This is a genomic window from Paraburkholderia ferrariae NBRC 106233 (assembly GCF_000685035.1).
Lineage (GTDB): Bacteria > Pseudomonadota > Gammaproteobacteria > Burkholderiales > Burkholderiaceae > Paraburkholderia > Paraburkholderia ferrariae.
Window position 1 is genome coordinate 57672 of record NZ_BAYB01000021.1, and the last position, 56218, is coordinate 113889.

General features: G+C 67.4%; 54 protein-coding genes and 1 tRNA gene (1 of these 55 running past the window's edge). 26 read left to right on the forward strand and 29 right to left on the reverse strand.

Going from position 1 to position 56218, the window contains the following annotated elements; genetic code table 11:
• Positions 1-187 precede the first annotated feature (187 nt).
• The gene (locus BFE01S_RS21515) at positions 188-565 is read right to left on the reverse strand and encodes a thioredoxin family protein (RefSeq protein ID WP_028227276.1); all 378 of its coding nucleotides are present in this window, start codon (positions 563-565) and stop codon (positions 188-190) included.
• A gap of 65 nt (positions 566-630) precedes the next feature.
• Complete coding sequence (gene dprA / locus BFE01S_RS21520; RefSeq protein WP_028227277.1) at positions 631-1845, reverse strand: DNA-processing protein DprA; 1215 nt, start codon at positions 1843-1845, stop codon at positions 631-633.
• Positions 1846-2097: 252 nt separating this feature from the next.
• On the opposite strand from dprA, the gene def reads away from it, so the two are divergent.
• From def to BFE01S_RS21590, 14 genes are all read left to right on the forward strand, one after another.
• Positions 2098-2601 carry a peptide deformylase gene (gene def / locus BFE01S_RS21525; RefSeq protein ID WP_028227278.1) on the forward strand — a complete coding sequence of 168 codons (504 nt, stop codon included), beginning with the start codon at positions 2098-2100 and terminating at the stop codon, positions 2599-2601.
• A gap of 51 nt (positions 2602-2652) precedes the next feature.
• Entirely contained in the window at positions 2653-3651 is a 999-nt protein-coding gene (gene fmt / locus BFE01S_RS21530) for a methionyl-tRNA formyltransferase (RefSeq protein ID WP_028227279.1), read from the forward strand.
• A gap of 102 nt (positions 3652-3753) precedes the next feature.
• Positions 3754-4425: a LysE family translocator gene (locus BFE01S_RS21535; protein WP_028227280.1), complete on the forward strand. Its 672-nt coding sequence runs from the start codon at positions 3754-3756 to the stop codon at positions 4423-4425.
• Positions 4426-4549: 124 nt separating this feature from the next.
• On the forward strand, positions 4550-5407 hold the full coding sequence (htpX, locus tag BFE01S_RS21540) for a zinc metalloprotease HtpX (protein WP_028227281.1): 858 nt from the start codon (positions 4550-4552) through the stop codon (positions 5405-5407).
• Positions 5408-5620: 213 nt separating this feature from the next.
• Positions 5621-7159, forward strand: a complete 1539-nt coding sequence (rsmB, locus tag BFE01S_RS21545; protein WP_042338177.1) for a 16S rRNA (cytosine(967)-C(5))-methyltransferase RsmB — start codon at positions 5621-5623, stop codon at positions 7157-7159.
• A complete protein-coding gene (locus tag BFE01S_RS21550; RefSeq protein WP_028227283.1) occupies positions 7156-7746 on the forward strand; it encodes a DUF4390 domain-containing protein in 591 nt (196 codons plus the stop codon). Before rsmB ends, BFE01S_RS21550 begins: the two co-directional genes overlap by 4 nt.
• Positions 7736-10147, forward strand: a complete 2412-nt coding sequence (locus BFE01S_RS21555) for a sensor histidine kinase (protein WP_028227284.1) — start codon at positions 7736-7738, stop codon at positions 10145-10147. Before BFE01S_RS21550 ends, BFE01S_RS21555 begins: the two co-directional genes overlap by 11 nt.
• Positions 10148-10834: a response regulator transcription factor EsaR gene (gene esaR, locus BFE01S_RS21560; protein WP_028227285.1), complete on the forward strand. Its 687-nt coding sequence runs from the start codon at positions 10148-10150 to the stop codon at positions 10832-10834.
• A gap of 161 nt (positions 10835-10995) precedes the next feature.
• Positions 10996-11071, forward strand: a tRNA-Phe gene (locus tag BFE01S_RS21565).
• Between the two features lie 235 nt (positions 11072-11306).
• Complete coding sequence (gene queC, locus BFE01S_RS21570; RefSeq protein ID WP_028227286.1) at positions 11307-12041, forward strand: 7-cyano-7-deazaguanine synthase QueC; 735 nt, start codon at positions 11307-11309, stop codon at positions 12039-12041.
• A gap of 146 nt (positions 12042-12187) precedes the next feature.
• Positions 12188-12820, forward strand: coding sequence for a 7-carboxy-7-deazaguanine synthase (gene queE / locus BFE01S_RS21575; protein ID WP_028227287.1), 633 nt, complete (start codon positions 12188-12190; stop codon positions 12818-12820).
• A gap of 31 nt (positions 12821-12851) precedes the next feature.
• On the forward strand, positions 12852-13295 hold the full coding sequence (gene queD, locus BFE01S_RS21580; protein ID WP_028227288.1) for a 6-carboxytetrahydropterin synthase QueD: 444 nt from the start codon (positions 12852-12854) through the stop codon (positions 13293-13295).
• 270 nt (positions 13296-13565) lie between these two features.
• Positions 13566-14348, forward strand: a complete 783-nt coding sequence (locus BFE01S_RS21585; RefSeq protein WP_028227289.1) for an HpcH/HpaI aldolase family protein — start codon at positions 13566-13568, stop codon at positions 14346-14348.
• Positions 14349-14401: 53 nt separating this feature from the next.
• The gene (locus tag BFE01S_RS21590; protein ID WP_084170089.1) at positions 14402-15067 is read left to right on the forward strand and encodes a tetratricopeptide repeat protein; all 666 of its coding nucleotides are present in this window, start codon (positions 14402-14404) and stop codon (positions 15065-15067) included.
• Between the two features lie 46 nt (positions 15068-15113).
• Here BFE01S_RS21590 and rodA read toward each other — a convergent pair whose 3' ends face one another.
• The 5 genes from rodA to BFE01S_RS21615 form a co-directional block, all read right to left on the reverse strand.
• Entirely contained in the window at positions 15114-16280 is a 1167-nt protein-coding gene (gene rodA / locus BFE01S_RS21595) for a rod shape-determining protein RodA (protein WP_407668236.1), read from the reverse strand.
• A gap of 10 nt (positions 16281-16290) precedes the next feature.
• Complete coding sequence (gene mrdA / locus BFE01S_RS21600; protein WP_028227292.1) at positions 16291-18585, reverse strand: penicillin-binding protein 2; 2295 nt, start codon at positions 18583-18585, stop codon at positions 16291-16293.
• Between the two features lie 90 nt (positions 18586-18675).
• Complete coding sequence (gene mreD, locus BFE01S_RS21605; RefSeq protein WP_028227293.1) at positions 18676-19188, reverse strand: rod shape-determining protein MreD; 513 nt, start codon at positions 19186-19188, stop codon at positions 18676-18678.
• Positions 19188-20276: a rod shape-determining protein MreC gene (mreC, locus tag BFE01S_RS21610; protein ID WP_028227294.1), complete on the reverse strand. Its 1089-nt coding sequence runs from the start codon at positions 20274-20276 to the stop codon at positions 19188-19190. The genes mreD and mreC overlap by 1 nt, the downstream gene beginning before the upstream one ends.
• Before the next feature lie 180 nt (positions 20277-20456).
• On the reverse strand, positions 20457-21500 hold the full coding sequence (locus BFE01S_RS21615) for a rod shape-determining protein (RefSeq protein ID WP_004189550.1): 1044 nt from the start codon (positions 21498-21500) through the stop codon (positions 20457-20459).
• A 425-nt stretch (positions 21501-21925) separates the two neighbouring features.
• On the opposite strand from BFE01S_RS21615, the gene gatC reads away from it, so the two are divergent.
• The 5 genes from gatC (at position 21926) to BFE01S_RS21640 (ending at position 27195) form a co-directional block, all read left to right on the forward strand.
• A complete protein-coding gene (gene gatC / locus BFE01S_RS21620) occupies positions 21926-22225 on the forward strand; it encodes an Asp-tRNA(Asn)/Glu-tRNA(Gln) amidotransferase subunit GatC (protein WP_028227295.1) in 300 nt (99 codons plus the stop codon).
• A gap of 188 nt (positions 22226-22413) precedes the next feature.
• A complete protein-coding gene (gene gatA, locus BFE01S_RS21625) occupies positions 22414-23904 on the forward strand; it encodes an Asp-tRNA(Asn)/Glu-tRNA(Gln) amidotransferase subunit GatA (RefSeq protein ID WP_028227296.1) in 1491 nt (496 codons plus the stop codon).
• Positions 23905-23906: 2 nt separating this feature from the next.
• Entirely contained in the window at positions 23907-25382 is a 1476-nt protein-coding gene (gatB, locus tag BFE01S_RS21630; protein WP_028227297.1) for an Asp-tRNA(Asn)/Glu-tRNA(Gln) amidotransferase subunit GatB, read from the forward strand.
• A 156-nt stretch (positions 25383-25538) separates the two neighbouring features.
• The gene (locus BFE01S_RS21635) at positions 25539-26375 is read left to right on the forward strand and encodes a PPK2 family polyphosphate kinase (protein WP_028227298.1); all 837 of its coding nucleotides are present in this window, start codon (positions 25539-25541) and stop codon (positions 26373-26375) included.
• A gap of 40 nt (positions 26376-26415) precedes the next feature.
• Complete coding sequence (locus BFE01S_RS21640) at positions 26416-27195, forward strand: exodeoxyribonuclease III (protein ID WP_028227299.1); 780 nt, start codon at positions 26416-26418, stop codon at positions 27193-27195.
• A gap of 52 nt (positions 27196-27247) precedes the next feature.
• Here the strand turns inward: BFE01S_RS21640 and BFE01S_RS21645 are convergent, their stop codons facing one another.
• The 8 genes from BFE01S_RS21645 to argB all read right to left on the reverse strand — a co-directional run bounded on the left by BFE01S_RS21645 (position 27248) and on the right by argB (position 35122).
• A complete protein-coding gene (locus tag BFE01S_RS21645) occupies positions 27248-28408 on the reverse strand; it encodes a M48 family metallopeptidase (RefSeq protein WP_245621165.1) in 1161 nt (386 codons plus the stop codon).
• Positions 28405-29799 (reverse strand): AmpG family muropeptide MFS transporter, encoded by a 1395-nt coding sequence (locus BFE01S_RS21650; protein WP_028227301.1) that lies wholly within the window; start codon positions 29797-29799, stop codon positions 28405-28407. Before BFE01S_RS21650 ends, BFE01S_RS21645 begins: the two co-directional genes overlap by 4 nt.
• Positions 29800-29868: 69 nt before the next feature.
• On the reverse strand, positions 29869-30477 hold the full coding sequence (gene metW / locus BFE01S_RS21655) for a methionine biosynthesis protein MetW (RefSeq protein WP_028227302.1): 609 nt from the start codon (positions 30475-30477) through the stop codon (positions 29869-29871).
• The gene (metX, locus tag BFE01S_RS21660) at positions 30474-31619 is read right to left on the reverse strand and encodes a homoserine O-succinyltransferase MetX (protein WP_028227303.1); all 1146 of its coding nucleotides are present in this window, start codon (positions 31617-31619) and stop codon (positions 30474-30476) included. The genes metW and metX overlap by 4 nt, the downstream gene beginning before the upstream one ends.
• 264 nt (positions 31620-31883) lie before the next feature.
• On the reverse strand, positions 31884-32474 hold the full coding sequence (locus BFE01S_RS21665) for an HdeD family acid-resistance protein (protein WP_042338181.1): 591 nt from the start codon (positions 32472-32474) through the stop codon (positions 31884-31886).
• A gap of 118 nt (positions 32475-32592) precedes the next feature.
• Positions 32593-33264, reverse strand: a complete 672-nt coding sequence (gene slmA, locus BFE01S_RS21670) for a nucleoid occlusion factor SlmA (RefSeq protein ID WP_028227305.1) — start codon at positions 33262-33264, stop codon at positions 32593-32595.
• A gap of 102 nt (positions 33265-33366) precedes the next feature.
• On the reverse strand, positions 33367-34113 hold the full coding sequence (locus BFE01S_RS21675; protein WP_028227306.1) for a pyrimidine 5'-nucleotidase: 747 nt from the start codon (positions 34111-34113) through the stop codon (positions 33367-33369).
• A gap of 109 nt (positions 34114-34222) precedes the next feature.
• Positions 34223-35122, reverse strand: a complete 900-nt coding sequence (gene argB, locus BFE01S_RS21680) for an acetylglutamate kinase (protein ID WP_028203194.1) — start codon at positions 35120-35122, stop codon at positions 34223-34225.
• 286 nt (positions 35123-35408) lie between these two features.
• Between argB and BFE01S_RS39610 the strand changes: the two genes are divergently transcribed.
• Positions 35409-35690: a cysteine-rich CWC family protein gene (locus BFE01S_RS39610; protein ID WP_063834435.1), complete on the forward strand. Its 282-nt coding sequence runs from the start codon at positions 35409-35411 to the stop codon at positions 35688-35690.
• On the opposite strand, the gene BFE01S_RS21690 is transcribed toward BFE01S_RS39610, so the two are convergent.
• On the reverse strand, positions 35687-37342 hold the full coding sequence (locus tag BFE01S_RS21690) for a hypothetical protein (protein ID WP_052420950.1): 1656 nt from the start codon (positions 37340-37342) through the stop codon (positions 35687-35689). The two genes, BFE01S_RS39610 and BFE01S_RS21690, sit on opposite strands and share 4 nt — an antisense overlap.
• 124 nt (positions 37343-37466) lie before the next feature.
• Between BFE01S_RS21690 and BFE01S_RS39615 the strand changes: the two genes are divergently transcribed.
• Complete coding sequence (locus tag BFE01S_RS39615) at positions 37467-38948, forward strand: ATP-binding protein (protein ID WP_084170091.1); 1482 nt, start codon at positions 37467-37469, stop codon at positions 38946-38948.
• Positions 38945-39487 (forward strand): response regulator transcription factor, encoded by a 543-nt coding sequence (locus BFE01S_RS21700; RefSeq protein WP_028227308.1) that lies wholly within the window; start codon positions 38945-38947, stop codon positions 39485-39487. Before BFE01S_RS39615 ends, BFE01S_RS21700 begins: the two co-directional genes overlap by 4 nt.
• A 127-nt stretch (positions 39488-39614) precedes the next feature.
• On the opposite strand, the gene hslU is transcribed toward BFE01S_RS21700, so the two are convergent.
• The 9 genes from hslU to BFE01S_RS21745 form a co-directional block, all read right to left on the reverse strand.
• Entirely contained in the window at positions 39615-40970 is a 1356-nt protein-coding gene (gene hslU / locus BFE01S_RS21705) for an ATP-dependent protease ATPase subunit HslU (RefSeq protein ID WP_028227309.1), read from the reverse strand.
• Between the two features lie 49 nt (positions 40971-41019).
• Positions 41020-41556 carry an ATP-dependent protease subunit HslV gene (gene hslV, locus BFE01S_RS21710; RefSeq protein ID WP_028227310.1) on the reverse strand — a complete coding sequence of 179 codons (537 nt, stop codon included), beginning with the start codon at positions 41554-41556 and terminating at the stop codon, positions 41020-41022.
• A 326-nt stretch (positions 41557-41882) separates the two neighbouring features.
• Complete coding sequence (gene dksA / locus BFE01S_RS21715) at positions 41883-42302, reverse strand: RNA polymerase-binding protein DksA (protein ID WP_027793241.1); 420 nt, start codon at positions 42300-42302, stop codon at positions 41883-41885.
• A gap of 603 nt (positions 42303-42905) precedes the next feature.
• Positions 42906-43979, reverse strand: coding sequence for a CobW family GTP-binding protein (locus BFE01S_RS21720; RefSeq protein ID WP_028227311.1), 1074 nt, complete (start codon positions 43977-43979; stop codon positions 42906-42908).
• A gap of 284 nt (positions 43980-44263) precedes the next feature.
• Positions 44264-45466: a class I SAM-dependent rRNA methyltransferase gene (locus tag BFE01S_RS21725; protein WP_028227312.1), complete on the reverse strand. Its 1203-nt coding sequence runs from the start codon at positions 45464-45466 to the stop codon at positions 44264-44266.
• An 81-nt stretch (positions 45467-45547) separates the two neighbouring features.
• A complete protein-coding gene (gene xerC / locus BFE01S_RS21730) occupies positions 45548-46486 on the reverse strand; it encodes a tyrosine recombinase XerC (RefSeq protein ID WP_028227313.1) in 939 nt (312 codons plus the stop codon).
• A gap of 36 nt (positions 46487-46522) precedes the next feature.
• The gene (locus tag BFE01S_RS21735; RefSeq protein ID WP_028227314.1) at positions 46523-47206 is read right to left on the reverse strand and encodes a DUF484 family protein; all 684 of its coding nucleotides are present in this window, start codon (positions 47204-47206) and stop codon (positions 46523-46525) included.
• Positions 47207-47365: 159 nt separating this feature from the next.
• Positions 47366-48232: a diaminopimelate epimerase gene (gene dapF, locus BFE01S_RS21740; protein WP_028227315.1), complete on the reverse strand. Its 867-nt coding sequence runs from the start codon at positions 48230-48232 to the stop codon at positions 47366-47368.
• Positions 48233-48444: 212 nt separating this feature from the next.
• Positions 48445-49329, reverse strand: coding sequence for a lipid A biosynthesis lauroyl acyltransferase (locus BFE01S_RS21745; protein ID WP_028227316.1), 885 nt, complete (start codon positions 49327-49329; stop codon positions 48445-48447).
• A gap of 305 nt (positions 49330-49634) precedes the next feature.
• On the opposite strand from BFE01S_RS21745, the gene metK reads away from it, so the two are divergent.
• Complete coding sequence (gene metK, locus BFE01S_RS21750) at positions 49635-50822, forward strand: methionine adenosyltransferase (protein WP_028227317.1); 1188 nt, start codon at positions 49635-49637, stop codon at positions 50820-50822.
• A gap of 121 nt (positions 50823-50943) precedes the next feature.
• On the opposite strand, the gene BFE01S_RS21755 is transcribed toward metK, so the two are convergent.
• Positions 50944-51315 carry a hypothetical protein gene (locus BFE01S_RS21755; RefSeq protein WP_028227318.1) on the reverse strand — a complete coding sequence of 124 codons (372 nt, stop codon included), beginning with the start codon at positions 51313-51315 and terminating at the stop codon, positions 50944-50946.
• 470 nt (positions 51316-51785) lie between these two features.
• Here BFE01S_RS21755 and BFE01S_RS21760 point away from each other — a divergent pair, with 470 nt between their 5' ends.
• Positions 51786-52547 (forward strand): phytanoyl-CoA dioxygenase family protein, encoded by a 762-nt coding sequence (locus BFE01S_RS21760; protein ID WP_028227319.1) that lies wholly within the window; start codon positions 51786-51788, stop codon positions 52545-52547.
• An 84-nt stretch (positions 52548-52631) separates the two neighbouring features.
• Here BFE01S_RS21760 and BFE01S_RS21765 read toward each other — a convergent pair whose 3' ends face one another.
• Positions 52632-52838 carry a DUF3185 family protein gene (locus BFE01S_RS21765; protein WP_028227320.1) on the reverse strand — a complete coding sequence of 69 codons (207 nt, stop codon included), beginning with the start codon at positions 52836-52838 and terminating at the stop codon, positions 52632-52634.
• Positions 52839-53155: 317 nt separating this feature from the next.
• Between BFE01S_RS21765 and mgrA the strand changes: the two genes are divergently transcribed.
• Together mgrA and BFE01S_RS39620 are read left to right on the forward strand one after the other, a co-directional pair.
• The gene (gene mgrA / locus BFE01S_RS21770; RefSeq protein ID WP_028227321.1) at positions 53156-54199 is read left to right on the forward strand and encodes an L-glyceraldehyde 3-phosphate reductase; all 1044 of its coding nucleotides are present in this window, start codon (positions 53156-53158) and stop codon (positions 54197-54199) included.
• 407 nt (positions 54200-54606) lie between these two features.
• Positions 54607-55515: a fatty acid desaturase family protein gene (locus BFE01S_RS39620; protein ID WP_042338187.1), complete on the forward strand. Its 909-nt coding sequence runs from the start codon at positions 54607-54609 to the stop codon at positions 55513-55515.
• Positions 55516-55547: 32 nt separating this feature from the next.
• Here BFE01S_RS39620 and BFE01S_RS21780 read toward each other — a convergent pair whose 3' ends face one another.
• Together BFE01S_RS21780 and BFE01S_RS21785 are read right to left on the reverse strand one after the other, a co-directional pair.
• Positions 55548-55733: a hypothetical protein gene (locus BFE01S_RS21780; protein ID WP_028227322.1), complete on the reverse strand. Its 186-nt coding sequence runs from the start codon at positions 55731-55733 to the stop codon at positions 55548-55550.
• A 263-nt stretch (positions 55734-55996) separates the two neighbouring features.
• Positions 55997-56218 carry the end of an MFS transporter gene (locus BFE01S_RS21785; protein WP_028227323.1) on the reverse strand. It continues 1029 nt past the right edge of the window, so the window shows 222 of its 1251 coding nt (coding positions 1030-1251); the start codon falls outside the window, past its right edge; its stop codon occupies positions 55997-55999.

Here is a 56218-nt window from a genome sequence, read left to right on the forward strand (position 1 = left end):
CCGCGGCCGCTTCTATCGCTGCGGCATCGCGCCAGCATAGGGCCATGCACAAGGCCATGCATAAGGCGCCCAATCATAAAGGCGCGCCGAACCGGCCGGCAAGCATGGGCCCGACTGGGGGCGGATAATCCGTCGCGTTTTGCTTACACGGCGTCGCCACGCTTTCGCAGGGCTTTCAGTTCAGACCTTACGCTTCGGCGAGCGCGGGGCGCAGCCTGGGCGCGTCCTTCACGCCCGGCAGCGCAGTGAGATCGGTCAGCATGCGTTCGACCACGGCGCCATGCGGCAGCACGGTGCCGAAGAACCGGGTGGCCGCGGCGTCTTCGATCAGGATGGTCGGGAAATTCTCCACGTCCAGGTCGTCGAAGCGGTCGGCATGGGTTTCGATGTCGATCCACGCGAAGCAGATGTCCGGATGCGCTTGCGCGATGCGCTCGAAGGTCGCCCGGTAATCGCGGCACGTGCCGCACCACTGCGCGCACAGGCAGGCCACGAACAGCGTGTCGCGGTCGGCGACGCGCTCGGCGATCCGGTCGGCATCGGTGTCGAGGTCTAGCGCGGGCATGGTCGTTCCTTGCTTACTCTTGTATATAGCGGCGTTGCAGTTGGCGCGAATGTAACACGGCGGCGCTAGCGAGGTGTCGCCCTCACGAACCAGCCGCCGGGCAGCGCATGAAGGCTGCCGGCCAGTTCCAGTTGCAGCAGGGCCGCCTGGAGCGCCGCTTCCGCCATGTCGGTGCGTGCAGCGAGGATTTCAAGCGTGGCCGGTGCGTGGCCGAGGGCGTCGAGCAGCCGCTGGGCTTCGGCGCCGGGGGCGGCGGGCGAGGCGGGCCCGTAATGCGGCGGCGGCGTGATCGCTGGGCTGGGTGGCGCGACGCTCCGCGCGCAAACCGCAGAGGACGGGTTTTTCGCGCGCTCCCGGGCTGCTCGCACCCGCAGTTGGGGTTGTATGACGCCCAGCGATGCCAGCACTTCCTCCGGCGTTTCGACCAGTTGCGCTCCTTGCTTGATCAACTCGTGGCAGCCGCGTGTGAGCGGTGCGTGAATCGACCCCGGCAGCGCGAAGACGTCGCGCCCCATTTCGTTCGCGAGCCGCGCGGTGATGAGCGAGCCCGAGCGCATGGCGGCCTCCACGACCACCACGCCTTCCACCAGCGCGGCGATTACACGGTTGCGCTGCGGGAAGTTGGCGGAGCGCGCGGGCGTGCCGAGCGGCCACTCGGAGACGATGGCGCCGCACCCGGCAATCTGCGCAGCGAGCGCATGGTGCGCAGCCGGATACACGAGATCGGCGCCGGTGCCGATCACCGCGACGGTCCCGCCCGATTCGCCCAGCGCGCCCCGATGCGCGGCGCCATCCACGCCTAGCGCGAGCCCCGAAACCACCGTGAGGCCCGACGCGGCGAAGGTCTGTGCGAACCGGGTGGCGTCTTCGAGCGCCTGCGGCGTGGCGTTGCGGCTACCCACCACGGCAATGCTGCGCGCGTGCAGCAGCGCCAGGCGCCCCTGCACGTAGAGGAGCGGGGGCGGGTCGGGCATGGCGAGAAGCCGCGCCGGGTAGGCAGGATCGGCGAGCGTGACGAGCGCGTTGCCGCGCGCCGCGCACCACCTGTCGAGCGCTTCGCGCTGTGCCGCGAAATCCGGCGCCGGCGGCGCCAGGGCGGCGCGTGCCGCTTCGCTGCCCGCTACCGCGGCGAGCGCGGAGAACGGCTGCGCGAGCACGTTCTGCGGCAGCCCGAAAGCGCCGAGCAGCGCACGCAGCGCCACCGGTTTCAGGCCGCGCGCCGTGGCAAGCCGAAGCCAGGCGGTCCGTTCGTCCGCGCCGAGCGGCAAAGTGGCAGGCATGCAGAAACTCCCGCGCCGGGCGCATTGCAACCCGTCGTGATAAAATTTTCACCATCCGAAATACACAGCGGCGCTTCCCGCGAGGCGTCGCGCAGACCTGGGCGATCGGCCTGCGGGGCGGGTGGCGGCGCGTTGAATCCGGCCGTTTAGTCCGTATATCCTCTTCATCCCGTAGTGGGCCGGCAAGCTGGCCGAACGGCCAGTCTGCGCGATGCCGGACCTTCCCGGCGCCCCGAGAAACTCCGTCAAATCATGGCTCTACTGAACATCCTTCATTACCCGGACAAGCGCCTGCACAAGGTCGCCAAGCCGGTCGAGGTCTTCGACGACCGTATCCGCAAGCTCGTGGCGAACATGGCCGAGACGATGTACGCCGCTCCCGGCGTCGGGCTCGCGGCGACTCAGGTGGACGTGCACGAGCGCGTCGTGGTGATCGACGTTTCCGACGCGCACGACGAACTGCGCGTGTTCATCAACCCGGAAATCGTCTGGTCGAGCGACGAGCGCAAGATCAACGAAGAGGGCTGCCTCTCGGTGCCGGGCATCTACGACAACGTCGAGCGCGCCGAAAAGGTGCGCGTGCGCGCAAAGAACGAGAACGGCGAGACCTACGAAGTGGATTGCGAAGGCTTGCTCGCCGTGTGCATCCAGCACGAAATGGATCATCTGATGGGCCGCGTGTTCGTGGAATACCTCTCGTCGCTCAAGCAAACGCGCATCAAGAGCAAGATGAAGAAGGCCGAACGCGCGATGTGAGGCGTTCGCGCCGCTGCGCCGTTTCCTTCATCGACTTCTCTTCCGGGCACCATGAGCCACTCCCTTCGCGTCATCTTTGCCGGCACGCCGGAATTCGCAGCCGCGGCGCTTGCCGCGATCCACGAGGCGGGCTTCCCGGTGCCGCTCGTGTTGACCCAGCCCGACCGCCCGGCGGGACGCGGGATGAAGCTGCAGGCCAGCCCGGTCAAGCGCTACGCGCAGGAGCAGGGCCTGGCTGTCGCGCAGCCCACCTCGCTGCGCCGCGCGGGCAAGTATCCCGAGGAGGCGGTCGCCGCCCTGGACCTCATGCGCGCGACGCCGCACGACGTGATGGTCGTGGCGGCCTACGGCCTGATCCTGCCGCAGGAGGTGCTCGACATTCCCCCGCATGGCTGCATCAACATCCATGCTTCGCTGCTGCCGCGCTGGCGCGGCGCCGCGCCGATCCATCGCGCGATCGAAGCGGGCGATGCCGAAACCGGCATCACCCTCATGCAGATGGACGCCGGCCTCGATACCGGCGCGATGATTTCGGAAGCCCGCACGCCGATCACCGCGGCCGATACCACCTCCACCCTGCACGACCGGCTGGCGCAACTGGGCGCGCAACTGATCGTCGAGGCGCTCGTGAAGCTGGAGCGCGACAAAGCGCTGCCGGCTAAGCCGCAGCCGGCCGAAGGCGCGACCTACGCCGAAAAGATCGGCAAGCAGGAGGCGCTGCTCGACTGGCGCCGCTCCGCAGACGTGCTGGTGCGCCAGATCCGCGCCTTCGACCCGTTCCCGGGCGGCGCCGCGACGCTGGACGGCGCGCAGCTCAAGCTGTGGGCGGCTGAGTTGGCCGCCGACTTCAAGGTTTCCGCCGGCGCCGCGCCGGGCCAGATCCTGGAGGTAACGCCAGCCGGCGTAGTCGTCGCCTGCGGCGAAGGCGCGCTGCGCGTGACGCAATTGCAGAAGCCGGGTGGCAAACGCTTGCCCGCGCGCGAATTCCTCGCGGGCTTGCCGCTCGCGGCGGGCCAGCGCTTCCAGCTTGCCGATACGCCCGAAGTCTGAAAGATGGGGCCATCACCCGCCAGTCGTCCGTTCGGCCAGTGCCGCGCACCCAGTCCGGCGCGTTAGAATCGATTCGCCTGATTCGTATTTCCTGAGGACGTCATGCTTGGCATCACCCATTTCGGTTTCTTCTGCGTCGCGGTTTTTCTGCTCAACGTGACGCCGGGGCCGGATACCGCTTATATCGTCGGCCGCAGCGTGGCGCAGGGCCGTAGTGCGGGTCTCGTTTCGGCGCTCGGCATTTCGGCCGGATGCTGCGTCCACGCGCTCGCCTGCGCGTTCGGCCTGACCGCCCTGCTGGCGGCTTCCGCCACGGCGTTCACCGTCGTCAAGTTCGTTGGGGCGATCTATCTGGTCTATCTGGGCACGCGCCTGATCTTCTCGAAGGCCGATGCCGCGGCGAAGGTGCCTGAAGCGGCACCCGAGGCGGTACCCGAAGCGGCACCCATGCCCGCAGTTGCGCCGCGCCCGCTGCGGCAGCTCTTCCTGCAGGGCTTCTGGACCAACGTGCTCAATCCCAAGGTCGTGCTGTTCTTCGTCTCGTTCTTCCCGCAGTTCGTGAGCGCGGAGAGTGCGCACAAGGCGCTTGCGTTCCTCGCGCTCGGCGTGGTGTTCGTGCTGATGAGCACGGTCTGGAACAGCTTCGTCGCGTGGATTGCCGGCAGCGTCACGCGGCGCTTCTCGGGCAAGCCGGGCGTCAAGAAGTGGCTGGACCGCACCGTCGGCACGGCGTTCGTCGGCCTCGGCGTGAAACTCGCCACGGCCACCCGCTGAGATTGAATTTTTCGTGTCCGCCCATATCTAACAAATCGCTTACAATGCGCTCGCTGCGGCCTCTGACCTGGGGGCCGGCGCGAGACTGACGATTTGAATCCCTCTGGGTGAAGGAGCACATCACATGTTCAATTGGGTCAAAACCGCGATGTTGATGGCCGCGATTACGGCCCTCTTTATCGTGATCGGCGGCATGATCGGCGGGCAGCGCGGCATGATGTTCGCGCTCGTGATCGCGCTCGGCATGAACTTCTTCTCGTACTGGTTCTCGGACAAGATGGTCCTGCGCATGTACAACGCGCAGGAAGTGGACGAAACCACGGCGCCGCAGTTCTACCGCATGGTCCGGGAACTGGCCACGCGCGCGAACCTGCCCATGCCGCGCGTGTACCTCATCAACGAAGACGCGCCCAACGCCTTTGCCACGGGCCGCAATCCCGAGCATGCGGCCGTCGCGGCCACCACGGGCATCCTGCGCGTGCTCTCCGAGCGCGAGATGCGCGGGGTCATGGCGCACGAGCTCGCGCACGTGAAGCACCGCGACATCCTGATTTCGACGATCTCGGCCACCATGGCCGGCGCGATTTCGGCGCTGGCGAACATCGCGATGATCTTCGGCGGCCGCGACGAGAACGGGCGTCCGGCCAACCCGATCGCGGGTATTGCCGTCGCGCTGCTCGCGCCGATTGCGGGCGCGCTGATCCAGATGGCCATTTCGCGGGCCCGCGAATTCGAAGCGGACCGGGGCGGCGCGCAGATCTCGGGCGATCCGCAGGCGCTCGCTTCCGCGCTCGACAAGATCCATCGCTACGCACAGGGCATTCCGTTCCCGGCGGCCGAAGAGCATCCGGCGACGGCGCAGATGATGATCATGAATCCGCTCTCGGGCGGCGGCATCCAGAACCTGTTCTCGACTCACCCGGCTACGGAAGAGCGCATCGCGCGCCTCATGGAAATGGCGCGTACGGGGCGCTTCGACTAGGCGCGCCGCTTCGCGCCGTTTCGCGATTCATCGCTCGCGATCGCACGAGCAGCAAGAGCAGGCCCCCGGGCCTGCTCTTTTCATTTGGGCGCTAACCGGGCATCCCGCGCATCCTCGCACCCCACGCGGTATGTTCGGAGCGTTGCGCCCACGCCACGCTACAATGCATCGTTTGCGCCGCGCGGCTCCGTGCGGTGCGCTTCCGGTTTCTTCATGACTTCCAGCTCTTCCCGGCGGCCTGCCGCCCCGTCCCGCGGCGCGCGCACTGGCCATACGCGCAGGAATGCGCAGCAATCGGGGGCAGGCCCTGCCGCCTCGCATGCGGCCGTGCATCTGGCACCCGATTCGCTTGGCTTCGCACTCGATCAGGCTGCGCAGGCGGTCGGCGCAGTGCGCGCCGGCGCGGCGCTGCCCGCCGCACTGAGCAGCGCGTTTGCCGCGTTGCCGGCGGACCTCGCGCCGCTCGCGCGCGGCGCCGTGCAGGACATCGCCTATCGCACCATGCGGCGCCTCGGCCTCGTGGACTGGCTGATCCGCCAACGCGTGAGCAAGGCGCCGCCTCCCGCGGTCGCCAACATGCTGGCCTGCGCGTTCGCGCTGCTCGTGGACGACGAGGCGAACGCCGCCTATACGCCGTTCACCGTTGTCGATCAGGCCGTGCGCGCGGTGAGCGCGCGTCGCGACGTGGCGTTCGCGAAGGGTCTCGTGAACGCCGTGCTGCGCGGTTTTCTGCGCGAGCGCGAGGCATCGCTGGCCGCCGCTCAAAGCGATGAGGTGGCGCGCTGGAACTATCCGCGCTGGTGGATCGACGCCGTTCGCGCCGCCGCGCCCGACGCCTGGCAGGCGATTCTCGCCGCCGGCAACACGCAGGGACCGCTCACGCTGCGCGTGAACGCGCGCCGCACGAACGCAGCCGACTACGTCAAGCGCCTGCAAGCGGCGAACATCGATGCCGTAAAGATCGGCGACGATGCGGTGCGCCTCGCGACGCCGCTGCCGGTCGATCGCATCCCGGGCTTCATGGACGGCGACGTCTCGGTGCAGGACGCCGGCGCGCAGGCCGCGGCGCCGTTGCTGAACGTGCGCGACGGCCAGCGCGTGCTCGACGCCTGCGCCGCGCCCGGCGGCAAGAGCGGCCATCTGCTCGAACTGGCCGACATCGACCTGATCGCGCTCGAAAGCGACGCGACGCGCGCGGCCCGCATCGGCGAGAATTTTGCGCGTCTCGGTTTCGCGGCGGACGATCCCGCGCATCCCCGGCGGCACGCGCAGGTCGTGGTGGGCGATGCGGGCGACCCCGCCGCCTGGTACGACGGTCAGCCGTTCGACCGTATCCTCGCCGACGTGCCGTGTTCGGCTTCGGGCATCGTGCGCCGTCATCCCGACATCCGCTGGCTGCGTCGTCCGACCGATATCGCGGCGCTCGCCGGGGAGCAGCGCCGTATCGTCGATGCGCTGTGGCCGCTGCTCAAGCCGGGCGGCGAACTGCTGTACGTGACCTGCTCGATCTTCCCCGAGGAAGGCGAGGCGCAGGCGCGCTGGTTTGAAAGCACCCACGCGGATGCGGTACGATTGGACGCGCCGGGGCAACTGCTGCCCGCGGCAATCGGCGCGCCGGCCGGGGGGGCAGACAGCGGCGCAGCCGGCGAGGCGCGGCCTCCTGCGGCAGGCAGCGAGGCTCATGCCCGCGCCGTGCCGGGCCGCACCGCCGACCACGACGGATTCTTCTACGCGCGCTTTCAGAAACGGTGATCATTAAACGCTTCTTCCCGCTGCGGCTCGCGGCCCTGATCTGGATTGTGCTTGCCGCCGGCTTCATCGCCGCGACGCCGGCGCGCGCCGATTCGATCGCGGTGCAGCGTGCGTCGCTGCAAGCCGACGGCACGGGCTGGAGTCTCGACGCCCGCTTCGACTTCGACCTGAACAGCAGCCTGGAAGACGCGGTCAACAAGGGCATCCCGCTCTACTTCACCACCGACTTCGAACTCACGCGCCCGCGCTGGTACTGGTTCGACGAACAGCCGGTGAGCGTTTCGCAGAGCATCCGCCTCTCGTTCCAGCCGCTTACGCGCGAATATCGCGTATCGACCGGGGGCCTGCAACTCGGCTTCTCGACGCTTTCGGACGCGCTCGCCGTCATCAAGCACGTCACCTCGTGGCATGTGATCGAGCGCGGCGACGTGCATCCGGGCGAGACCTATACCGCTTCGGTGCGCATGCAACTGGATGTCGCGCTCATGCCCAAGCCGTTTCAGATCGATGCGGTGAACAACCGCGACTGGAACCTCTCTTCCGACTGGAAGCGCTTTAACTTCACGGTGACCGAACGTGCTAAATAAAGTGCGCCGCGCCACCAGCGTCACCAGCATCGTGGTCAGGCTGCTGGTCTCCACCGTCGCGTTCACTGCGACGCTGCTGCTCCTGCTGCTCGCCGCCGCGAGCGCGAACACCGAGTTCTTCGACCGCTACTACGGCTGGCTCTATGCGGCCAACATCGTCGTCGCACTGATCTTCCTCTCGGTGGTCACCGCGCTCGTGATCGTGATCGTCGTGCGCTTGAGGCGCGGCAAGTTCGGCACGCGGCTGCTCGCCAAGCTCGCGTTCTTCTTCGCGCTCGTGGGCGTGGTGCCGGGCGGCATCATCTACATCGTTTCGTACCAGTTCGTCTCGCGCTCGATCGAATCGTGGTTCGACGTGAACGTCGAGACCGCGCTCACGTCCGGCCTCAATCTCGGGCGCGGCATGCTCGACGCCTCGCTCTCGGACCTGCAGACGAAGGCGCGCCTGATGGCCGAGCAGATCGCGAACGGCGACGCCGCGGGCACGACGCTCACGCTGCTTCGCACGCGCGACCAGTTCGGCGTGCAGGACGCCATGATCGTCGCGCCGGTGCGCAGCATGTCGGGCGCGGCGCCCGACTTGCACGTGGTCGCGCAGGCGTCGAGCAACTTCTCGTCGCTCATGCCGGCCGACGTGCCCACGCCGCTCATGATCGACCAGGCGCGCGGCCGCGGCTATGCGGCGATCGAAGGCGAAGTGGATGGCGATCCGAAAGAGCATGGGCCCAAGGGCGCGCTGCGCCTGCGCGTGGTGACGCGCATACCGGACGGGAATACCACCGACCTGCAGCCCACCGAGCGTTTCCTGCAACTGGAGCAGCCGGTGCCTGCCGGTCTCGCGCGCAATGCGGATGCCGTGCAGCGCGCGTACCGCGAGTATCAGGAGAAGGCGCTGGGCCGCACGGGCCTGCGCAAGATGTACATCGGCACGCTCACGCTCGCGCTCTTCCTCGCGACCTTCGTGGCGATGATGCTCGCGCTCGCGCTCGGCAACCAGCTTGCGCGGCCGCTTTTCCTGCTCGCGCAGGGCACGAAGGAAGTGACCGAGGGCGACTACACGCCCAAGCGCGAAATCAAGTCGCGAGACGAACTGGGCTTTCTCACGCAGTCGTTCAACGCCATGACGCGCCAGCTCTCCGAAGCGCGTCTGGCCGTCGAGAAGAACCGCATCGCGCTCGAACATTCGAAGGCGTACCTCGAAAGCATTCTCACGAACCTCACTGCGGGCGTGTTCGTGTTCGACCGCCAGTTTCGCCTGAGCACCGCGAACCCCGGCGCGGAACGCATTTTCCGGCAGCCGTTCCAGTCGCAGCTCGGCGTGCCGCTCGACCACATCGGCGTGCTGGCGGAGTTCGGCGCGATGGTGCGCAAGGCCTTCGCGGACCAGGAAGCGGCGATGAGCGACGGCGACAAGCAGCACCGCCACTGGCAGCAGCAGTTCTCGGTGCCGATTCCCGGCGAGACCGAGCCGCTCACGCTGCTCGTGCGCGGCGCGCGCCTTGTCTCCGACACGGGCCGCGACGCGGGCGACCTGCAGACCTCGGGCTACGTGGTGGTGTTCGACGACATCTCGGACGTGATCTCGGCGCAGCGCTCGGTGGCATGGGGCGAAGTGGCGCGGCGTCTTGCGCACGAGATCAAGAACCCGCTCACGCCGATCCAGCTTTCGGCGGAACGCCTGCAGATGAAGCTCTCCGACAAGCTCGCGCCCGCCGACGCCGAAGTGCTCAAGCGCGGCGCGACGACGATCGTGAACCAGGTGGCCGCGATGAAGCAGATGGTGGACAACTTCCGCGACTACGCGCGCACGCCGCCCGCGGTGCTGGCGAACCTGCAGTTGAATGATCTCGTGAGCGAGGTGCTCACGCTCTATGGCGCGGAAGAAGGCAAGAGCGCGATCAAGGTGGAGCTTTCGGCGCTGCCGGTGATACGCGGGGACGCGACGCAACTGCGCCAGGTGATTCACAACCTGCTGCAGAATGCGCAAGATGCGGTGGCGGACACGCCGGCCCCTCATGTCGTGCTCGAAACGCGCGCCGTAGAATACGGAGACCCGGACGCGGACGGTCATACGCGCGTGGCGGTGCGCCTCACGGTGTCGGACAACGGGCCGGGCTTCCCGGCGCGCATCCTGACACGGGCATTCGAACCCTACGTGACGACCAAAGCCAAAGGAACAGGACTCGGGCTTGCGATGGTCAAGAAGATCGTCGACGAGCACGGCGCGCGCATCGACATTCGCAACCGCATGAAGGCGGGCGACGTGATCGAAGGCGCGCAGATCTCGATTCTCTTTCTCCAGCTGGCCGACGACGTTGCAGCGCCCCCCGCGGGCGAGCGCAGCGCGCGTGCAGCCGTGGAGCCGGGAACAAAAGCAACAGTGCAGACAAAGGCAGCGTAAATGGCAACCATCCTGGTGGTAGACGATGAAATGGGCATCCGGGAATTGCTCTCGGAGATCCTGAGCGACGAAGGACACGTCGTGGAGCTCGCGGAGGACGCGCAGCAGGCGCGCGAGTTCCGTTTGCGTCAGGTTCCGGACCTGGTGCTGCTCGATATCTGGATGCCGGATACCGATGGCGTCACGCTGCTCAAGGAATGGGCGGCGCAGGGCCAGCTCACCATGCCGGTGATCATGATGTCGGGGCATGCAACGATCGACACCGCGGTCGAGGCGACCAAGATCGGCGCGCTGAACTTCCTCGAAAAGCCGATCGCGCTGCAAAAGCTGCTGAAGGCCGTCGAGCAGGGTCTCGCGCGCGGCACCGCGGCGAACGTGGCGCCCCAGGCCGGCGGCAAGCCGGCGGCGGGCGGGCCGGCCGTGGTCGCGTCCGCAGCGGCGCTGCCGGTGATCGCGGCCGATGGCGCGCCGCTCGCCGCGCCGCCCGCGCAAACGGCTTCGATCTCCTTCGACATTCCGCTGCGCGATGCGCGCGACGCCTTCGAACGCGCCTACTTCGAGTACCACCTCGCGCGCGAGAACGGCAGCATGACGCGCGTGGCCGAGAAAACCGGGCTCGAACGCACGCACCTGTATCGCAAGCTCAAGCAGCTCGGCGTGGACCTCGGCAAGAACAAGGGGGAATGAGGGCGAAGGCGGCGCCGCTTCAACCGCGTTTTGCCTGCCGCCATCTCCGCAGTTTCCCCGCAGTGCTCTTCCCGGTTCTCCCGGTTTCCCCGGTTTCCTCGCAGTCTCGAAAGGGGGCTTGCGCAAGCTGTCAGGAGCCGCTATACTTTCGCTTCTTCGTTGGCCCGGTAGCTCAGTTGGTAGAGCAGCGGATTGAAAATCCGCGTGTCGGTGGTTCGATTCCGCCCCAGGCCACCAGAATTTGAGCCCCAGGAGATCGCACGATTCCTGGGGCTTTTTCGTTGTTCTGTGGGCGGCGGCATGTGTCGGACGATTAGCGGTATAAGCGTGCGCCGATCTTGCCCGCGAGGCCGGCGGCCTATACTGCATGGGCCGGCACGGCGCCGGTCCCGCGCAGCGCGAAGCGCCTGCCCCATGAGCGGCGGGCGGCCTTCGCGAAGCCGCACGGGAACCTCACACACGGAGTTTCACGGTGACACGAACAGACGCTAAAAACGGCGCACTCGTGCTGTTTTCCGGCGGCCAGGACTCGGCCACTTGCCTCGCCTGGGCGCTCGAGCGCTACGATACCGTCGAGACGCTCGGCTTCGATTACGGCCAGCGCCATCGCGTCGAACTGGAGTGCCGTGACGGCTTTCGCGCCGCCATCGCAAGCACGTTCCCCGAGTGGGGCCAGCGCCTCGGCGACGATCACATGATCGACCTCTCGGTGCTCGGCGTGATCAGCGATACGGCCATGACGCGCGAGATCGAGATCGAGACCGCCGCGAGCGGCCTGCCGAATACGTTCGTGCCCGGACGCAATCTGATGTTCATGCAGATCGCCGCGGCGATCGCCTACCGGCGCGGTCTGCGCGTGCTCGTGGGCGGCATGTGCGAAACCGATTTTTCGGGCTATCCCGACTGCCGCGACGACACCATGAAGGCGCTGCAGGTGGCGCTGAACCTCGGCATGGACAGCCGCTTCGTGCTGGAAACGCCGCTCATGTGGCTCGACAAGGCCGACACCTGGCGCCTCGCGCAGCAACTGGGCGGCGAGGAACTGGTCGAACTGGTGCGCGTCGAGACGCATACGTGCTATGTCGGCGAGCGCGCCGAACTGCACGACTGGGGCTTTGGCTGCGGCGAGTGCCCGGCCTGCAAGTTGCGCAAGCGCGGCTACGAAGCGTTCCTCGCGGGCGAGAAGGTTACCGAAGCGCCGGTCTGAGCCGGCCGGGCGCAAATCTGGCTGACCGGCGGCGTGTGGGGCATGCGAGAGCGCAGAGTCGCCGGGGCCGTTGGGACCCTCGGAGCACCCTGCCTCGCGCGTGGGGAAGCGCCGAACTCACCACCACGATCCGATCAGGTAGCAGCATGACTTACGCGGTAAAGGAAATTTTCTACACGTTGCAGGGCGAAGGCGCGAACGCCGGGCGCCCGGCCGTGTTCTGCCGGTTCACCGGCTGCAACCTGTGGTCGGGCCGCGAGGAAGATCGCGCCGAGGCCGTGTGCCGCTTCTGCGATACCGATTTCGTCGGCACCGACGGCGAGAACGGCGGCAAGTACCGCACGCCCGAAGCGCTCGTGGCGATGATCGCGTCGCTCTGGCCCGAGGGCGAGGGCAACCGCTTCGTGGTGTGCACGGGCGGCGAGCCGATGCTGCAGATCGATCAGCCGTTCGTCGATGCGCTGCATGCCGCCGGCTTCGAGATCGCCATCGAAACGAACGGTTCGCTGCCGGTGCTGGAGTCGATCGACTGGATCTGCGTGAGCCCGAAGGCCGACGCGCCGCTCGTCGTGACGAAGGGCAACGAACTGAAGGTGGTCGTGCCGCAGGAGAACCAGCGCCTCGCCGACTATGCGAAGCTGGACTTCGAGTACTTCCTCGTCCAGCCGATGGACGGCCCTTCGCGCGACCTGAACACGAAGCTCGCCATCGACTGGTGCAAGCGCCACCCGCAATGGCGCCTTTCGATGCAGACTCACAAATACCTGAACATTCCCTGACCCTTCTTCCGAATTTTCCAGAAGCGCCGTGCTGACGATCACCCGAAAACTCGAATTCGACGCGGGCCACCGCATCCCCGACCACCGCAGCCAGTGCCGCAACCTGCACGGCCATCGCTACGTGCTGGAAGTCACGCTGCAGGGCGACACCGTGGAAACCGAAGGCGCGCCCGACCGCGGCATGGTGATGGACTTCGCGGACGTGAAGGCGCTCGCGAACCAGCATCTCGTCGATCTGTGGGATCACGCGTTCATCGTCTATGAAGGCGACACGCAGGTGCACAGCTTTCTCGACACCATGCCGGGCCACAAGACGGTCGTGATCGACCGTATCCCGACGGTCGAGAATCTCGCGGCCATTGCGTTCGAAATTCTCGCGAACGTGTACGACGCGCACTACGGCGTCAATCTGCAACTGCACAAGGTGCGCCTCTACGAGACGCCGAACTGCTGGGCCGAAGTCGTCCGCGACTAAGACCTCCCCCAGGTCTTCCCTCTCCGCACTCTCGCCTGCCGCCTCCGGCGGGCGACCCCCGCCTCATCCGCTTCCCACCGCGTGCTCCCCGGCCGGGTTTTTCGTTCTGCGGCCCGATTTATTGTCGCGGTATGATTGTTCCCGCAAGGCCGCGCACCACCGCGCGCGGCCATACAACATAACGGAGCGAGACATGCGGGCTTTACCGTCGCCGGGAGCGTGCGTCCCCGCGCACCGTGCGCATCCGGCAGCCTCGCCGGGAGCAGGGCGATGAGCACCTTCACCAATCCCCTCAAGGAACGCCTCAAAGAAGCGGGGCCGCTCTTTGGCCTGTGGCTTTCGATGGGCAGCGAGACCGCCGCCGAGGCGCTCGCGCATGCCGGTTTCGACTGGCTGCTGATCGACATGGAGCATGCGCCGAACGACAGCGCCGACACCGTCGCCCAGTTGCGCGCGATTGCTGCGGCGCACCTGCCGACCGAGCCCGTCGTGCGCCTGCCGACCAGCGAGCCGTGGCTCGTCAAGCGCGTGCTCGACGCGGGCGCGCGCACGGTGATGTTTCCGAATATCGGCTCGGCCGAGGAAGCGGCGCTGGCGGTGAGCTACACGCAGTATCCGGACGAACACACGCCCAACGGGCGCCGCGGCGTAGCGGGCGTGGTTCGTGCTGCGGCCTATGGCATGCGGCGCGACTACCTGCACGGCGCGAACGCGCAGATCGCGACGATCCTGCAAATCGAATCGGCTTCGGCGCTTGCCGAGGTCGAGCAGATCGCCGCGACCCCCGGCGTGGATTGTCTCTTCGTCGGCCCGGCCGATCTCGCCGCGAGTCTCGGCCATCTGGGCGATTCGAAGCATCCGGACGTGCAGGCCGCGACGGCGCGCATCGTCGCGGCGGCACGCAGCGCCGGCGTCGCGACCGGCATCTTCGCCATGGATGCGGCGCAGGCGAAGCAGTATCGCGATCAGGGTTTCAGTTTTATCGCGCTGGCGGCCGATGTCATCTGGCTCGTGCGCGCGACGCGTCAGGCGCTGCAGGAGGCGAGATCGTGAAGCGTAGGGCAGTGGTGAGGGTATGGGTGCGTGCCGCAGTGGCTTGCGGCGCGATGACGGCGGCCGCGGCGTGTCTCGCGGCAGGGGCCTCCGATCCGAAAGCATCGGCCGCCGAGGCCGACCCGCAGACGGCGAACGCCGTCGCCGACTACAACGCGGGCAACCTGGGCGTCGCGCGCACCGAATTCAGCGCGGCGGCCGCGCGCGGCAACCGGCTCGCGGAATTCGACTACGCGATGATGCTGCTCAACGGCGAGGGCGGCGCGACCGATGTCGGCGAGGGCCGCAAGTGGCTGCACAAGGCGGCCGAAGCGAACATGTCGCATGCGCAGTACGTGTACGGGAAGATGTACGACGATGGCGACTTCGTCGGGAAGAATCCGGTCGAGGCGCACCAGTGGTTCCTGAAGGCGGCGAAGCAGGGCCACACCCAGGCGGAGCTCGCGCTCGCGAACCAGTACCTCGACGGGCGCGGCACGGCGCGCGACAACAAGCAGGCGTTCTACTGGTACAAGAAGGCGGCCGAGGGCGGCGACATGACGGCGCAGTACGTGACCGGCTCGTTCTACGAGCGCGGCGGCGACGGCGTGCCGAAAAATATCAACGTCGCCCGCGCCTACTATGCGGCCGCGGCGGCACAGGGCGACCGGGTGGCGCTGCTCAAGTACCAGCAGCTGAGCGCGCAGTTGCAGAAGTCGGCGCCGGGCGCGACGCAGTGAGAACGGCGCGGCGCGCACCGCAGGAACGGACAGTGCGCCGCCGGAACTAGCTCTGCATCAGCCGCTTCTGGCGGCCCACACTCATGATGAGCCCGATCGCGATGCCGAGCGTCGTGAGCGCGGTGCCGCCGTAGCTCATGAACGGCAGCGGCACGCCCACCACGGGCAGGATGCCGCTCACCATGCCGATGTTCACGAACGCATAGGTGAAGAAGGCCATGGTCAGGGACCCGGCCAATAATCGCCCGAACAGCGTCGCGCCGTTCGCGGCGATATAGAGCCCGCGCGCGATCAGGCACATGTAGAGCGTGAGCAGCACGAGCCCGCCCGCCATGCCGAACTCCTCCGAAAACACGGCGAAGATGAAGTCGGTGTGCTTTTCGGGGATGAACTCGAGGTGCGACTGCGTGCCCTTGAGCCAGCCCTTGCCGAACGGGCCGCCCGAGCCGATCGCAATCACCGCCTGGATGGTGTGGAAGCCCTTGCCGAGCGGGTCGGAGGTGGGGTCGAGCAGCGTGCAGATGCGGTGCTTCTGGTAGTCGTGCATGAGCGGCCAGTTCACCTGCGGCTGGCAGATCTTGTCCTGGAACGCGGCGATCGACCCGACCGCGATGACGCCCGCGATCAGCACCGGCACGATCAGCTTGAACGAGAGCCCGGCGAAATAGATCACGAACAGGCCCGCCGCGAACACGAGCACGGCGGTGCCGAGGTCGGGCTGCTTGGCGATCAGGGCCACCGGCACGAGCAGGATGACGAAGCCCACCACGAAGTCGTACCAGCGCACCACGCCTTCGCGCCGCTGGTAATACCAGGCGAGCATGAGCGGTGTGGCGATCTTGAGAATCTCCGAAGGCTGGATCACCACGCCCACGTTGATCCAGCGCTTCGCGCCCTTGCGCGTGAGGCCGAAGAGCGCCACCGCGACCAGCAGCGCAATCCCAAAGGTGTAGACCGGTACGGCGAAGCGCATGAGCGTGGTGGGCGGCACGTTCGCGAGCGCCCACATCAGCACGAAGGTCAGCATGATGTTGCGCAACTGGTCCTCGACGCGGCCCGGCATGTCGATGGTGGCGCTGTAGAGCGTCACGATGCCGACGCACAGGAGCAGAAACACGGTGAGCGCGAGCGGTCCGTCGAAGCCGATGAACATCTTGCGGATCGTATCGAGCACCGCGCGCTTGTCGATCTTGTCGAACTGGATAAATGGCATGGCGGACTCCTTACTCGTCGATGCCGCCGCTGGCGGGCTTCGGCGGTGCCGGCTGGGCGTCGTCGTCGCGCGGCGGCGCGGCGAGCGTGGCGTCGGGCTCGCTCGCCGGCCGGCGCGGGTGGCGCGCAGGACTGCGGTGTGGTGCGCTGGCCGCGTTCGCGCGGCTGGCGGCGGCTGCGCTCGAGGCGCCAGCCGCCGGCGCCGCCGCTTCGGAAGCGGCCGAAGCCGCCGCGGCAGCCGAAGCGGCGGCCGCCGCCGAGGCTGCGCCGGGAATGGGCAGCGGCGTGAAGCCGGCGGCCACCTTGACCGGCTGCGTATCGGAAACCGGCTCGGACGCGCCGATCACGGGCGCCGAGGCCTCCTGGGCCGCCGAGGCCGCCGCGGCCACTTCGGCCTGCAGCGCGCCGGGCTTGTGCCGGTCGACGAGGTAATAGTCGAGCACGCGGCGTGCGATCGGGCCCGCGGCCTGCGCGCCCCAGCCGCCGTTTTCGACGATCAGCGCGACGGCAATCTGCGGCTTGTCGGCCGGCGCGAACGCGATGAAGAGCGCGTGGTCGCGCAGGTGTTCGGCGAGCGCGTGCGCCTGATACTTCCCGCCTTGCAGCGAGAACACCTGGGCCGTGCCGGTCTTGCCCGCCGAGGTGTACGGCGCATTGGCGAAAATCTGGTACGCGGTGCCCGACGGGTTCATCGTCACGCCTTCCATGCCGCGCTTCACGACGTCGATGTCGGCCTGCGAGACGTTCAGGCGCCCGCTTTCGGTCGGCACGGTGAGGCGCGTCTCGTGCGTGATCGGGTTCTCGATTTCCTTCACGAGGTGGGGCTTCATGAGCACGCCGTTGTCGGCGAGCGTGGCCGTGGCGTGCGCGAGCTGCAGGATCGTGAACGAGTTGTAGCCCTGGCCGATCCCGAGGCTGATGGTCTCGCCTTCGTACCACTTCTGCTGCTCGGGCTTGCGGTAGGCCTTGCGCTTCCATTCGGTGGAGGGCAGGATGCCGCGCGCCTCGCCCGCGATGTCGATGCCGGTGAGCTGGCCGAAGCCGAGCGGCTTCATGAAGTTCGCGATCGCATCCACGCCCAGGTCGTGCGCGAGCATGAAGAAGTAGGTGTCGTTGGACACCATGATCGCGCGGTTCATGTCCACCCAGCCCTGGCCGCTGCGCACGTCGTTGTTGAAGCGGTGGCCGCCGAACATGTAGTAGCCGGGGTCGGAGAAGCCCCATTGCGGCGTGCGCTTGTGCAGCGTGAGCGCGGCGAGCGCCATGAACGGCTTGTAGGTGGAGCCCGGCGGATAGGTGCCGTGCAGCGGGCGGTTCAGCAGCGGGTGATCGGGCGAGTTGTTCAGGTCGTCCCAGGTTTGCTGGTCGATGCCGTCCACGAAGGCGTTCGGGTCGAAGCTCGGCGCCGAGACGAACGCGAGGACGTCGCCCGTGGACGGCTCGATGGCCACCAGCGCGCCGCGCTTGCCCGCGAAGGCCTGCTCGGCCACTTCCTGCAGGCCGATGTCGATCGAGAGCACGAGGTTGTTGCCGGGCGTGGCCTGGGTGCGCGAAAGCGTGCGCACGGGGCGGCCGCCCGCCGTCACTTCCACTTCCTCGAAGCCGGTCAGGCCGTGCAGCTCGGTTTCGTAGCTCTGCTCGACGCCGATCTTGCCGATGTAGTCGGTGCCGTTGTAGTTGTTCGCGTCCAGACGCGGATCGTAGTGCTCCGGATCGCTGTCGTTCTGGTCGCTCATGTCGTCGATGCGCTCCTGGTCGCGCTGCGAGATGCGGCCGATATAGCCGATCACGTGCGCGGCCGTCGGGCCGAGCGGGTACTGGCGGAACAGACGCGCGCGCACTTCCACGCCGGGGAAGCGGTAGCGCTGCGCGGTGAAGCGCGCGACTTCTTCGTCGGTGAGGCGCGTGCGGATCGGCAGGCTCTCGAAGTTCTTCGAATCTTCGAGCAGCTTCTTGAAGCGGCGGCGGTCGCGCGCGTCGATCGGGATCACCGTGGAGAGCTGGTCGATCGTGTTGTCGAGCGTGTCGGTGAGCTTCGAGGGCGTGATTTCGAGCGTGTAGGCCGAGTAGTTCTTCGCCAGCACGACGCCGTTGCGGTCGGTGATGATGCCGCGGTTAGGCACGATGGGCGCGACCGAGATGCGGTTTTCGTCGGCCTGCAGCGAGTACTTGCTGTGGTTCCACACCTGCAGGTACAGGAAGCGGAAAGCGATCAACCCGAAGCAGACGAACACGAACAGTCCCGCCGCCGCAACGCGCAGGCGGAACTTCGAGATCTGCTGCTGGGTGTCCTTGAATTCGGTCATGCGAAAAATCCGCCCCGCGGGAGCGGATGAGCGGACCGGGGTACGTGAGAGGTTTTCAAGCGTCTTCCTGCAACGGACGGCACACGCCGTTCAGATGGGCCGGGTGTCGTCGGGATCGACGGGGCGGCGCTGCGGCAAGAGCAGCAGGATGCTGGCCACGGGCCACAGCACGGCGGCCCCGAAGCCGCTCGCGAGGTAGTCCCAGCCCGGGAAGGCGGCGCCCATCAGCAGCCGGATCACGAACGGCACCACTTGCGCGCCCACCAGTATCGGCATCACGGCGAACATCTGCACGCCGAGCGACATCCACAGCACGCGGCGGTGAATCGTGATCGCGCCGTACGACAGCAGCGTGTACGCGAGCGCGTGCTCGCCGAGCAGGTTGGCGTTGTGCACGTCCATCAGGAGGCCGAGGCAAAACGCGATGCCCATGCCCACCTTGCGCGGCTGATGAATGTTCCAGAACAGCAGGACGAGCGCGACGAAGTCGGGCACGCCGGGCAGCTTGCCCCACGGCAGCAGGTTCAGCAAGAACGCCGCGGCGAGGCTGAACGCGATGAAGTACGGGTTGACCGGCTGAAGGATGTATTGCGGGCGCGGCATCAGTGGGCTCCCTGCGCCTGCGGTTTTGCCGGTTTGGCGCTGGCCGGCGTGTTCGCGGGCGCGTTGGCCGGAGCGGTGGTCGCCGGTTTGGTTCCGGCGGCCTTCGATTTGTCGTCGGCCTTCTTGTCGTCAGCCTTTTTGTCGTCAGCCTTCTTGTCGGCGCCCTTGGCGGGTTTCTTCTTGTTCGCGGCTTTGGCTGCGGCCTCGGAAGCGGCGGCGGCCGCTTCGGCGGCTTCGACCGGATTGGGCGGCACCTGCGGCGTGAAGTGCAGCACCAGCACCTGGCGCGCGCCGCGCACGGCCGCGAGCGGCACGCACACCACGCGCGCGAACGCCGTGTCGGCCTGCTTGTCCACGCGCAGCACCCGGGCGACCGGCAGCCCTTGCGGATACACGCCGTCGAGGCCGCTCGTCACGAGTTCGTCGCCGGCCTGCACGTCGGCGCTGATCGGCACGAAGCGCAGGTCGAGCAGCGCGCCCTGCGGCGTGCCGTAGATCACGCTGCGCAGCCCCGTGCGGACGATTTCGACCGGCACGGCCTGATCCTTGTCCGTGAGCAGCGTTACTTCGGACTGCATGGGGAAGACGCGCGTCACCTGGCCGATCACGCCGTCTTCGCTCACCACCGGCGCGCCGTTCAGGATGCCCTGCTGCGAGCCGCCGCCGATCACCACCTTCTGCGTGAACGGGTCGCGCGTGTCGTACTGGATTTCGGCCGGCGTCGTCTGCGCGCCGATGCGCTGCGACAGATCCAGCAGCGCGCGCAGATGCTTGTTTTCGGCCGCGAGCGAGGCCGCTTCGTTGGCCTGTTGCGAGAGCTGCAGATTGCGCGTGTGCAACTGCGCGTTTTCGGCGCGCAGCGTGGCGCCCGTGACGGCGAGGTCGGCGGCGCCCATGAAGAGATCGCGCGGCACGAGGGCCGCGCGCTGCAGCGGGTAGAGGCCTGCCCCGAGCACGCCGCGCACGATTTCGAGCGTCTTGAAGCGGGCGTCGCAGAGCAAGAGGGCGAGCGACAGCACGACGAAGAAGATCAGCCGTGCGATTGCCGAAGGGCCTTGCTTGAACAGGGGCGGCGGACTGTATTCCATGGTCGGCGCCGGGGGCGTGTGCGAAAGAGTGAAACGGCGGCGCCGGGAGGGGCGCCTGTCAGCGGACGGCGCGGCGGCCCGGAAGCCGCCTTGCCGGGCTCGCCAGGCTTGTCAGGCTCACAGGACTCCCCAGGCAGCCAGGGAGGCCGCGCCGCGCCGACTGCGTGAAGAGCGCTACGCTCACTCGTACGAGAAGATGCTGCCGAGCTTGTCCATGCGCTCGAGCGCCATACCCGAACCGCGCACCACGCAGGTGAGCGGATCTTCGGCGACGAGCACCGGCAGGCCGGTTTCTTCTGCGAGCAGGCGGTCGAGGTCGCGCAGCAGCGCGCCGCCGCCCGTGAGCATCATGCCGCGCTCGGCGATGTCGGCGCCGAGTTCCGGCGGCGTTTGCTCCAGCGCGATCTTCACCGACGAGACGATCTGGTTCAGCGGGTCGGTGAGCGCTTCGAGAATTTCGTTGCTGGAGATCGTGAAGCTGCGCGGGATCCCTTCCGAGAGGTTGCGGCCCTTCACTTCCATTTCCTTGACCTCGGAACCCGGGAACGCCGAGCCGATTTCCTTCTTGATGGCTTCCGCGGTCTGTTCGCCGATCAGCATGCCGTAGTTGCGGCGGATGTAGTTGACGATCGCTTCGTCGAACTTGTCGCCGCCCACGCGCACCGAGCCCTTGTACACGATGCCGCCGAGCGAGATCACGCCCACTTCGGTCGTGCCGCCGCCGATATCGACGACCATCGAGCCCGTGGCTTCCGAAACCGGCAGGCCCGCGCCGATCGCAGCCGCCATCGGCTCTTCGATCAGGTAGACCTGCGAGGCGCCGGCGCCGTGCGCGGCTTCCTTGATCGCGCGGCGCTCGACCTGGGTGGAGCCGCACGGCACGCAGATGATGATGCGCGGCGAGGGCGAGAACATGCGCGATTCGTGAGCGGTCTTGATGAACTGCTTGATCATCTGCTCGGTGACCGTGAAGTCGGCGATCACGCCGTCTTTCATCGGGCGGATCGCCTCGATGTTGCCCGGTACCTTGCCGAGCATCTGCTTGGCTTCCTTGCCGACTGCCTGAATGGTCTTCTTGCCGTTCGGGCCGCCTTCCTGGCGGATCGAGACGACCGAGGGCTCGTCGAGCACGATGCCCTTGCCGCGCATGTAAATGAGCGTGTTGGCCGTGCCGAGGTCGATGGCGAGGTCGTTGGAGAAGTAGCTACGAAGAAAACCGAACATTCAAAAATCCTGTCTCGCTTGTGGCCGACCTTTGCGGGAATGGTCCAAGGGCGGCAGCGGAAAAAATAACAGCCTCAGGCCGGGCGCGAGGCGCGCCGCGAGGAACCTGACACTGCGGGGATCGTTACCGGAGGGCCGCCCCGAGGCGAGCCACCTTCGTGCCCTTCTTGCGCATCGGCCGCACCTTCCGGGGTGCGAAATGCTGCAAGAGGCGGTGAAAGGCGCGCGCAAGGCGGTCCGGGTTTGGGTCGAACGCGTAATGATACCTTATAATTTTGCCTGTTTTGCAGGATCCGAAAGGCAGTTTTTGACATTGCCGAAGCTTTCCTCCAAAGGCGGATCCGGCGCGATAAACCGCTGTTGCAGCACCGTTTTTTTCGCATTGCCGCAACGGCCAGAGCAACCGCCTTTTTTCCGGTGACCGCATGGCCCTGACCCTGAACGATGTGAAGCGCATCGCGCATCTCGCGCGCCTCGAACTGGCCGACGCCGAAGCCGGCAATACGCTCGAACAGCTGAATCATTTCTTCGGCCTTGTCGAGCAGATGCAGGCTGTCGATACCGCGGGCATCGCACCGCTTGCCCACCCGATCGAGCAGATCGAGGACGTGGCGCTGCGCCTGCGCGAAGACGCCGTGACCGAAATCGTCGACCGCGACGCACTGCAGCGCCCGGCGCCCGCGGTGCAGGACGGCCTGTACCTCGTGCCCCGGGTGATCGAATGAGACGCGCCGCTCGTGACCCGATTTGTGACACGATGAATGACCGCGTCACCGGGCGTTTCGTTCCCGTCGCCGTCTGAAAAAGGCCGTGCGGCGGCTCTCCCGAATCTCGCGGGGCACGGCTGGTCCGGCCCCGGGAAGGCGACCCGGCCGCCCCGGCTCGCCGCCTACGTTCTTCCAGGAACTACGCAATGCATGAAAAAAGCTTGACCGAACTGCGCGCCGCGCTGGCTGCCAAGGAGTGCTCCGCAGTCGAGCTGGCGCAGCTCTATCTGGGTCGAATCGAAGCCCACCGGGCCTTGAACGCGTTCGTCGACGTGAATCCGGAGTTGACGCTCGCCCAGGCGAAGGCCGCCGACGCGCGCCTTGCCGCCGGCGAAAACGGCCCGCTCCTCGGCCTGCCGCTCGCGCACAAGGACGTTTTCGTCACGCGCGGCTGGCGCTCCACGGCCGGCTCGAAGATGCTCGGCAACTACGTGAGCCCGTTCGACGCCACCGTGGTCGAGCGGCTCGAGCGCGCCGGCATGGTGTGCGTGGGCAAGACCAACATGGACGAGTTCGCCATGGGCTCGTCCAACGAGAACTCGCACTTCGGCCCCGTGCGGAACCCGTGGGACACGAAGGCGGTGCCGGGCGGCTCGTCGGGCGGCTCGGCCGCGGCCGTGGCCGCGTGCCTCGCGCCCGCCGCAACGGGCACGGACACCGGCGGCTCGATCCGTCAGCCCGCGTCGTTCTCGGGCGTGACCGGCATCAAGCCGACCTATGGCCGCGTGTCGCGCTACGGCATGATCGCGTTCGCCTCGTCGCTCGACCAGGGCGGCCCGTTCGCCCGCAACGCCGCCGACTGCGCGCTGCTGCTCAACGCGATGGCGGGCTTCGACGAGCGCGATTCCACGAGCCTCGTGCGCGACGACGAAGACTACACGCGCCATCTCGGCCAGACGTGGAGCGCCGGCGCCCCCGCCGGCAAGCCGCTCGCGGGCCTGCGCATCGGCTTGCCGAAGGAATACTTCGGCGCGGGCCTCGCCGGCGACGTGCGCGCGGCCATCGACGCGGCGCTCAAGGTCTACGAGTCGCTCGGCGCGACGCTCGTGGAGGTGACGCTGCCGAAGACCGAGCTCTCGATTCCCGTGTACTACGTGATCGCGCCGGCGGAAGCCTCGTCGAACCTCTCGCGCTTCGACGGCGTGCGCTACGGCCACCGCGCGGCCGACTACCGCGACCTGCCCGACATGTACAAGAAGTCGCGCGCCGAAGGCTTCGGCCCCGAGGTGAAGCGCCGCATTCTGGTCGGCACCTACGTGCTCTCGCACGGCTACTACGACGCCTACTACCTGCAGGCGCAGAAGATCCGCCGCATCATCGCGCAGGACTTCCAGGAAGCGTTCCGGCAGTGCGACGTCATCATGGGCCCGGTGGCGCCGAGCGTGGCGTGGGACATCGGCGCGAAGGGCGACGATCCGGTGCAGATGTACCTCGCGGACATCTACACGCTCTCCACGAGCCTCGCGGGCCTGCCCGGCATGAGCGTGCCGTGCGGCTTCGGCGCGGGGGCGAACGCGCAGCGTCCGGTCGGTCTGCAGATCGTCGGCAACTATTTCAACGAGGCCCGCATGCTGCAGGTCGCCGACGCCTTCCAGCGCGCGACCGACTGGCATCGCAAGGCGCCGGCAGGGGTATGACTATGGCAACACAATGGGAAGTGGTGATCGGCCTCGAGACGCACACGCAGCTCTCGACGGCATCGAAGATTTTCTCGGGCGCATCGACCCGGTTCGGCGCGGCGCCCAACACCCAGGCGTGCCCCGTCGATCTCGCGCTGCCGGGCGTGCTGCCGGTGATGAACCGCGGCGCCGTGGAGCGCGCGATCCAGTTCGGCCTCGCCATCGGCGCGACCATCGCGCCGCGCAGCATCTTCGCGCGCAAGAACTACTTCTACCCGGACCTGCCGAAGGGCTATCAGATCAGCCAGTACGAGATCCCGGTGGTGCAGGGCGGCCAGATCACGATCCAGGTGCCGGCTAACGAGAAAGCGGGCAAAGAGGCGTACGAAAAGACCATCAACCTCACGCGCGCGCACCTTGAGGAAGACGCCGGCAAGTCGCTGCACGAAGACTTCGCGGGCATGACGGGCATCGACCTGAACCGCGCGGGCACGCCGCTGCTCGAAATCGTCACGGAGCCCGAAATGCGCAGCGCCGCCGAAGCGGTGGCCTATGCGAAGGCGCTGCACACGCTCGTGGTGTGGCTCGGCATCTGCGACGGCAACATGCAGGAAGGCTCGTTCCGTTGCGACGCCAACGTCTCCGTGCGGCCGGTCGGCCAGCAGGAATTCGGCACGCGCGCCGAGATCAAGAACCTGAATTCGTTTCGCTTCCTCGAAGAGGCGATCCAGTACGAGGTGCGCCGCCAGATCGAGCTGATCGAGGACGGCGGCACGGTGGTGCAGGAAACGCGCCTCTACGATCCGGACAAGCACGAGACGCGCTCGATGCGCAGCAAGGAAGACGCGCACGACTACCGCTACTTCCCCGACCCCGATCTCATGCCGCTCGTGATCGAGGCAGCGTGGGTCGAGCGCGTGAAGGGCGAGCTGCCCGAGCTGCCCGCCGCGATGCAGACGCGCTTTGCCGGGCAGTACGGCATGACGCCCTACGACGCGGGCGTGGTGACTTCGAGCAAGGCCATGGCCGCGTACTTCGAGGCCGTGGTGGCGAAGGCGGGCGCAGGCCAGGCGAAGGCCGTTGCGAACTGGCTGATGGGCGAGGTGTCGTCGCAGCTGAACCGCGAGGGGCTCGCAATCGATGCCTCGCCGGTCTCGGCCGCGCAGCTCGCACTTTTGCTGCAGCGCATCGCCGACGGCACGATCTCGAACAAGATCGCGAAGGAAGTGTTCCTCGCGATGTGGGAAGAGAAGGCAGCGGACGAAGGCGCCGCCGACCGCATCATCGAAGCGAAGGGCCTCAAGCAGATCTCGGACACGGGCGCGCTCGAAGCGATCATCGACGAGGTGCTCGCGGCGAACGCGAAGTCGGTCGAAGAGTACCGCGCGGGCAAGGAGAAGGCGTTCAACGCGCTGATCGGCCAGGCGATGAAGGCGACCAGGGGCCAGGCGAATCCGCAGCAGGTGAACGAGTTGCTGAAGAAGAAGCTATCCTGAGCGTTCGTCCGGCACCGTCTGCGAAAGGGCGGCGTCGCTCCGGCCGCCTCGGCCGGGTGCGGCGCCGCCCTGCTGTTTGAGGCGTCACGAATGAGGCGCCCGGGAGCCTATGCGGCCTCCATAATACGGACGGGTCAATCACCTGGAGAACAACACATGGCGAAGTCCCCGAGTCTCGACGATTACCGCGTGCCGTACTTCGGCGACAAGAAGACGGCGAAATTCTCGCTCGAAGCGATCGATCCGACGGCCAAGCCGTTCTCCACGGGCAGCAAGGACGGCGACCGCGACCGGCTCGCCGAGATCGGCGCGAAGATCGACGTGCAGCAGGAGCGCCTGCACGCGCAGCGTCACCAGCGCGTGCTGCTCGTGCTGCAGGGCATGGACACGAGCGGCAAGGACGGCACGATCCGCGGCGTGTTTCACGAGGTCGATCCGCTCGGTCTGCGCATCGTGCAGTTCCGCGCGCCCACGCCCATCGAAACCTCGCGCGACTTTCTCTGGCGCGTGCATCTGCAGGTGCCCGCGGCGGGCGAGCTGGCCATCTTCAACCGCAGCCACTACGAAGACGTGCTCGTGCCGCGCGTGATGGGCCAGATCGACGAAGCCGAATGGGAGCGCCGCTATCGCCAGATCCGCGACTTCGAGGCGATGCTTGCGGAAACCGGCACGACCATCGTCAAGTGCATGCTGCACATCTCGAAGGACGAGCAGAAGAACCGCATCCAGGCGCGCATCGACGACCCCACCAGGCACTGGAAGTTCGACGTCTCCGACCTCGAAGCGCGCAAGCACTGGAGCGCATATCAGGCCGCCTATGCCGACGTGCTCGCGGCCACCTCCACCGAGTATGCGCCGTGGTACGTGATTCCCGCGGATTCGAAGTCGCACCGCAACGTGATGGTGGGCGAGCTGCTGCTGCGCCTCATGGAAAGCCTCAAGCTCGAATACCCGCCGGAGAAGCCGGAACTCAAGGGCCTCAAGATCGAGTAGCCCGATGCCTATCCCCAAGACAACAACGAGGAAACAGAACATGTTGCGTGTGATCACCGCGAATCTGAACGGCATCCGTTCGGCGGCGAAGAAGGGCTTTTTCGACTGGTTCGGCACCCAGAAGGCCGACGTGCTGTGCGTGCAGGAAATCAAGTGCTCGCAGGACGACATGACGCCCGAGTTCCTGGCGCCCCACGATTTCAAGGGCTATTTCCAGCATGCGGTGAAAAAGGGCTACAGCGGCGCGGGCCTCTACACGCGCCACGAGCCTGACGACGTGATCATCGGCTTCGGCAGCAAGGAGTTCGATCCCGAGGGGCGCTACGTCGAAGCGCGTTTCGGCAAGCTCTCGGTTATCTCCGTCTATGTGCCTTCGGGGTCGAGCGGCGAGGAGCGCCAGGAGGCCAAGTACCGCTTCATGGACGAGTTCATGCCGCATCTGGCCGAGCTCAAGCGCGAGCGCGAAGTGATCGTGTGCGGCGACGTCAACATCGTCCACAAGGAAATCGACATCAAGAACTGGAAGGGCAACCAGAAGAACTCGGGTTGCCTGCCCGAAGAGCGCGCGTGGCTCACGAAGCTCTTCGACGACGTGGGGTATGTGGACGTCTTCCGCACGCTCGATTCGCGCCCCGAGCAGTACACGTGGTGGAGCAACCGCGGCCAGGCGTACGCGAAGAACGTGGGGTGGCGTATCGACTACGAGATCGCCACGCCGGGGGTGGCCGCGACGGCCCGGCGCACGTCGATCTTCAGGGACATCAAGTTCAGCGACCACGCGCCGCTGACCGTCGATTACGACTGGCCGGTCAAGTCGTAGCGCACGCCGAGGCCGCCCCAACCGGCGGCTTCGAAGCGCCGCTCCAGGCGCTTCAGGGCGCCGCCACCTTGCGCCGCTGCGGCACGCCGATGCCCGCGTAATCGGGCAGTTCGTCCACCGGCTTGCCGATGGCCTTGGCGTAGAGCGGCAGCATGTCGGGCAGCCGCTTGATGATGTCCGCGCGCCGTGCCGGCGTGTACGGATGCACGTAGATGAAGCCCTGGTCGCGATCGTTCTTCGTCGCGGCGGCGAGCTTGTCCCAGAGCGTGACGGCCGCGCGCGGATCGAAACCGGCTCGCGAGGCGATGTCGCTGCCGATCACGTCGGCTTCGGTTTCGTCGGCGTGGCCGTAGTGCATCTCGAAGAGCTGCGTGCCGATACCGAGCGGGAACACGCCCAGATCCGCGAGCCCGAAAAGCTGCGGCACCGTGCCGGCCTCGATCTGCGCGGCCTGCTGCTGCCCGAGCCGCTCGCGCATGTGCTCGCGCACCGCATGCGCGATCTCGTGGCCGAGCAGCATGCCGAACTCGTTGTCGTTGAGCTTCACGCGGTCGAGCAGCCCGCCGTACACCACGATCTTGCCGCCCGGCAGGCAGTACATGCGGATATCGGGCGAGCGGATCACCGCCACTTCCCATTTCCAGTTCTTCACCCGGTCGCTCCACTTCTGCGCGTAGGGTGCGAGGCGGTCCACGAACAGGCGCACGCGCTGCACGCGCGGGTCGGTGTCGGGATAAAGACGGTCGGAGTGCGCCGCGCCGCGCACGATCTCGGCGTATTCGGCGGCGGCCTGATCCTCCAGCATCGGCGAGGGGATCAGGTTGCGGTACACCGCGCTGTTGCCGAAGCGCACCTGCCGGCTCGCGCTCTGGGCGCCGGTGCTCGATGTGTTCCCCGCAGCGGCCGCGGCAGCAGCAGCGGCGGCCGCGCTGGCCGCCTGGGCCGCGCCCTGCGCCGATCCTTGCGGCTGGCTCTGTGCTTGTCCCGGGGGCTGGCTCTGCGCCGGCGTTTCGGCCCCGGATGACGTCGTGGCAGGCGCCGCCGGGGCGGCGGGCGTGCCCACGGGCGGGACATTGTCGGCCAGCGCCCAGTCCGCGTGCAAACCGGGCAGCGCCGCAATCGCCAACTGGAGCGTCACGGCGAGCGTGCGCATGCGTGCGGCCCCGAGGTGCGCACGGCGCAGGGCGGGCACGGCAGGCTGTAACGGGGTCAAGACCGGATTCTCCACGGGGCGATACGAACCAGCAGGAGCATACCCGGTACGGCTAACGCCGTGCATACGATGAAGTAGTCGAACCAGCCGATTTTCGCCACCACATACCCGCTGGCCGCCGACGCGAGCGTGCGCGGCACCGAAGCGAGGCTCGTGAAGAGCGCGAACTGCGTGGCGGTGTAGCGCGGATCGGTGGTGCTCGCGATATAGGCGGTGAAGGCCGCGAGCGTGAGGCCGGTCGCGAAGGTCTCGAAGCCGTACACGAGCGCGAGCGCCACGGCGCGCGGATCGAGCGTGAGGTGCGCCGCGAGCCCGAGCGCGGCCGCGGCCCCGGAAACGGCGTGACTCGCGGCGAGCACGCCGTCGTAGATCGTCGCGAGCGAGGGCGAGCCGGGCCCCAGTTGCGCGAGCCATGCAAAGCCGAGCGTCGAGACGATCTGCAGGATGCCGAAGATCCACAGCCCGCGCCCAATCCCGATCTTCACCAGCGCCACGCCGCCGATGATGCCGCCCGCGAGGCTTGCCCCGAACGCGGTCATCTTGGCGATCACGCCGATCTCGGTGCGCGTGTAGCCGATGTCGAGGAAGAACGACGTCGAGAGCGTGGTGGCCATCGTGTCGCCGAGCTTGTAGAGAAAGATGAACGCCAGCACGAAGAGCGCGCCGCGCCAGCCGTCGCGCCGCACGAATTCGGCGAACGGCTGGACGATGGCGTCGCGCAGGTTCTTCGGCGGCGTGCCGTGCACCTCGGGCTCGCTCACCACGAGCGACATGATCATGCCGGGAATCATGAACGCCGCCGTGACGGCGAACACCGTGCTCCACGGCAGGTGGTCGGAGAGAATCAGCGCGAGTGAGCCCGGCACGAGCGCCGCGATCTTGTAGGCGTTCACGTGGACTGCGTTGCCGAGGCCCTGCTGCGTGTCGGTGAGCAGCTCGCGCCGGTAGGCGTCGATGGCGATGTCCTGGCTCGCGCCGAAGAACGCCACGAGCGCCGTGAGCGCGGCCACGGTCCAGATGGAGTCTTTGGGCGAGACGAAGCCGAGCGTGGCGATCGCGCCCGCCACGAGAATCTGCGTGACGAGCATCCAGCCGCGCCGCCGCCCGGGGCGCCAGCCCGGCAGGCGCGGCACGTAGCGGTCCATGAGCGGCGCCCACACGAACTTCCAGGTGTAGGGGAACTGGATCAGCGCGAAGAGGCCGATCTCCTTGAGGTTCACGCCTTCGGAGCGCAGCCAGGCCTGCACGAGATAGACGAGCGTGAAGAGCGGCAGCCCCGAGGTAAAGCCGAGGAACACGCAGATCAGCATGTGCGTGTTCAGGTACGCGCGCCAGCCGGGGTGATTTTCGTGAGCAGTAAGGGCGGGGGCCTCGTGGGGCGGATTCGGCATGTCGTCCGGGGTGGCGTCGGGGTTTTGGTCTGGACCGGGCAGGAAAACGCACGACGCCGCGCTACGACGTCATTTTTTCTTCACGCGATAGACCGCAAGACTACCACGCCAGTTCACGCCCCATCGCACGGTCTGACCGCCGTGGAGCACGGCGCGGTCGAGAATTTCGATGCCCACTTCGGGCGCGAGTGCTTCGAAGTCCTTCACGGTCAGCACCCGCACGTTCGGCGTGTTGTGCCACTGGTAAGGCAGCGACTTCGACACCGGCATGCGCCCGCGCAGCACCGAAAGCCGGTGCGGCCAGTAGCCGAAGTTCGGGAACGAGACGATGCATTCCTTGCCCACGCGCGCCGTTTCGCGCAGGATCGCGGCGGTCTGGTGAATGGTCTGCAGCGTCTGCGAGAGGATCGCGAAGTCGAAGCTCGCATCTTCGAAAAGGCGCAGGCCGTCTTCCAGATTCTGCTGGATCACGTTGATGCCGTTGCCCACCGAAGCGAGCACGCCCGCGTCGTTGATCTCGATGCCGTAGCCCGTGCACTCCAGCTCTTCGTTGAGCAGCGAGAGCAGCGCGCCGTCGCCGCAGCCGAGGTCGAGCACCTTGGAGCGCGGCTCGATCCAGCGCGCGATGGTGCGGAAGTCGGGACGGGCGGAAAGACTGTCGAAAGCGCTCGGGTTCATGCGCCCACCTCACTGGCAATGCGTTCGTAATAGGCGCGCATGACGTTGTGATAGCGCGCGTCGTCGAGCAGGAATGCGTCGTGGCCGTGCGGCGCGTCGATCTCCGCATAGGTCACCTGGCGCTTGTGGTCGAGCAGCGCTTTCACGAGCTCGCGCGAGCGCGCGGGCGCGAAACGCCAGTCGGTCGTGAAGCTCGCCACGAGGTATTTCGCCTTCGTGTGCGCGAGTGCCTTCGTGAGGTTGCCTTCGTGCGCCTTGGCCGGATCGAAGTAGTCGAGCGCGCGCGTGATGAGCAGATACGTGTTGGCGTCGAAGTAATCGGCGAACTTGTCGCCCTGGTAGCGCAGGTAGGACTCCACTTCGAATTCCACGTCGAAGTTGAAGTTGTACGCATCCACGGCGCCTTCCGCGCGGCGCAGCGCGCGGCCGAACTTCTCGGCCATGTCGTCGTCGGAGAGGTAGGTGATGTGGCCGATCATGCGCGCCACGCGCAGGCCGCGCTTCGGCTTCACGCCGTGCGCGTAGTAGTCGCCGCCGTGAAAGTCGGGGTCCGAAAGAATCGCCGAGCGCGCCACCTCGTTGAACGCGATGTTCTGCGCCGAGAGCTTGGGCGTAGAGGCGATCACGATGCAGTGGCCGAGGCGTTCCGGATAGCGCAGGCTCCACGCGAGCGCCTGCATGCCGCCGAGGCTGCCGCCCATCACGGCGGCAAACTTCTCGATGCCGAAGCGGTCGGCCACGCGCGCCTGGGCGTCCACCCAGTCTTCCACGGTGACCACGGGAAACTTCGCGCCGTAGGGCGCGCCCGTGGCCGGGTCGAGGCTCATCGGCCCGGTGGAGCCGAAGCACGAGCCCAGGTTGTTCACGCCGATCACGAAGAAACGGTTGGTGTCGAGCGGCTTGCCCGGCCCCACCATGTTGTCCCACCAGCCCACGTTCTTCGGATCGTCCGCGTACACGCCCGCCACGTGGTGCGAGGCATTGAGCGCGTGACAGACGAGCACTGCGTTGCTGCGCGCGGCATTGAGCGTGCCGTAGGTCTCGACCATGAGGTCGTACCCGGCAAGGGCCATGCCGTTCTGCAGTTGCAGGGGCTCGTCGAAATGCAGTGTGTGTGGAGCGACGACGCCGATCGATTCCATTCGTTCCGCCTTGTGTTCGGGCGGCTAAACGGTGTCGGCGAGCGCGGAGTGCGAAAGGGTTGGCGCGGCTGACGACCTCTTTAGCCGCATTTGTAATGAACCCGCGAGCCGTGGCTTTCAGGTTCGCGCGCCCGCAATCGAGTCAGCAAATCGGCGCGCTGGTGTTTCAAAACGAACGCAAAGTATAACGGAAAACGCGTGCGGCAATGCAGCGGACGAACTGCCGCGGGCGCGCGGGCGCCCGAGGTGCCGGGGTGGGCCAAACTAAGGCGCCTGGCTTGCGGCCGGATGCGCGTTGCGCCAGCGCCGCAGCTGGAAGCCCGCGACGATCATCAAGACGCCGTAGAGGATGGCGTAGCTCGCGATCACCCAGATCAGCGAGAGCGCGCCGGCACCCGGGAACATGGCGATGAAAAAGCCCACGGCGGCCGAGAGCAGCCCGGAGAGCCCGACGGCCCACGGATGCGCGATGGCGTGACGGTACTGGATCGCGTAGATGATCTCGAAGATGCCGATGGCGAGCGCCCAGAAGCCGATGATCATCACGAGGACGATGGCGGTTTCGCCGGGCCAGAAGAACGCCACGAGGCCCGCGATCAGGCCGATCAGGCCCACGACGATATAGGTCCAGCGCCGCGTGCCGCCGCCGCGCGCGCCGTAGAGCAGGGCGAAGGCGCCATCGACGATCGCGTAGGCGCCCCAGACGATGGCGAGCGTGAGCACGGTGAGGCCGGGCCACGCGAAGGCGAGGATGCCGAACACGATGGCGGCGATGCCGCGGGCAATGAGCCAGCCCCAATGGGCGGAGAGGCCGGAGAGCAGCGGCAGGGCGGCGGAGGGCAACGGACGGTTCATGCGGTTCTTCTCCTTGGGACGAAGCGCACCGGCCGCGCGGGCTGCAAGAGCCGCGGAAGCCCTGAGAACCCCGAGGGCCGCCCCGTAGCGGGCGGCGCCGTTGTTGCCCGGGTGCGCTTTACTGAAGAATCACGCGAATCTGTTCTTCGGCGTACTCGCCGGGCAAGCGCGTAAAGCCGCTCTGGGCGTAGCGGTGCCAGCAGCCCATCACGTAGCGGACGACCAGGTTCGCGCGTACAGCCGGATCGTACCCTTTCGGCAGCGCGGCTGCCCCTAACGTGTCCGCCTCCTGCGCGCTTTCGGCCACGCTCACGCGCAGGCACTGGCGCAGCGAGGCTTCGATGCGGTCGAGCATCTGGTTCACGCGCCCGGCGAGGCGTTCGTGCTCGCCCACGAGCGCTTCGCAGGTCAGGACGCGGGTCATCCCGGCGTTCTTGGTCGAGAAGTTGATGAGCATGAGCGCGATGGCGCGCGCCTGGAGCAGGCCGCCCGGCTCCTTCGCGACGATCTGGTTGATGAGCGCGAAGAGCGTCTGCTCGATGAAGTCGATGAGGCCCTCGTACATCTGGGCCTTGCTCGCGAAGTGGCGGTAGAGCGCCGCTTCCGAGACGCCGAGGCGCGCGGCGAGCAATGCCGTGGTGATCTTCTCGCCGCGCGGCGTCTCGAGCATCGAGGCGAGCGTCTGGAGAATGTGGATGCGGCGTTCGCCCGGTTTCGGGCGGGCGGCGCGGCGAACCGTGCCGGATGGCTCTTCTGTTACGGCTGCGTCACGCGTTTCGGTCGGCTGCATGAATGTCGCCCTCGGTTTTCGCTCCGGACTCGCCGCCCGGGCGTGGCCGCCCAGGCACCTGAAGTCCCTCGAATGCCTGTTGCCCGCCTGGCGGTTGCGTCGTCACCCCGTCTGCCGCAGTCTTCCCGACTGCAGGCCCGTTTGTAGCGATTTTAACGAACGAATGCGGTGATCGACATAGTGGGGCCGTCCCCGGCCCGACAAACGCAGCGCCGGCGCACGCGTGGGCAGGTGCCCCGTGATCCAGACCGTCTGGATGCCGAGTTGCCGGTAGCGCTTCAGATGGCCGTGCGTATCTTCGATCAGGATCGCGTCGGAGAGCGCGGCGCCCGCGCGCCGCAGCGTTTCGCGCAGCATCGCGCGGTCGGGCTTGGCGCGCCAGCGGCGTCGCGTGCGCATGTGCTCGATGGCGATCACGCGCTCGAAAATCCGCTCGATGCCCAGTTCCGCGAGCACCGCGCGCGCGTAGGCTTCGGGCGCGTTGGTCAGCACGATCTTGCGGCCCGGCAGCGCACGCAGCATGCGCGCGAGGCCGCGTTCGGCGTAGACCATGCCGGGCAGGTCGGGGAAGGTGTGAACCACCTTCAGGAAGTCGTGCGGATCGACCCGATGGTGGCGCGTGAGGCCGAGGAGGGCGGCGCCATAGCGCTGCGTGTAGCTCGTGCGCAGATGGTTCGCCACGTCGCGGCTCACGCCGAGCGCGTCGATGATGTACTGCGTCATCGCCTGGTTGATGGCCGGGAAGATCGCGCGCGACGCGGCGTGCAGCGTGTTGTCGAGATCGAAGAGCCAGACGGGGGCGCCGGTGGCGCGCTGCGGCCGGCGGGGGCGCGGACGGGAGACGGTCATGGCCTGGGGAGGGTTGGCGGCGCCCGGCGGCTGCGAGGGCTCGGGGGCGCCGGGTGCCGCGCCGGCCGGGGCAGTTGTCGAGGCTGGCCCGGCAGCGGCTGGCTCACTGTCAATGCGAGCGGATCATCGTGCCGAACGGTTGCTCGGTCAGGATTTCGAGCAGCACCGAGTGTTCGATGCGGCCGTCGATGATGTGTACCGAGCGCACGCCGCTCTTCGCGGCGTCGAGCGCCGACGAGATCTTCGGCAGCATGCCGCCCGAGATCGTGCCGTCTTCGAAGAGCGCGTCGATCTCGCGGGCCGAGAGGTCGGTGAGCAGGTTGCCCGCCTTGTCCATCACGCCGGGGATGTTCGTCATCATGACGAGCTTTTCGGCGTTGAGCACCACCGCGAGCTTGCCCGCCACGAGGTCGGCGTTGATGTTGTACGAGAGGCCGTCTTCGCCGAAGCCGATCGGCGAGATCACCGGAATGAACGCGTCGTCCTGGAGGGCCTTCACGACTGCCGGATTGATCGCCTCCACTTCGCCCACCTGGCCGATGTCGATGTACTGGCCCGGGTTGTCGCGGTCCGGCATCATCAGCTTGCGCGCGTGGATGAGGCCGCCGTCCTTGCCCGTCAGGCCCACGGCGTGGCCGCCGAAGTGGTTGATGAGCGTGACGATGTCCTGCTGCACCTCGCCGCCGAGCACCCACTCCACCACTTCCATGGTTTCCTCGTCGGTCACGCGCATGCCCTGGATGAAGGTGCCCTGCTTGCCGATCTTCTTCAGCGCCGTGTCGATCTGCGGGCCGCCGCCGTGCACGATCACCGGGTTGATGCCCACGAGCTTGAGCAGGATCACGTCGCGCGCGAAGCCCTGCTTGAGCCGCTCTTCGGTCATGGCGTTGCCGCCGTATTTGATCACCACGGTCTTGCCGTGATACTGGCGGATATAGGGCAGCGCTTCGGCCAGAATTTCGGCTTTCAGGGTCGGGGCGATCTGCGAGAGGTCGATGGGCTCGGACATGGCGGCGGGAGTAGGCGAGAAGTCTGGGCAAAAACGGTTGAAACAGGCCGAATTGTACAGGACTGGCGCGCTGCAACAGGGTTTTCGCAAGGGCCGCCGGGCCAGCGCGCAACACGGCGGGAGGCATGCCCGGCGGCCCTGTCACACGGGCAGTGGGCGGGCTGCAGGCGGGCGTCGGGCGGGCGCGGGGGCGGGCTTCGGCACGCGTCGCGCCGCCCGGGGACCTGGGGCGCGCTGTGGCATCATTTCCTTACCGCCGACGCCGGCATCACGAGGAGCGCGCCCCATGACCGCCTCCGCCCATCCCGCTCCCGACATGCGCCGCGCCCGCTGCCCGCGCTGCGGCACCGCGTTCGACTGCGGCCGGCACACCGAGCCCTTCGAGTGCTGGTGCAGCACGCTCCCGGCTCTGCCGGCGAGCCAGCTCGACCCGCGCGGGCGCTGCCTTTGCCCCGAATGCCTCGCCGAGGCGGCGGCCGGCGCTTCCATCACCCCCGCCACGCCGACCACCCCGGCCATACCTGTCACGCCGGTCGATACGGACGACCAAGGCACGCCCAGGCGCTAACGCGGTTCGCGCGGCGCCTGCGCCAGCGCGCGAAGATCGGCGGCGACCCCCTCCAGCACCGGGCTCCACTGCCGGAACGCCTTTTGCCGGTAGAGCGTGGTGTTCGGATACCACGGGCTGTCGCGCCGTTCGAGTTGCCAGACCCAGTGCGGGTTCACGTCGAGCAAGACCCAGGTCCGCTGGCCGATCGCGCCCGCAAGATGGGCCATCGACGTGCACACCGAAATCACCAGATCGAGCGAATCGACGAACGCGGCGGTGTCGTCGAAGGTGCGCCATTCGCTGCTGAAATCGGCCATCTCGAAGCCGGCGGCGCGCGCGGCGGCCACGTCGTCTTGCGCGCCGGGCTGCAGCGAATAGAACGCGACGTCGTCGTCGAGGCCCCGCAAGTGCGCCGCGAGTGCCCCCAGATCCACGCGGCGGAACGGATTGCGCTTGTGCGTGGGGCTGCCCGTCCACGCGAGGCCGACCTTCAGGCGGCGCTCGCCGGCGAGGCGCTCGCGCCAGCGCGCGGCGGCATCGCGCTCGGGCGCGAGATAGCGCGCCGGTCCGGGGATGGAGTCTGCCCGTGTGCCGAAGATGAGCGGCAGGCTCAGCAGCGACACTTCGCAGTCGTGGGCGGGCAGCGTTTCGATGCCGCCGCCCGCGCTGTAACCGTCGCACTGCGCGCCGAGGCTGCGTTCGAGCAGCGCGCCCATCTGCGCAAACGAATTCCAGACGAGGCGCCCGCCCTCGCGGTGCACGCGCTCGGCCAGCAGCGGCACGTAGCGGCAGAACTGCAGCAGGTCGCCCATGCCTTGCTCGCCCCACACCAGCAGCGTACGGCCCGCGATGGGCTCGCCTTGCCATTGCGGCTTCGCGAACGCGGGCCGCCCGGCATTCAGCTCGCTCGCACCGAGCCAGCGCGCCTCGTGGCCGGTCCAGCCGTTGGCGAAGTCGCCGCGCACGAGTTGCAGCGTGGACAGGTTGAAGCGCAGCGAGAGGTCGTTCGGCGCATACTGGCAGGCGGCCTGCGCCGCCTGTTGGGCGTCGTCCCACCGCTGCATTTCCTTGAGCGCCATGGCGGAGTTGTTGAGCGCGAGCGGGTCGTGCGGCGCGAGCGCGAGGGCTCGCCGGGCCGCCTTGGCCGGACGCCCGATATCGGTTTCGTCGGGGCGCAGTCTCGCGAGGTTGATCCACGGCTTCGGGTCGGACGGATCGTGGGCGGCGGCCGCCTCCAGCAGGCGCTGGATTTCATCGCCGCAAGAATTGATCTGCATCAAGGAAATCGCGAGATTATTGCGAAGATGCGGAAAATCGGGCGCGATGGCAAACGCGCGGCGGTAAGGTTCCACCGCATCGGCATGACGGCCGGCGAATTGCAGCGCGAGGCCCGCCATGAAGTGCGCATCGGCGCGTTCGGGCGCGAGCCGCGCAACGGCGGCGGCAATGCGGATGGCATCGGCAAGCTGCCCGGTTTCGAGCGCCGTGCTTACCATGTTGGCGAGCGCCACGGCGTCGAGCGCGCGCAGCGCGAGCGCGGCGCGCGCCAGCAGCGCACCGGCCGCGGTGTCGGTCGAGCCCGGTTCCGATGCGGACCCGGATGCCGTGTCCGTGAAATCGAGAAACACTTGCCACAGCGGTTCGAGTGAATTGCGGATGTCGTGTTGCATCGGTTTGCCAGCCTTAACCGTAACGAGGAATGTGGGACGACTGATGTCAGGGAGCAAGCCTCTTATTGCAGCAGACTATTTCGGGATAGTGAATCGGACCCGTCCGAACATGTAAACTGACCCCATGCATCGCATTACTGTCAGTGCTCGCGTCAATCTGGGCCATCTCTTCTGGTTGCGCAGTCTCGCCATTCTCGGCCAGCTCTGCACGATTGCCTTCGTGCAGTTCTTTCTGGGCGTGCATTTGCCCATTCCCGCCATGCTGTTCGTGGTCGCCATGGAAGTGGCGTTCAACGGCGTCACGTGGATGCGCGTCGCGCAGGATCGTCCCGAATCGAATCTCGAACTGTGCGGCCAGATCTGGGTGGATCTCGCCGCACTTTCCGCGCTGCTCTATCTTTCGGGCGGCACGACCAATCCGTTCGTCTCGCTCTATCTGCCTTCGCTCGCCATCGCGGCGGCGGTGCTGCCGTGGTATCTCACGGGCTGGCTGGCCACCTTCGCCGTGGCCTGCTACGTGCTGCTCGGGTTGGAAAACGTGCCGCTCGACATGGAGAACCCCGCCAACCTGTTCATCTACTATCGGGCGGGCATGTGGGTGAACTTCATGGTGAGCGTGGGGCTGATCGTGTGGTTCGTCGCGCGCATGTCGCGCGCGCTGCGCCAGCGCGACACCGCGCTCGGCGACGCGCAGCAGCGCCTGCTGCGCGACGAGCGCGCGGTGGCGCTGGGCGTGCAGGCGGCGACGGTCGCGCACGAGATCGGCACGCCGCTCTCGACCATTGCGATGCTCTCCGAAGAGTTGCGCGACATGGCGCGCACCGACGAAGCCCTCACCCCCTATAGCGCCGATCTCGACCTGCTCGAGCGGCAGATCTCGCTGTGCACGTCGGCGCTGGCGCGGCTGCGCAGCCGCGCGTCGTCGCAGGGCGGGCGTCAGGCGGTCGGCGAATGGCTGGGGCCGTTCGTCGAGCAGTGGCGGCTGCGCCACCCGCAAGTCAAATTCGAGCAGATCGGCGATCCGCCGGCCGAAGCGAGCCTCGACGATGCCGTTGCCGTCGGCCAGATTCTCACCATCTTGCTCGACAACGCCGCGCGCGCGAGCCGCGATCATGTCACGCTGCAGGCCTACCCCTCGCCGCGCGCGGGCTATATCGACTTCGAGGTGTGCGACGCGGGACCGGGGATTCCGGCCGCGCTGCGCAATGCGCTCGGATCGGTGCCCGTGGAAAGCACCCAGGGCGGCCATGGCGTGGGCCTGTATCTGGCGTTTTCGTCGGCGGCACGGCTTGGCGGGTCGATCGAGCTGACGGACGTTGCGGCGCCGGGTTCGGCCAGCGAGAGCCGGGCCGCGGTGACGGGCGCGACGGATAGCGCCGGCAGCACGGGTAGCCTGGGCAGCACGGGCACGAGCACAGCCGCCCGCGAGCGCAAGCCACGCGGCACGCGTGCCGTGCTGCGCGTGCCGGTGAAGATGGGCCGAAGCGCCGCGGCGGTGTCCGCGGGCGCGGACGACACGGCGGCACACGACGCGGGTGCCGGTATCGGATCAGGCACGGGCCGGCCGGGCTCGGTGCCGCCTAACAACACGGAGAAGCAGGCATGAGCGAAATGAGTTTTCTGGTGATCGACGACGACGAGGTGTTCTCCGATATCCTCACCCGCGGTCTGACGCGGCGCGGCTATCAGGTGCAGCAGGCGCACAACGCCGAGGAGGCGATCCGTTTCGCGAACCAGCAGAAGTTCGCGCAGATCACGGTGGACCTGCATCTGGGCAGCGACTCGGGCCTGTCGCTCGTCGCGCCGCTGCGCGAGCTGCAGCCCGACGCGCGCATGCTCATCCTGACCGGCTACGCGAGCATTGCCACGGCGGTCCAGGCGGTGAAGGACGGCGCCGACAACTACCTCGCGAAGCCCGCGAACGTCGAGATGATCCTGGCGGCGCTGCAAAGCGACGCGAGCGCGCTGCAGGCGGACGCGGCCATCGAACACCCGGCGCCGCTTTCGGTGGCGCGGCTCGAATGGGAACACATCCAGCGCGTGCTGGCCGAGCACGGCGGCAACATTTCCGCCACGGCGCGGGCGCTCAACATGCATCGGCGCACGCTCCAGCGCAAGCTTGCGAAGCGTCCGGTGCGTCAATGAACCCAGGGGCGCACTGAGGCCCGCTTCGCTTCCTGCATGAAAAAAGGCCCCGCAACCAGCAGGCGGGGCCTTTCTCGCACATCGCGGCAACGCCGCGCGCGTTACAGCACGCAGTTACAGCTGGTAGTTACAGCACGTAGCGCGACAGATCTTCGTCCTGCGCGACTTCGCCGAGCGCGCGATCCACATAGGCGGCATCGACCGTCACGCTCTGGCCCGCATGATTGCCGGCCGAGAACGACACGTCCTCCAGCAGCTTTTCGATCACCGTGTAGAGGCGGCGCGCGCCGATGTTCTCGGTCTTCTCGTTGACCGAGAAGGCGATCTCCGCGAGGCGGCGGATGCCGTCGTCGGCGAAGTCGATCTGCACGTCTTCCGTGGCGAGCAGCGCCTGGTACTGCTTGACGAGGCTTGCGTCGGTGGCCACCAGAATCGATTCGAAGTCCTTCACGGAGAGCGAGTCGAGTTCCACGCGAATCGGGAAACGGCCCTGCAGTTCGGGAATCAGGTCGCTCGGCTTGGCGAGATGGAACGCGCCGCTCGCGATGAACAGAATGTGGTCGGTCTTCACCATCCCGTACTTCGTGTTGATGGTGGTGCCTTCCACGAGCGGCAGCAGATCGCGCTGCACGCCCTGGCGCGAGACTTCGCCGCCACCGCTGCCTTCGCTGTTGCGCGAGGCGATCTTGTCGATTTCGTCGAGGAACACAATGCCGTTCTGCTCGACGTTCTGCACGGCCTTCTGCTTGACCTCTTCGTCGTTGAGCATCTTGCCCGCTTCTTCGTCGGTGAGGACCTTGAGCGCTTCCTTCACCTTGAGCTTGCGGCGCGCCTTCTTGCCGCCGCCCAGATTGGCGAACATCGAACGGATCTGCTCGGTCATGTCTTCCATGCCCGGCGGCCCCATGATGTCCATGCCGACCTGCGGCAGCTCGACGTCGAGCTCGATCTCCTTGTCGTCGAGCTGGCCTTCGCGCAGGCGCTTGCGGAAAGTCTGGCGCGTGGCGTTCTCGCTGTCGCTGTGGGCCGCCTCCGGCGAAGACGACGAGCCGAAGCCCACCGGCCGCGCGGTGGGCAGCAGGATGTCGAGGATGCGGTCTTCGGCGAGATCGGTCGCCTTGCTGCGCACCTTGCGCATTTCCGATTCGCGCGTCTGCTTCACCGAGATCTCGATCAGGTCGCGCACGATGCTGTCCACGTCGCGGCCTACGTAGCCCACTTCGGTGAACTTGGTCGCTTCGATCTTGATGAAGGGCGCGTCCGCGAGCTTCGCGAGACGGCGGGCGATCTCGGTCTTGCCGACACCCGTCGGCCCGATCATGAGAATGTTCTTCGGCGTGATTTCCTGGCGCAGCGGCTCGGCCACCTGCTGGCGGCGCCAGCGGTTGCGCAGCGCCACGGCCACGGCCTTTTTCGCTTTCGCCTGGCCGATGATGTGCTTGTCGAGTTCCGAGACGATCTCGGCGGGGGTCATGGTGCTCATCCTGATTCCTTCTCGTCTGTACGCGCGTTTTCGTACGTCGCGCGGCGGGTTACTCGATGGTTTCGATCACGCGGTTGTGATTCGTGTAGATGCACATGTCGCCCGCGATTTCGAGCGACTTTTCGACGATCTCGCGCGGCGAGAGCGCGGTGTTGTCGACGAGCGCGCGGGCCGCGGCCTGCGCGTACGAGCCGCCCGAGCCGATCGCGCAGATGCCGCCTTCGGGGTCGAGCACGTCGCCGTTGCCGGTGATGACGAGGGTGGTTTGCGCGTCGGCCGCGATCAGCATGGCTTCGAGGCGGCGCAGCATGCGGTCGGTGCGCCAGTCCTTCGCGAGTTCGACGGCGGCGCGCGTGAGGTTGCCCTGGTGCTTTTCGAGCTTGGCTTCGAAGCGGTCGAGGAGCGAGAACGCGTCGGCGGTGCCGCCGGCGAAGCCGACCATGACCTTGCCGCCATAGATGCGCCGGACCTTCTTCGCGCCACCCTTCATGACGATGTTGCCCAGGGTGACCTGGCCGTCGCCGCCGAGCGCGACCTGGTCGCCGCGGCGCACGGAGACGATCGTCGTGCCGTGAAATTGCTCCATGTGGGTTCCTTTTACCGTTGATGCCGGGTGTGACGGACGGGCGCGGCGCCGGCAGGGCCGTAGCCCCTGAAATCTGGAGCGCGCCAGGCCGCGCCTCTGCGGAGGCGCGCTCGCGGCGCGTTGTCGGTAGAAGTTTAGGGCGGCCGCAGGCAGTTCAAGGGCCGCTTGCCCAGAAAAGCGGGCGCGAGGCGGCGCACAGGGGAAGAGCGTGCATCGGCTTGTCCGGAAAAGCGGCGGCGCAAAAACAAAAAAGCGCACGGGGCTCCGTGCGCTTTCACGTGAAAGGCGGCAATGCCGTGCGCGCGAGCCGCGCGCCGGCCAGGCGATCAGTCGCCGAACAGCTTCTGGCGCAGCTCGCGGCGCTCCTGCGCTTCGAGCGACAGCGTGGCCGTGGGCCGTGCGAGCAGACGCGGAATGCCGATCGGCTCGCCGGTTTCCTCGCACCAGCCGTATTCGCCCGAGTCGATGCGCGCGAGCGACTGCTGCACCTTCTTCAGCAGCTTGCGCTCGCGGTCGCGCGTGCGCAGTTCGAGCGCATGCTCTTCCTCGATGGTCGCACGGTCGGCCGGGTCCGGCACGATCACGGTTTCGCGCAGGTTCTCGGTGGTCTGGCCCGCATTGCGGAGAATTTCCGCCTGCAGCTGTTCGAGCCGGTTCTTGAAGAAAGCGAGCTGATCCTCGTTCATGTAATCCTTGTCGCTCATCTTCAGGATTTCGGCTTCAGTCAAGAGTCGTTTCGTCGTCATCTGGCTTGCTTCTTCAATGAGTGAGGCAAAACTTGCACATATTGCCTGCACTTTTGTGTTGCCCGCAATGGCCTTGTACCGCGCGCCTGTTTCGAGCCGTTGCGCTGGCGGACACGGACGATGTGCTGTCGTGATGCCCGAAGCGCCGCTGCGGGGCCGAACTCCTCTGGAAACCGGTCTTCAGATGCTCCTGAGGCATGTTTCATACCGGCTGCGCGCCGCGCTGCGCCGCGTCGTGCTGCCGGTGGGGCCAGACCATCCGGACCGGATTTTCCGAGGGGCCGCCCGTCTTCCTTCCGTACTGGTTGTTCTTGCTGCACCGCCGGCACGGCCATAGGCCCTTGCCTGGCCCGTCCCGGCGTGACGTCCCGGGGGAGGCTGCCTGCTTTCCAGTGGGGCCGTATTGTAACTGAATCGCAAACTTGCGCCGCAGGCGGGAATTCCCGGCTAGCGGCAGCGTGTGTCAGTCGATATCCAGAAAATATAACGCGCCAATGGCGAAAAAGCGATGGTCGGGTACGTTATTTGGCCGGCTAGCCCACGCAGGGCGGCGGAGTACGGTCGATGCGGCCGGCACGATAATGCTGGCCGCATGGCGGGAGGTCAGACGAGGCAGGCGTCGAGGCCGTCGGTGATGAGGTCTTGCGGCAGGTCGATGCCGATGAACACCATCTTGCTGTTTTTCTTTTCGACCGGCAGCCACTTGGCCGCGAGGTCGCTGCCCATCATCTGGTGGACGCCCTGGAACACCACCTTGCGGTCCACGCCCTTCATGTACAGCACGCCCTTGTAGCGCAGGAGGTGTTCGCCGTAGATCTGCAGGATGCCGCCGAGGAAGTCTTCGAGGCGGTTCGGGTCGAACGGCCGGTCGCTGCGGTACACGAACGACTTGATCTTGTCGTCGTGATGCGCGTGGTGGTGATGGCCGTGATCGTGGCCTTCGTGGCTGCACTGGCCGTGATCGTGGTCGCAGTCGGCGTGATCGTGCGCATGGTCATGATCGTGATGCGCGTGGTCGTGCTCGTCTTCCGCGAGGAAGTCCGGATCGATCTCGAGCTTCGCGTTCAGGTTGAAGCCGCGCAGGTCGAACACTTCCTTGATGTCCGCCACGCCGAAGTCCACCTGGCGGATCTGCGCCTTCGGGTTCATGTGCAGCAGGCGGTGGCGCAGGTCGGCGAGTTCCTTTTCGTCCACGAGGTCGGCCTTCGTGATGAAAAGGCGATCGGCGAAACCGACCTGGCGCTGCACCACTTCGTGCTCGTCGAGCTGATGGTTGCCGTGTTTGGCATCGACGAGCGTGATGATCGCGTCGAGCAGGAATTCGTCGGCGATTTCGTTATCCATGAAGAACGTCTGCGCGACCGGGCCCGGATTCGCGAGGCCCGTGGTCTCGATCACCACGCGGTCGAAGTCGAGCTTGCCGTCCTGCTTTCGCTGCGCGAGATCGCTCAGCACGCGCGCGAGGTCGCCGCGGATCGTGCAGCAGATGCAGCCGTTGCTCATCTGGATGATCTGCTCGTTGCTGTCCTGCACGAGGATTTCGTTGTCGATGTTCTCTTCGCCGAACTCGTTCTCGATCACGGCGATCTTCATGCCGTGGTTCTCGTTGAGAATGCGCTTGAGCAGCGTGGTTTTGCCGCTGCCGAGGAAGCCGGTCAGGATGGTGACGGGAATCATGGTTGCCATGCTGGATGCCTGTGTTCTGTGCGGTGCGTGGATCGAAACCGGCCGCTCTCGCTGGTCGCGCCCTTGCCGGGACGCGGCGGCCGTAGTCCGGTGTTACAAGATAACTCTGGCTATTGAAACATATCTGCGGGCCCGGTGCTCGTCGTGGCCAGCGGCGGCGGCCTGTCGCCGCTGGCTTGCCTCGCGGCTCGTGCGCCGCTTTGCCGCTGCCGTGATACGGGGAGCGATCGCGCCGCGCCCCGGCCTGCAACCCCTGCGCAAGCCGATGCGGCCGCTCAGGCGATCTGCAGCAACAGGCCCTTCAGGTACTCGCCTTCCGGGAACGCCGTGAGGAGCGGGTGATCGACGCCTGCGCCGAGGCGCTTGAGAATGCGGGCGTCCACGCGCGCATCCGCGGCGGCGCCCGCCACGATCTTCTGGAACAGGTCCGCGTCGATGGCGCCCGAGCACGAATACGTGAACAGCAGGCCGCCCGGGCGCAGCAGCTTGAGGCCCGTGAGGTTGATGTCCTTGTAGGCGCGCGCCGCGCGGTCCACGTGCTCACGCGAGGCGGCGAACTTGGGCGGATCGAGCACGACGAGATCGAAGCGCTCGCCCTCTTCGTGCAGGCGGCGCAACGTCTTGAAGGCGTCGGCGTCGAGCCAGGCCGCGCGCGCCGCGTCGAAGCCGTTCGCCTCGACGTTCTTCTGCGCCGTGGCCAGCGCGTCGCCCGACGAATCGATCGATACCACGCGTTTCGCGCCGCCCTTGAGCGCCGCGAGCGAGAAGCCGCCGGTGTAGCAGAAGCAGTTCAGCACGTCGCGCTCGCGGGCGAAGGTCTGCACGAGCGCGCGGTTGTCGCGCTGATCGACGTAAAAGCCCGTTTTGTGGCCGTTGCGCACGTCGACGTGATAGCGCACGCCGTTCTCGCTCGTGACGATCGTCCCGGGCGGCTCGTCGCCCGCCAGCAGGCCGGTGATCTGCTCGAGCCCCTCCTTCTCGCGGATCGACACGTCCGAGCGCTCGTACACGTTCGGGCAGCCCGTGGCCGCCGTGAGCGCGCCCACGATCGCGTCCTTCCACGCTTCCACGCCCGCCGCCATGAACTGGCAGACCAGCTGGCCGCGCCCGCTGCCGCCGTCCTCGACGTAGCGATCGACGATCAGGCCCGGCAGGCCGTCGGCCTCGCCGAAGATCAGGCGCACGGCGCCGGTGCCGCTCACCATGGCGTCGCGATGCGCGACGGCGCGCTGCACGCGGCGCTTGAAGAACGCGTGATCGATGGGTTCGTTTTCGTCGAAGCTCCAGACGCGGGCGCGGATCTGCGAGTGCGGGCTGTATGCGGCGCGCGCGAGGAAGCGGCCGTCGTGCGCGCGCACGACGACGGTGGCGCCGGCGGCCGGCTTGCCCTCGACGCGGTCGATCGCGTTGGCATAGACCCACGGATGGCGGCGCAGCAGGGATTTTTCTTTCGACGGTTTGAGCGTGACGATATTCATAACGGGTTCAGTACGGAAAAGCGCGGCGCTGCGCGGCACGAGGCGTCCGGTGCGGACTGCCCTGGCGCGCGCCGCAAGGCATCAATCGCGTTTCTTCGCGCGCGGATGCGCGCTGTCGTAGACCTTCGCGAGATGCTGGAAATCGAGCGACGTATAGACCTGGGTGGCCGCGATGCTCGCGTGGCCGAGCAGCTCCTGCACCGCGCGCAGATCGCCGCTCGACTGCAGCAGATGGGTGGCGAACGAGTGGCGCAGCACGTGCGGATGAACGTTCGCCGGAATGCCCGCCGTGAGCGCCGCGCGCTTCACGCGCTCGCGCACCACGCCGGGCGCCATGCGGTTGCCGCGCACGGAGAGAAAGAGCGGGGCGTCGTCGTGCTTCACGAAGGTGTCGCGCACGGCCAGCCAGGCGTCGAGGGCGTCGAGCGCCTTGCGCCCCACCGGCACGACGCGGTGCCGGTCGCCCTTGCCGTGGACTTCGACTTCGGCGGCGTCGCGCTTGAGCCAGCCCGCCGACTCGTAGCCGTCGCGCCGTACGTAGCGCGCGTCGAGCCCGACGAGCTCGGCGAGCCGCAGCCCCGACGAGTAGAACAGTTCGAGCATCGCGCGGTCGCGCAGCGCCTCGGTGCTGTTGCCGTGTGCGCCGGCGGGCAGCGGGGCTTCCATGAGACGCTGGGTATCGTCGACGGAGAGCGCCTTCGGCAGCGTTTTGGCCTGCTTCGGCGCGCGCACGGCGGCCACCGGATTCGCTTCGAGTTCGACGCGGCCCGCGAGCCAGCGGTAGAACGCGCGCCATGCCGACAGCCGGTGCGCGATGGAGCGCGCCGACAGGCCGCCCGCATGCGCGCGCGCCACGGCGCCGCGCACGTCGGCGGCCGAGAGCTGTTCCAGCGGACGGCCGTTCGCGAGCTTCTTCAACTCGTCGAGCTCGTGCGTATAGGCGCGCAGCGTGTGCGCCGAAAGCCGCCGCTCGTGCTCGAGGCTGGCGAGGTAGTCGGCGATCGGGTCGGTCGGGTTCACGGTGGCGGCGCCTGGGGCTCGAACGTTCGGGCAGGCTCAGTGCGGCAGCAGGCGCGTGAGCGCCGCGCTCGCGAGCGCGCCGATCTGCGTGAGAAAGTCGGTGGCCATGCCGTCGTGAAAGCGCCGCGGATCGGGCGAGCCCATCACCAGCAGGCCGAACACGTCGCCCTCGGGCTCGCTCTTGCCTTCGGCGTCGGGCGTGCGCAGCGCGATCAGCGCGACCGACTGCGGCGCGCCCTGCGCCGCATCGAGCCACTGCGCGGCTTCGAAGCCCGAGTTCGCGCCGCAGTAGGGCACCGCGAGACTGCTGGCGAAAAGGCGCACCTCCTCGCCGGTATGGCGCGCGAAATCGGCCTGGGCGTAGGCTTCGGCGACGTCCCAGAGGCGCAGCGCCGCGAGCGGCACGTCGAAGACGTCGAGCAGGTTCTGCGTGATCGTGCGCGGCAGCGCGTACGGGTCGCGTTCGGCGATCACGCGCTGGGTCCAGCGGCCGAACTTCGTCGCGATGCTGTCGTTCTCGTGACCGTAGCGCAGCAGTTCCGAAAGACGGCGCTCCAGATGCTTGTTCTTCTCGCGCAGCATTTCCATCTGCCGCTCCTGCAGCGACACGGCGGCCTTGCCGTGCGGGTTGCCGAGCTTGATCGTCGAGAGCAGTTCGGCGTGCTCGACGAAGAACTCGGGATTGGCAAGCAGGTAGTCGGCGACTTCGCGATCGTTCATGTTGTTGGCGCGTTGTGAGCAAAAGGCGCGCGGGGCGCACCGGCTGGACAGCGTGAAACGGTGAATCGGATGCCGGCCTCCTCAGGCCGGCGTGGGGCGACGCGGACCGGCGTGGGCCGAAGCGGGCCGGGTCTGACCTGAGCAGGCCCGGGCAGCAGCTCAGTCGGCCAGCTCGATTTCGCCTTCGAAAACGGTCGCCGCGGGGCCGGCCATCGTGAGCGCGGCGGACTCGTCGCGCGCGCCGTCCCAGGCGATCGTCAGCATGCCGCCGTGCGTATGCACCTTGACCGGCGAATCGAGCAGCCCGCGGCGGATGCCCGCGGCCACCGCCGCGCATGCGCCCGTGCCGCACGCGAGCGTTTCGCCCGCGCCGCGCTCGTACACGCGCAGCTTCACTTCGTTGCGCGCGACGATCTGCATGAAGCCGGCGTTCACCTTCTGCGGGAAGCGCGCGTGCGCCTCGACCACGGGGCCTTCGACCAGCACGGGGAACGCCTCCACGTCGTCCACCACCTGCACCGCGTGCGGGTTGCCCATGGAGACGGCCGAAATCCAGCGCGTCTGGCCGTTCACGTCGAGCGGCCAGAGCGTGTCGTTGCCTTCGCGGCGGCCTTCGAGGCCGCTCGCGTCGAACGGTACGCGCGCCGGCTCGAATGTGGGGCTGCTCATGTCGACGACGACTTCGCCGTTCTCCTGCATCGCGAGCGTGATCGTGCCGTTCTGGACCTGGACGCGCACGCGGTTCGCTTCGGTGAGCTTGCGGTCGCGGACGAACTTCACGAAGCAGCGCGCGCCGTTGCCGCAGTGCTCGACCTCGCCGCCGTCGCAATTGAAGATGCGGTAGCGGAAATCGACGCCTTCGACGGTGGGCTTTTCGACGACCAGCAGTTGATCGGCGCCGATGCCGAAATGGCGGTCGGCGAGCGCGCGCACGCGCCCGGGCGTGAGCGCGAGGGGCTGGCTATAGCCGTCGAGCACGACGAAGTCGTTGCCGGCGCCGTGCATTTTGGTGAATTTGAGCTTCACGTTTTGCGTCTTTCCTTGCTGCTATTGCGTTGCCCGGTGCGTTGCGCGGATGCGCCGGGCCGGCGCAGGGCATTCAGGCGAGCCGTGCGGCGGCGGATTGGGCGTGTCGGGCTGATAGCGAATGATACACGGTGCGATGGAGGGGCCGCAGAGGCCGGGGGCGCCAGCGTCTCCGGGCGGCGTGGCCGATCCGGCCGATCCGTTGCGCCCCTTCAATACACGCTGGGTTCGCCCGGCGGCCGCGTCTTGAAGCGTTTGTGCACCCAGTAATACTGTTCAGGAATGCGAGGAATCTGCTCTTCGAGGAACGCGTTCATGCGCCGCGCGTCTTCCTCGTCGTTGCCGGTCGGGTAGTTGTCCCAGGGCTTGAACACTTTGAGCCGGTAGCCCTTGTAGTTCGGCAGCACCTCGCCGATGAACGGCACCACCTGGGCATGCCCGACCTTGGCGAGGCGCCCCACGGCAGTCAGCGTGCAGGCCGGCACGCCGAAGAACGGCACGAACGTCGAATTGCGCATGCCGTAGTCCATGTCCGCGCCGAGCATCACGGGCTTGCGGTCGCGCAGCCAGCGCAGCACGGCGCGCGCGCTATCGGCGCGGCTCACCATTTCGGCGCCGAAGCGGCTGCGCCCGGCCTTCGCGGCGGTCTCGAATTCGGGGTTCGAGAACGGTTGATAGAGCGAGCCGCAGGGCCGGTGCAGCGAGTAGTTGAGGAACATCGACCCCGCCTCGATCCCCACGAAATGCAGCCCGAGGAACAGCGTGGGCGGCAGGTCGGGATCGGTCAGATCGATTTCGCTGTCGAGCTCCACGATCTTTTCCAGCTTCGCAGCCGACCCGAACCACTGCACGCTGCGCTCCATATAGCTGCGGATCGCGTGGCGAAAGTGCTGGCCCGCCACTTCCTCGCGCTTCTCGTCGCTCCACTCGGGGAAGCACAGCTTGAGGTTGGTGTGCACGACGCGCTTGCGTTTGCTCGGGATCTGGTAGAGCAGCCAGCCGAGGCCGTCGCCGAGGCGGGCGACGAACCCATAGGGCAGGATCGCGAACAGCTTGAGCAGGCCGATGGCGAAACGGGAACCGAGCTTGCCTAGCATGCGGCGGCTCCCGCTAACGTGACGGCGGCGGCCAGGACACCCAGGGCAGGACGAGCGGAAACGGGGACGGTTGCGAAAGACAGCACGCGGCGGGACTCTGCGACAAATTAGGGAAGTCGCTATAATAAGGGCTTCGCCGAGTTAATAGACAACTTGCGGGGCGAAGCCGGCAGCCGCCGATTCCGTGGATTCCTCCACACGATCGTTGCGGCGCCGGTCAGGAAATCCGCTAAAGCGTCGCCGCTTCAAGGCTCCCGAAGCTGGCTACGTGAACTCAACCGTCACCAGCTACAGGAGTTTCAAGCGTGGCAAACGATTATTTCTTCACCTCCGAATCCGTTTCCGAAGGCCATCCGGACAAGGTCGCCGACCAGATCTCGGACGCGATTCTCGACGCCATCCTCACCCAGGACAAGTACTCGCGCGTTGCGGCGGAAACGCTGTGCAACACGGGTCTCGTCGTCCTCGCCGGTGAAATCACCACGACCGCCAACGTCGACTACATCCAGGTCGCGCGCGACACGATCAAGCGCATCGGCTACGACAACACCGACTACGGCATCGACTACCGCGGCTGCGCGGTGCTCGTCGCCTACGACAAGCAGTCGCCGGACATCGCCCAGGGCGTGGACCGCGCGCACGACAACAACCTCGACCAGGGCGCCGGCGACCAGGGCCTGATGTTCGGCTACGCATGCGACGAAACGCCCGAACTCATGCCGCTGCCGATCCACCTCTCGCACCGCCTGGTCGAGCGCCAGTCGAACCTGCGCCGCGACGGCCGCCTGCCCTGGCTGCGCCCGGACGCGAAGTCGCAGGTCACCGTGCGCTACGTGGACGGCAAGCCGCATTCGATCGACACCGTCGTGCTCTCCACGCAGCACGCGCCGGACATCGACCTCGGCACGCTGCGCGAAGCCGTGATCGAAGAGGTCATCAAGCCGGTGCTCCCGGCGGACCTCGTCAAGGGCGAGATCAAGTTCCTCGTGAACCCCACCGGCCGGTTCGTGATCGGCGGCCCGCAGGGCGATTGCGGTCTCACGGGCCGCAAGATCATCGTCGATACGTATGGCGGCGCGGCGCCGCACGGCGGCGGCGCGTTCTCGGGCAAGGACCCGTCGAAGGTGGACCGTTCGGCTGCCTACGCGGGCCGTTACGTCGCCAAGAACATCGTGGCCGCGGGCCTCGCCTCGCGCTGCCTGATCCAGGTGTCGTACGCCATCGGCGTGGCCCAGCCGACTTCGGTGATGGTCAACACGTTCGGCACCGGCAAGGTTTCGGATGCGACGATCACGAAGCTCGTGCGCGAGCACTTCGACCTGCGTCCGAAGGGCATCATCCAGATGCTCGACCTGCTGCGCCCGGTCTACGAGAAGACGGCCGCCTACGGTCACTTCGGCCGCGAAGAGCCGGAATTCTCGTGGGAAGCGACCGACAAGGCGCTCGTGCTGGCCGAAGCCGCCGGCACCGAGCCGGTGGGCGCGCTGGCCTGATTGCCGTTAGCATCGCAGGGGCGCGCAGCGGTGTATCGCCGCCCCTCGAAGCAGAAAACCCGCAGGGCCTTCGGCCCGTGCGGGTTTTTTTATGGGCTTTCGCTGAACGGCTGAATGCGGTTTAGCGCATCGCGAACGCAAACCACCCCGTGCTGCTCGCCGACGTGCGGCGCGGCCGGCGTGCGCCGCCGCGCGGAGCGCTGGCGGCCGTGCCGGTGGCGGTGCTGCCGAGCGTGCGCAGCGGCGTATTCGGCCGGTACAGGAGCGTGCGCAGCGAGAAGTGCCGCGCGCCCGGGCGCATGCGCAGCACCGAGAAGAACGAATGGAACCAGGCGCGCATGCCGTCAACGGGCCTGGCTTCGCGCACCTGCGAGGCCAGCGCGCGCGTGCGCGCCGCATGGTGCCGCAGCGCGCGCATGACATGGCGGCGGGCGGGGCGGGCGGCCTTCAAGGCGGCACGCGTGAGTCGGCGGGTATCGAAAAGGGTAGGCATGGTGTGAGCAGAATCAGGTGCGCGGAGCGCCTTGCGCGGCGCTTTGTCCACAGCAGCAAATATGCCTGTTTCGACCGTGACGGGAACAGGCAGTTGCCGCGCATCGCGTAATCGATGCGGCGAAGGGAGCGACGGAACGGGCTGGCGTTCTGTGACGGGCCTCGCAGCGGATGCGGGCCATCCGTGCGTGCAGGTGAGGGGCAGCAAAAACAAACGACATGGGCGCAAGACTACACGCGTTCCGTGACGCGCTGAAGTCGGTGAAACCCCGCTCGCGTGCGCTTTTGACGCATACGATCCCACCCTTTGACGCATGCCGGTGCGCACGCCCCAATGCCGTGCGCCGGGGCGGGATCGCGGCGCTTGTCCGCCGGCGGGCCCTTCCGCGAACGTCAACTCGCTTTACAATCGAGCGATCCGGTGCGCGTTTCCCGCGCCCGACGCCGAAGACATCGAACAACGGAAGTCCCATGTCAGTCCATTCAAAGAAGGAACAGGTCGCGGCGCTGCGCGAGCGCGGCTTCGTGGTGGTGCCGGGTCTCGTCGCGCCGGCGCGCTGCGAGGAACTGAAGCGCATCGCCCAGACCCAGCTCGAGGAGGCGGCCGCGCCCGTCGAGTTCGAAGCGGATCTGCGCTATCCCGGCGCGCCGGTGTCGAAGGAGGCGCCGGGCGGCCATACGGTGCGGCGTCTGCTCGACGCGTATTCGCGCCACCCGCGCTTTCGGGAATGGGAGACGTCGCCCGAGATCGGCGGCTGGATGGAGCTGTATTTCGGCGAGGCGCCGGTGCTTTCGCGCGCGCATCACAACTGCATGATGACGAAGCATCCCGCCTACGGCAGCCTCACGGGCTGGCATCGCGACGCGCGCTACTGGTCGTTCGAGCGCGACGATCTCGTTTCCGTGTGGCTCGCGCTCGGGCAGGAGACGATCGAGAACGGCGGCCTGTGGTTCGTGCCGGGCTCGCACGAGGCGTCCTTCACGTCGGATCGCTTCGATGCGGCCAAATTCTTCCGCGCCGATCTGCCGGAGAACCAGGCGTGGATCGACCGCGCGGTGTCGCCCACGCTGCAGGCCGGCGATGTGGTGTTCTTCCACTGCAACACGCTGCACTCGGCGGGGCAGAACCAGAGCGATCAGGTGAAGTTTTCGCTCGTGTCCACCTATCACGGCGCGAGTAACGTGCCGCTGCCGGGTACGCGTTCGGCGTCGGTGCCCGAAGTGGCGCTCTGACGCGCTGCGCTGAAGTGCGCTTACGGGTTGCGCCTTATGAGGCACAGCCCCGGCGTTTCGCTCCGCGCGGCGCGGGGCGCAAACCTAGCGCCGTCGTCCCGAGGTGGCGAGCCCGGTCAGCCCGGCGATGGTCGCCGCCACGCCGCCCACGATCAGCAGGATCGTCCGGTTGGTGGGCGCGCCGGTGAAAAGCCGCGACATGTCGTTCGAAAACGAATGGAACGACTGGCCGCCGAAATACAGCAGCACGATGCCGCAGGCGATCAGCGCGAACGAAAGCGCCTTGACCATGGAAGACCTCTCGGGTGGGACGGACGCCGCAGTGTAGGCGAGCGGCGCGGCCGCGTCCATGGGGAGCGCGCGATGCCCGCCATGGCGCGTCGGAAGCGGCATCCGAAGCCTCGTCCGAAGACCCGCCGCAGAGCCTGGCCGGACGGGCGGACGTCCCACATATCGGGCCCCTGCACGGTACGTGCGGATTGGCTAACATGACAGGCTCCGCACGCGCTGCGCGCGGCGCAGACAAGGCGCCGCAGCCCGCGCGCCCCGCGGCCATTGCGATCGCGCTGGCCGCCCCATTTCCCCCGTTATCGCTGAGGATTCAATCAATGGCCTACGAAGCAGCTTCTGAACGCTATTCGGAGATGCAATACCGTTTTTGCGGCAAGTCGGGACTCAAGCTGCCCGCGCTGTCGCTCGGCCTGTGGCACAACTTCGGCGACACCACGCCGATCGCAACGCAGCGCGAGATCCTGCGCGCCGCCTTCGATCTCGGCATCACGCACTTCGATCTCGCCAACAACTACGGGCCCCCGTACGGCAGCGCCGAGACCAACTTCGGCCGCATCTTCAAGGACGACTTCCGCCCCTACCGCGACGAACTGCTGATCTCGTCGAAGGCCGGCTGGGACATGTGGCCGGGCCCCTACGGCCAGGGCGGCGGCTCGCGCAAGTACGTGCTGGCGAGCCTCGACCAGAGCCTGCAGCGCATGGGGCTCGACTATGTCGATATCTTCTACTCGCACCGCTTCGACGTGGACACGCCGCTCGAAGAAACCGCGGGCGCGCTCGCCACCGCCGTGCAGCAGGGCAAGGCGCTCTACGTGGGCATCTCGTCGTATTCGCCGGCGAGGACGCGCGAGATGGCGAAGCTGCTCGCGCAATACAAGGTGCCGCTGCTGATCCATCAGCCGTCGTACAACATGCTCAACCGCTGGATCGAGCACGGCCTGCTCGACACGCTCGAAGAGGTCGGCGCGGGCAGCATTGCCTTCACGCCGCTCGCGCAGGGCCTGCTGACCGGCAAGTACCTCAACGGGGTGCCGGACGACGCGCGCGTGAACCGTCCGGGCGGCGGCTCGCTCAAGGGCGAGCACCTGAGCGCCGAGAACATCGGGCACGTGCGCAAGCTCAACGAGATCGCCCAGCGCCGCGGCCAGAGCCTCGCGCAGATGGCGATTGCCTGGACGCTGCGCGGCGGCCGCGTGACTTCGGCGCTGATCGGCGCGAGCCGCGCGGAGCAGGTGCGCGAGAACGTTGCCGCGCTGAAGAACCTCGAATTCTCGCAGGAGGAACTGGCGGAGATCGACCGCTACGCGACCGAAGGCGGCATCAACCTGTGGGAAAAGCCTTCCACGGATCAGCACATCTGATGCGCAAAAGCGGGCCCGCGCGGCCCGCTTGCGGCAGAGAACGCCCCGCTCATCCAGCGGGGCTTTTTTTCGCCTTCGCTTTTGCCCTCGCGCGCGCCACATGGGCGTCTTCGCGCTGTCACGCGCCGCTGCTAACTTCGCCGCAGTTTGTGTCGCGAGGAGCGCCGATGGAGTCCACGATCGCCGGGCAGGCCGCCGCCCCCACCGCACCTTCGCGGTCCGCTGCGCCGCAACCGCAACCGCAACCGCAACCGCAACCGCAACCGCAACCGCAACCGCAACCGCAACCGCAACCGCAACCGCAACCGCAACCGCAACCGCAACCGCAACCGCAACCCGGTCCGCAGTCTTCCGCGCAATCTGCCTCGCAGTTTTCCCGGCAGCCCGATCCTCGCGCGAATGCCGCGATGCTCGCTTTCGCCGGTTTGGCGCTCGCCTGGGAACTGCTGGGTTTGCCGCTCGCGCTGCGCGCCTGCGGCGCCTGGGGTGGGCCGTCGATCTGGCTGCTCGCCACGCTCGTACCGGTCGTGCTTGCCACGCCGGTTCACTGGGGCCTGATACACGAAGGCATTCATGGCCAGTTGCTGCGCGGGCGGCGCGCGAACGAAACGCTGGCCCGGCTGCTGGCCATCGGCCTTGCGATGCCGTTCGACGCCGTGCGTTTCGGACACCTGATGCATCACCGCTTCACACGCGAGCCGTACGACCGCCCCGACGTGGACGATGCCACCGGGCCGCGCTGGCGCCGGCGGCTTGCCTACTACGTCCAGTTGCTGGGCGGCCTCTATGTGGGCGAATTGCTGGTGCCGCTCGTCGCCTTCTTGCCGACGGGTATGGCGCGCAAGCTGATTGCGCGCGGCGTGGGCGCGCACGGACCCGAGGGCGCACAGGTGCAGCGGCTTTTCGCCAATCACGCCGGCGACGCCCAGAAGCGCCGCCGCGCGCGCCGCGACTGGTCAGGCTCGTGCGCGCTCTACGCGCTGGCATTCGCGCTGTACGGGAAGGCGTGGTTCGTCCTGCTTGCGACCCTGTGGCTGCGCGGCTTGTGGATTTCGATGGCCGACAACCTGCCGCACTACGGCGTGGCGCTCGACGAACCGGGGCGGGCGCGGGACTTTCGCGTGCCGCGCGGCATGGGGGTGTTGCTGATGAATCATCACCTGCATCGCCAGCACCATCTGCATCCCACGATGCCGTGGACAGCGTTGCCTGCGCTCGCGCACGCAACCGGCGAAGGGGCGCGCGAGCACCCCGCCTATTTCGGCGCGGCGCTGCGGCAGCTACGCGGCTTGCAGCCGGGGAACCGGGTCCACTGAAAAACGCGGAGGGGACCGGTGCCGCCCGGGCGCTACATCAACGCGGGCAGGGCTTCGACGAGCGCGACGGCCACCAGTGCGCCGAGCAGTGCGCCAATCACCCGCAGGGTGTTGTGCCGGAATTCGGTTGCGCACGGCAGCGCGCCGAGAAAGAGCGCGCCTGCAAGGGCCATCGGGATGATCATCACGAAATCGCCGATCGTGAAGTAACCGTCCATGCTCGTCTCCTTATCGTGTCCGCGGGCGAGGGGGCAACGCTTCACCGTTGCCCCGCTATTGCCCGTCAGGTGCCGGCCTTTATCGAGTATAGGTGAGGGTTTCGCAACGGGGCGGCCACGGTGTCCGCCATGCTGTCTTCGACGTCGCACCGGGCGTCACGCCAGGCGGGGCTTTGCAGCGGCCCCGCCCGCGTCCGTGAGCCGCGCAGGGCCCGTCGCCTGAAATTACGAAGTCCTTTCTTGTTTGTGGCAGACGCAGCGCCTCAGGCGGCCCCGGCCCGCTCGCGCAGGCGCAGCGTCCACGCGCCGCCCATGCCCGCGACGAGCAGCACGGCAACGAGCCCCGCCACGCCGCCCCAACCGCCCACGGCCCAGAAGTGCCCGCCGAGCGAGCCCATGATGCTGGACCCGAGATAATAGGCCAGCAAGTAGAGCGCCGCAGCCTGGCCCTTGGCCTCGCGTGCGAGCCGGCCCACCCAACTGCT

Excerpts from the sequence above, each read along its gene's own strand:
- BFE01S_RS21515 (WP_028227276.1), bottom strand. The coding sequence starts at position 565 with ATGCCCGCGCTAGACCTCGACACCGATGCCGACCGGATCGCCGAGCGC.
- dprA (WP_028227277.1), bottom strand. The coding sequence starts at position 1,845 with ATGCCTGCCACTTTGCCGCTCGGCGCGGACGAACGGACCGCCTGGCTT.
- def (WP_028227278.1), top strand. The coding sequence starts at position 2,098 with ATGGCTCTACTGAACATCCTTCATTACCCGGACAAGCGCCTGCACAAG.
- fmt (WP_028227279.1), top strand. The coding sequence starts at position 2,653 with ATGAGCCACTCCCTTCGCGTCATCTTTGCCGGCACGCCGGAATTCGCA.
- BFE01S_RS21535 (WP_028227280.1), top strand. The coding sequence starts at position 3,754 with ATGCTTGGCATCACCCATTTCGGTTTCTTCTGCGTCGCGGTTTTTCTG.
- htpX (WP_028227281.1), top strand. The coding sequence starts at position 4,550 with ATGTTCAATTGGGTCAAAACCGCGATGTTGATGGCCGCGATTACGGCC.
- rsmB (WP_042338177.1), top strand. The coding sequence starts at position 5,621 with ATGACTTCCAGCTCTTCCCGGCGGCCTGCCGCCCCGTCCCGCGGCGCG.
- esaR (WP_028227285.1), top strand. The coding sequence starts at position 10,148 with ATGGCAACCATCCTGGTGGTAGACGATGAAATGGGCATCCGGGAATTG.
- queE (WP_028227287.1), top strand. The coding sequence starts at position 12,188 with ATGACTTACGCGGTAAAGGAAATTTTCTACACGTTGCAGGGCGAAGGC.
- BFE01S_RS21585 (WP_028227289.1), top strand. The coding sequence starts at position 13,566 with ATGAGCACCTTCACCAATCCCCTCAAGGAACGCCTCAAAGAAGCGGGG.
- BFE01S_RS21590 (WP_084170089.1), top strand. The coding sequence starts at position 14,402 with ATGACGGCGGCCGCGGCGTGTCTCGCGGCAGGGGCCTCCGATCCGAAA.
- rodA (WP_407668236.1), bottom strand. The coding sequence starts at position 16,280 with ATGCCATTTATCCAGTTCGACAAGATCGACAAGCGCGCGGTGCTCGAT.
- mrdA (WP_028227292.1), bottom strand. The coding sequence starts at position 18,585 with ATGACCGAATTCAAGGACACCCAGCAGCAGATCTCGAAGTTCCGCCTG.
- mreD (WP_028227293.1), bottom strand. The coding sequence starts at position 19,188 with ATGCCGCGCCCGCAATACATCCTTCAGCCGGTCAACCCGTACTTCATC.
- mreC (WP_028227294.1), bottom strand. The coding sequence starts at position 20,276 with ATGGAATACAGTCCGCCGCCCCTGTTCAAGCAAGGCCCTTCGGCAATC.
- BFE01S_RS21615 (WP_004189550.1), bottom strand. The coding sequence starts at position 21,500 with ATGTTCGGTTTTCTTCGTAGCTACTTCTCCAACGACCTCGCCATCGAC.
- gatC (WP_028227295.1), top strand. The coding sequence starts at position 21,926 with ATGGCCCTGACCCTGAACGATGTGAAGCGCATCGCGCATCTCGCGCGC.
- gatA (WP_028227296.1), top strand. The coding sequence starts at position 22,414 with ATGCATGAAAAAAGCTTGACCGAACTGCGCGCCGCGCTGGCTGCCAAG.
- gatB (WP_028227297.1), top strand. The coding sequence starts at position 23,907 with ATGGCAACACAATGGGAAGTGGTGATCGGCCTCGAGACGCACACGCAG.
- BFE01S_RS21635 (WP_028227298.1), top strand. The coding sequence starts at position 25,539 with ATGGCGAAGTCCCCGAGTCTCGACGATTACCGCGTGCCGTACTTCGGC.
- BFE01S_RS21640 (WP_028227299.1), top strand. The coding sequence starts at position 26,416 with ATGTTGCGTGTGATCACCGCGAATCTGAACGGCATCCGTTCGGCGGCG.
- BFE01S_RS21650 (WP_028227301.1), bottom strand. The coding sequence starts at position 29,799 with ATGCCGAATCCGCCCCACGAGGCCCCCGCCCTTACTGCTCACGAAAAT.
- metW (WP_028227302.1), bottom strand. The coding sequence starts at position 30,477 with ATGAACCCGAGCGCTTTCGACAGTCTTTCCGCCCGTCCCGACTTCCGC.
- metX (WP_028227303.1), bottom strand. The coding sequence starts at position 31,619 with ATGGAATCGATCGGCGTCGTCGCTCCACACACACTGCATTTCGACGAG.
- BFE01S_RS21665 (WP_042338181.1), bottom strand. The coding sequence starts at position 32,474 with ATGAACCGTCCGTTGCCCTCCGCCGCCCTGCCGCTGCTCTCCGGCCTC.
- slmA (WP_028227305.1), bottom strand. The coding sequence starts at position 33,264 with ATGCAGCCGACCGAAACGCGTGACGCAGCCGTAACAGAAGAGCCATCC.
- BFE01S_RS21675 (WP_028227306.1), bottom strand. The coding sequence starts at position 34,113 with ATGACCGTCTCCCGTCCGCGCCCCCGCCGGCCGCAGCGCGCCACCGGC.
- argB (WP_028203194.1), bottom strand. The coding sequence starts at position 35,122 with ATGTCCGAGCCCATCGACCTCTCGCAGATCGCCCCGACCCTGAAAGCC.
- BFE01S_RS39610 (WP_063834435.1), top strand. The coding sequence starts at position 35,409 with ATGACCGCCTCCGCCCATCCCGCTCCCGACATGCGCCGCGCCCGCTGC.
- BFE01S_RS21690 (WP_052420950.1), bottom strand. The coding sequence starts at position 37,342 with ATGCAACACGACATCCGCAATTCACTCGAACCGCTGTGGCAAGTGTTT.
- BFE01S_RS39615 (WP_084170091.1), top strand. The coding sequence starts at position 37,467 with ATGCATCGCATTACTGTCAGTGCTCGCGTCAATCTGGGCCATCTCTTC.
- BFE01S_RS21700 (WP_028227308.1), top strand. The coding sequence starts at position 38,945 with ATGAGCGAAATGAGTTTTCTGGTGATCGACGACGACGAGGTGTTCTCC.
- hslU (WP_028227309.1), bottom strand. The coding sequence starts at position 40,970 with ATGAGCACCATGACCCCCGCCGAGATCGTCTCGGAACTCGACAAGCAC.
- hslV (WP_028227310.1), bottom strand. The coding sequence starts at position 41,556 with ATGGAGCAATTTCACGGCACGACGATCGTCTCCGTGCGCCGCGGCGAC.
- dksA (WP_027793241.1), bottom strand. The coding sequence starts at position 42,302 with ATGACGACGAAACGACTCTTGACTGAAGCCGAAATCCTGAAGATGAGC.
- BFE01S_RS21720 (WP_028227311.1), bottom strand. The coding sequence starts at position 43,979 with ATGATTCCCGTCACCATCCTGACCGGCTTCCTCGGCAGCGGCAAAACC.
- BFE01S_RS21725 (WP_028227312.1), bottom strand. The coding sequence starts at position 45,466 with ATGAATATCGTCACGCTCAAACCGTCGAAAGAAAAATCCCTGCTGCGC.
- BFE01S_RS21735 (WP_028227314.1), bottom strand. The coding sequence starts at position 47,206 with ATGAACGATCGCGAAGTCGCCGACTACCTGCTTGCCAATCCCGAGTTC.
- BFE01S_RS21745 (WP_028227316.1), bottom strand. The coding sequence starts at position 49,329 with ATGCTAGGCAAGCTCGGTTCCCGTTTCGCCATCGGCCTGCTCAAGCTG.
- BFE01S_RS21755 (WP_028227318.1), bottom strand. The coding sequence starts at position 51,315 with ATGCCTACCCTTTTCGATACCCGCCGACTCACGCGTGCCGCCTTGAAG.
- BFE01S_RS21760 (WP_028227319.1), top strand. The coding sequence starts at position 51,786 with ATGTCAGTCCATTCAAAGAAGGAACAGGTCGCGGCGCTGCGCGAGCGC.
- BFE01S_RS21765 (WP_028227320.1), bottom strand. The coding sequence starts at position 52,838 with ATGGTCAAGGCGCTTTCGTTCGCGCTGATCGCCTGCGGCATCGTGCTG.
- mgrA (WP_028227321.1), top strand. The coding sequence starts at position 53,156 with ATGGCCTACGAAGCAGCTTCTGAACGCTATTCGGAGATGCAATACCGT.
- BFE01S_RS39620 (WP_042338187.1), top strand. The coding sequence starts at position 54,607 with ATGCTCGCTTTCGCCGGTTTGGCGCTCGCCTGGGAACTGCTGGGTTTG.
- BFE01S_RS21780 (WP_028227322.1), bottom strand. The coding sequence starts at position 55,733 with ATGGACGGTTACTTCACGATCGGCGATTTCGTGATGATCATCCCGATG.